Annotated in this window: 58 protein-coding genes and 1 pseudogene (3 of these 59 only partly in view); 31 read left to right on the top strand and 28 right to left on the bottom strand. The window is 62.4% G+C overall.

Annotated features, from left to right (window positions below; translation table 11 throughout):
• The 4 genes in view from coxB to NKH91_RS15050 are tightly spaced (each overlapping or abutting the next) and all read left to right on the top strand, a layout consistent with a single transcriptional unit that may run on beyond the window.
• Nucleotides 1-743: the 3' portion of a cytochrome c oxidase subunit II gene (gene coxB / locus NKH91_RS15065; protein WP_023720526.1), read on the top strand. 229 nt of this gene lie to the left of the window's left edge; only the last 743 of its 972 coding nucleotides appear in the window; the start codon falls outside the window, past its left edge; the stop codon is at nucleotides 741-743.
• Nucleotides 740-2,377, top strand: a complete 1,638-nt coding sequence (gene ctaD / locus NKH91_RS15060; RefSeq protein WP_352481434.1) for a cytochrome c oxidase subunit I — start codon at nucleotides 740-742, stop codon at nucleotides 2,375-2,377. Before coxB ends, ctaD begins: the two co-directional genes overlap by 4 nt.
• A complete protein-coding gene (locus NKH91_RS15055) occupies nucleotides 2,374-3,012 on the top strand; it encodes a cytochrome c oxidase subunit 3 (RefSeq protein WP_352846802.1) in 639 nt (212 codons plus the stop codon). The genes ctaD and NKH91_RS15055 overlap by 4 nt, the downstream gene beginning before the upstream one ends.
• On the top strand, nucleotides 3,009-3,263 hold the full coding sequence (locus NKH91_RS15050; protein WP_352846804.1) for a cytochrome C oxidase subunit IV family protein: 255 nt from the start codon (nucleotides 3,009-3,011) through the stop codon (nucleotides 3,261-3,263). The genes NKH91_RS15055 and NKH91_RS15050 overlap by 4 nt, the downstream gene beginning before the upstream one ends.
• Nucleotides 3,264-3,283: 20 nt before the next feature.
• Here NKH91_RS15050 and NKH91_RS15045 read toward each other — a convergent pair whose 3' ends face one another.
• The 3 genes from NKH91_RS15045 to NKH91_RS15035 all read right to left on the bottom strand — a co-directional run bounded on the left by NKH91_RS15045 (nucleotide 3,284) and on the right by NKH91_RS15035 (nucleotide 6,353).
• Nucleotides 3,284-3,601 (bottom strand): DUF768 domain-containing protein, encoded by a 318-nt coding sequence (locus NKH91_RS15045; RefSeq protein WP_023720522.1) that lies wholly within the window; start codon nucleotides 3,599-3,601, stop codon nucleotides 3,284-3,286.
• A 472-nt stretch (nucleotides 3,602-4,073) separates the two neighbouring features.
• Nucleotides 4,074-5,474: a phospholipase D family protein gene (locus NKH91_RS15040; protein ID WP_352846807.1), complete on the bottom strand. Its 1,401-nt coding sequence runs from the start codon at nucleotides 5,472-5,474 to the stop codon at nucleotides 4,074-4,076.
• A gap of 63 nt (nucleotides 5,475-5,537) precedes the next feature.
• The gene (locus NKH91_RS15035) at nucleotides 5,538-6,353 is read right to left on the bottom strand and encodes an endonuclease/exonuclease/phosphatase family protein (RefSeq protein ID WP_023677076.1); all 816 of its coding nucleotides are present in this window, start codon (nucleotides 6,351-6,353) and stop codon (nucleotides 5,538-5,540) included.
• 243 nt (nucleotides 6,354-6,596) lie between these two features.
• Here NKH91_RS15035 and NKH91_RS15030 point away from each other — a divergent pair, with 243 nt between their 5' ends.
• Entirely contained in the window at nucleotides 6,597-7,499 is a 903-nt protein-coding gene (locus NKH91_RS15030) for an alpha/beta fold hydrolase (RefSeq protein ID WP_352481439.1), read from the top strand.
• Between the two features lie 63 nt (nucleotides 7,500-7,562).
• A complete protein-coding gene (locus NKH91_RS15025; RefSeq protein ID WP_352473066.1) occupies nucleotides 7,563-7,973 on the top strand; it encodes a DUF427 domain-containing protein in 411 nt (136 codons plus the stop codon).
• 31 nt (nucleotides 7,974-8,004) lie between these two features.
• On the opposite strand, the gene NKH91_RS15020 is transcribed toward NKH91_RS15025, so the two are convergent.
• The 4 genes from NKH91_RS15020 to ku form a co-directional block, all read right to left on the bottom strand.
• On the bottom strand, nucleotides 8,005-8,421 hold the full coding sequence (locus NKH91_RS15020) for an HD domain-containing protein (protein ID WP_352481440.1): 417 nt from the start codon (nucleotides 8,419-8,421) through the stop codon (nucleotides 8,005-8,007).
• Nucleotides 8,422-8,545: 124 nt separating this feature from the next.
• Nucleotides 8,546-8,917: an avidin/streptavidin family protein gene (locus tag NKH91_RS15015; protein WP_352846810.1), complete on the bottom strand. Its 372-nt coding sequence runs from the start codon at nucleotides 8,915-8,917 to the stop codon at nucleotides 8,546-8,548.
• Between the two features lie 75 nt (nucleotides 8,918-8,992).
• Nucleotides 8,993-10,393 carry a PAS domain-containing HWE histidine kinase family protein gene (locus NKH91_RS15010; RefSeq protein WP_352846811.1) on the bottom strand — a complete coding sequence of 467 codons (1,401 nt, stop codon included), beginning with the start codon at nucleotides 10,391-10,393 and terminating at the stop codon, nucleotides 8,993-8,995.
• A gap of 93 nt (nucleotides 10,394-10,486) precedes the next feature.
• Entirely contained in the window at nucleotides 10,487-11,320 is an 834-nt protein-coding gene (ku, locus tag NKH91_RS15005) for a non-homologous end joining protein Ku (RefSeq protein ID WP_023677071.1), read from the bottom strand.
• Between the two features lie 118 nt (nucleotides 11,321-11,438).
• Between ku and NKH91_RS15000 the strand changes: the two genes are divergently transcribed.
• Nucleotides 11,439-11,903: an NUDIX hydrolase gene (locus NKH91_RS15000; protein WP_352846813.1), complete on the top strand. Its 465-nt coding sequence runs from the start codon at nucleotides 11,439-11,441 to the stop codon at nucleotides 11,901-11,903.
• A 55-nt stretch (nucleotides 11,904-11,958) separates the two neighbouring features.
• Here NKH91_RS15000 and NKH91_RS14995 read toward each other — a convergent pair whose 3' ends face one another.
• Complete coding sequence (locus NKH91_RS14995; RefSeq protein WP_023720513.1) at nucleotides 11,959-12,561, bottom strand: alpha-ketoglutarate-dependent dioxygenase AlkB; 603 nt, start codon at nucleotides 12,559-12,561, stop codon at nucleotides 11,959-11,961.
• Nucleotides 12,562-12,690: 129 nt separating this feature from the next.
• Here NKH91_RS14995 and NKH91_RS14990 point away from each other — a divergent pair, with 129 nt between their 5' ends.
• Nucleotides 12,691-12,906 (top strand): KTSC domain-containing protein, encoded by a 216-nt coding sequence (locus tag NKH91_RS14990; RefSeq protein ID WP_023720512.1) that lies wholly within the window; start codon nucleotides 12,691-12,693, stop codon nucleotides 12,904-12,906.
• 133 nt (nucleotides 12,907-13,039) lie between these two features.
• Nucleotides 13,040-14,121 (top strand): annotated as a pseudogene (locus tag NKH91_RS14985) (sensor histidine kinase).
• A 48-nt stretch (nucleotides 14,122-14,169) separates the two neighbouring features.
• Here NKH91_RS14985 and NKH91_RS14980 read toward each other — a convergent pair.
• A complete protein-coding gene (locus tag NKH91_RS14980) occupies nucleotides 14,170-15,351 on the bottom strand; it encodes an acetate/propionate family kinase (protein WP_352846941.1) in 1,182 nt (393 codons plus the stop codon).
• Entirely contained in the window at nucleotides 15,351-17,762 is a 2,412-nt protein-coding gene (locus NKH91_RS14975) for a phosphoketolase family protein (protein ID WP_352481445.1), read from the bottom strand. Before NKH91_RS14975 ends, NKH91_RS14980 begins: the two co-directional genes overlap by 1 nt.
• A gap of 299 nt (nucleotides 17,763-18,061) precedes the next feature.
• Here NKH91_RS14975 and NKH91_RS14970 point away from each other — a divergent pair, with 299 nt between their 5' ends.
• Both NKH91_RS14970 and NKH91_RS14965 read left to right on the top strand, forming a co-directional pair.
• Nucleotides 18,062-20,062, top strand: a complete 2,001-nt coding sequence (locus NKH91_RS14970) for a protein-L-isoaspartate(D-aspartate) O-methyltransferase (protein WP_352548026.1) — start codon at nucleotides 18,062-18,064, stop codon at nucleotides 20,060-20,062.
• A 48-nt stretch (nucleotides 20,063-20,110) separates the two neighbouring features.
• Nucleotides 20,111-20,356 (top strand): hypothetical protein, encoded by a 246-nt coding sequence (locus NKH91_RS14965; RefSeq protein ID WP_023720508.1) that lies wholly within the window; start codon nucleotides 20,111-20,113, stop codon nucleotides 20,354-20,356.
• Between the two features lie 120 nt (nucleotides 20,357-20,476).
• On the opposite strand, the gene NKH91_RS14960 is transcribed toward NKH91_RS14965, so the two are convergent.
• The 4 genes from NKH91_RS14960 to NKH91_RS14945 are packed head-to-tail and all read right to left on the bottom strand — an operon-like array spanning nucleotide 20,477 to nucleotide 25,875.
• Complete coding sequence (locus NKH91_RS14960) at nucleotides 20,477-21,049, bottom strand: DUF1772 domain-containing protein (protein ID WP_352548028.1); 573 nt, start codon at nucleotides 21,047-21,049, stop codon at nucleotides 20,477-20,479.
• Entirely contained in the window at nucleotides 21,046-22,584 is a 1,539-nt protein-coding gene (locus NKH91_RS14955) for a SpoVR family protein (RefSeq protein ID WP_352548030.1), read from the bottom strand. Before NKH91_RS14955 ends, NKH91_RS14960 begins: the two co-directional genes overlap by 4 nt.
• The gene (locus NKH91_RS14950; RefSeq protein ID WP_023720505.1) at nucleotides 22,584-23,906 is read right to left on the bottom strand and encodes a YeaH/YhbH family protein; all 1,323 of its coding nucleotides are present in this window, start codon (nucleotides 23,904-23,906) and stop codon (nucleotides 22,584-22,586) included. Before NKH91_RS14950 ends, NKH91_RS14955 begins: the two co-directional genes overlap by 1 nt.
• 19 nt (nucleotides 23,907-23,925) lie before the next feature.
• Nucleotides 23,926-25,875 (bottom strand): PrkA family serine protein kinase, encoded by a 1,950-nt coding sequence (locus NKH91_RS14945; RefSeq protein ID WP_023720504.1) that lies wholly within the window; start codon nucleotides 25,873-25,875, stop codon nucleotides 23,926-23,928.
• A 271-nt stretch (nucleotides 25,876-26,146) separates the two neighbouring features.
• Between NKH91_RS14945 and NKH91_RS14940 the strand changes: the two genes are divergently transcribed.
• Nucleotides 26,147-26,308: a hypothetical protein gene (locus NKH91_RS14940; RefSeq protein ID WP_023720503.1), complete on the top strand. Its 162-nt coding sequence runs from the start codon at nucleotides 26,147-26,149 to the stop codon at nucleotides 26,306-26,308.
• Between the two features lie 16 nt (nucleotides 26,309-26,324).
• Here NKH91_RS14940 and ocd read toward each other — a convergent pair whose 3' ends face one another.
• Entirely contained in the window at nucleotides 26,325-27,392 is a 1,068-nt protein-coding gene (gene ocd / locus NKH91_RS14935; protein ID WP_023720502.1) for an ornithine cyclodeaminase, read from the bottom strand.
• A gap of 3 nt (nucleotides 27,393-27,395) precedes the next feature.
• Nucleotides 27,396-28,316 (bottom strand): arginase, encoded by a 921-nt coding sequence (rocF, locus tag NKH91_RS14930; protein ID WP_352481448.1) that lies wholly within the window; start codon nucleotides 28,314-28,316, stop codon nucleotides 27,396-27,398.
• Nucleotides 28,317-28,445: 129 nt separating this feature from the next.
• Between rocF and NKH91_RS14925 the strand changes: the two genes are divergently transcribed.
• Both NKH91_RS14925 and NKH91_RS14920 read left to right on the top strand, forming a co-directional pair.
• Nucleotides 28,446-28,883: an Lrp/AsnC family transcriptional regulator gene (locus NKH91_RS14925; RefSeq protein ID WP_352495082.1), complete on the top strand. Its 438-nt coding sequence runs from the start codon at nucleotides 28,446-28,448 to the stop codon at nucleotides 28,881-28,883.
• A gap of 190 nt (nucleotides 28,884-29,073) precedes the next feature.
• Nucleotides 29,074-29,397 (top strand): hypothetical protein, encoded by a 324-nt coding sequence (locus NKH91_RS14920; protein ID WP_352884818.1) that lies wholly within the window; start codon nucleotides 29,074-29,076, stop codon nucleotides 29,395-29,397.
• Between the two features lie 42 nt (nucleotides 29,398-29,439).
• On the opposite strand, the gene NKH91_RS14915 is transcribed toward NKH91_RS14920, so the two are convergent.
• The 7 genes from NKH91_RS14915 to cyoA all read right to left on the bottom strand — a co-directional run bounded on the left by NKH91_RS14915 (nucleotide 29,440) and on the right by cyoA (nucleotide 35,507).
• The gene (locus NKH91_RS14915; RefSeq protein WP_352481451.1) at nucleotides 29,440-29,655 is read right to left on the bottom strand and encodes a hypothetical protein; all 216 of its coding nucleotides are present in this window, start codon (nucleotides 29,653-29,655) and stop codon (nucleotides 29,440-29,442) included.
• A 23-nt stretch (nucleotides 29,656-29,678) separates the two neighbouring features.
• Nucleotides 29,679-30,017, bottom strand: coding sequence for a SpoIIAA family protein (locus tag NKH91_RS14910; protein WP_352481452.1), 339 nt, complete (start codon nucleotides 30,015-30,017; stop codon nucleotides 29,679-29,681).
• Between the two features lie 9 nt (nucleotides 30,018-30,026).
• On the bottom strand, nucleotides 30,027-31,232 hold the full coding sequence (locus NKH91_RS14905) for a DUF3182 family protein (protein WP_352846817.1): 1,206 nt from the start codon (nucleotides 31,230-31,232) through the stop codon (nucleotides 30,027-30,029).
• A 273-nt stretch (nucleotides 31,233-31,505) separates the two neighbouring features.
• Complete coding sequence (cyoD, locus tag NKH91_RS14900) at nucleotides 31,506-31,934, bottom strand: cytochrome o ubiquinol oxidase subunit IV (RefSeq protein ID WP_023720496.1); 429 nt, start codon at nucleotides 31,932-31,934, stop codon at nucleotides 31,506-31,508.
• Nucleotides 31,931-32,584 carry a cytochrome o ubiquinol oxidase subunit III gene (gene cyoC, locus NKH91_RS14895; protein ID WP_023720495.1) on the bottom strand — a complete coding sequence of 218 codons (654 nt, stop codon included), beginning with the start codon at nucleotides 32,582-32,584 and terminating at the stop codon, nucleotides 31,931-31,933. Before cyoC ends, cyoD begins: the two co-directional genes overlap by 4 nt.
• Nucleotides 32,581-34,587: a cytochrome o ubiquinol oxidase subunit I gene (cyoB, locus tag NKH91_RS14890; RefSeq protein ID WP_023720494.1), complete on the bottom strand. Its 2,007-nt coding sequence runs from the start codon at nucleotides 34,585-34,587 to the stop codon at nucleotides 32,581-32,583. Before cyoB ends, cyoC begins: the two co-directional genes overlap by 4 nt.
• Nucleotides 34,588-34,589: 2 nt before the next feature.
• A complete protein-coding gene (gene cyoA / locus NKH91_RS14885) occupies nucleotides 34,590-35,507 on the bottom strand; it encodes a ubiquinol oxidase subunit II (protein WP_084642829.1) in 918 nt (305 codons plus the stop codon).
• Nucleotides 35,508-35,876: 369 nt separating this feature from the next.
• Between cyoA and NKH91_RS14880 the strand changes: the two genes are divergently transcribed.
• The 12 genes from NKH91_RS14880 (at nucleotide 35,877) to NKH91_RS14825 (ending at nucleotide 48,240) form a co-directional block, all read left to right on the top strand.
• A complete protein-coding gene (locus NKH91_RS14880) occupies nucleotides 35,877-36,047 on the top strand; it encodes a hypothetical protein (RefSeq protein ID WP_023720492.1) in 171 nt (56 codons plus the stop codon).
• Nucleotides 36,048-36,114: 67 nt separating this feature from the next.
• A complete protein-coding gene (locus NKH91_RS14875; RefSeq protein ID WP_352495079.1) occupies nucleotides 36,115-37,257 on the top strand; it encodes an extracellular solute-binding protein in 1,143 nt (380 codons plus the stop codon).
• Entirely contained in the window at nucleotides 37,257-38,108 is an 852-nt protein-coding gene (locus tag NKH91_RS14870) for an IclR family transcriptional regulator (protein WP_023720490.1), read from the top strand. Before NKH91_RS14875 ends, NKH91_RS14870 begins: the two co-directional genes overlap by 1 nt.
• A gap of 23 nt (nucleotides 38,109-38,131) precedes the next feature.
• Nucleotides 38,132-39,163, top strand: a complete 1,032-nt coding sequence (locus tag NKH91_RS14865; RefSeq protein WP_023720489.1) for a sugar ABC transporter substrate-binding protein — start codon at nucleotides 38,132-38,134, stop codon at nucleotides 39,161-39,163.
• Nucleotides 39,164-39,291: 128 nt separating this feature from the next.
• Complete coding sequence (locus NKH91_RS14860) at nucleotides 39,292-40,275, top strand: ABC transporter permease (RefSeq protein WP_023720488.1); 984 nt, start codon at nucleotides 39,292-39,294, stop codon at nucleotides 40,273-40,275.
• A complete protein-coding gene (locus tag NKH91_RS14855; RefSeq protein ID WP_352481459.1) occupies nucleotides 40,265-41,797 on the top strand; it encodes a sugar ABC transporter ATP-binding protein in 1,533 nt (510 codons plus the stop codon). Before NKH91_RS14860 ends, NKH91_RS14855 begins: the two co-directional genes overlap by 11 nt.
• Nucleotides 41,798-41,827: 30 nt before the next feature.
• Nucleotides 41,828-42,823: an ABC transporter permease gene (locus NKH91_RS14850; RefSeq protein WP_352481460.1), complete on the top strand. Its 996-nt coding sequence runs from the start codon at nucleotides 41,828-41,830 to the stop codon at nucleotides 42,821-42,823.
• 1 nt (nucleotide 42,824) lies between these two features.
• On the top strand, nucleotides 42,825-43,610 hold the full coding sequence (locus NKH91_RS14845; protein WP_352481461.1) for an SDR family NAD(P)-dependent oxidoreductase: 786 nt from the start codon (nucleotides 42,825-42,827) through the stop codon (nucleotides 43,608-43,610).
• 17 nt (nucleotides 43,611-43,627) lie between these two features.
• Complete coding sequence (locus NKH91_RS14840) at nucleotides 43,628-44,833, top strand: CaiB/BaiF CoA transferase family protein (RefSeq protein WP_352495078.1); 1,206 nt, start codon at nucleotides 43,628-43,630, stop codon at nucleotides 44,831-44,833.
• A gap of 2 nt (nucleotides 44,834-44,835) precedes the next feature.
• Nucleotides 44,836-45,621, top strand: coding sequence for an enoyl-CoA hydratase/isomerase family protein (locus NKH91_RS14835; protein ID WP_352846820.1), 786 nt, complete (start codon nucleotides 44,836-44,838; stop codon nucleotides 45,619-45,621).
• Nucleotides 45,618-47,393, top strand: coding sequence for a CoA-transferase (locus NKH91_RS14830; RefSeq protein WP_352846822.1), 1,776 nt, complete (start codon nucleotides 45,618-45,620; stop codon nucleotides 47,391-47,393). Before NKH91_RS14835 ends, NKH91_RS14830 begins: the two co-directional genes overlap by 4 nt.
• Before the next feature lie 13 nt (nucleotides 47,394-47,406).
• A complete protein-coding gene (locus tag NKH91_RS14825; protein WP_352846825.1) occupies nucleotides 47,407-48,240 on the top strand; it encodes an SMP-30/gluconolactonase/LRE family protein in 834 nt (277 codons plus the stop codon).
• A 31-nt stretch (nucleotides 48,241-48,271) separates the two neighbouring features.
• Here NKH91_RS14825 and NKH91_RS14820 read toward each other — a convergent pair whose 3' ends face one another.
• Both NKH91_RS14820 and NKH91_RS14815 read right to left on the bottom strand, forming a co-directional pair.
• A complete protein-coding gene (locus tag NKH91_RS14820; RefSeq protein WP_352846826.1) occupies nucleotides 48,272-48,601 on the bottom strand; it encodes a hypothetical protein in 330 nt (109 codons plus the stop codon).
• Nucleotides 48,602-48,758: 157 nt separating this feature from the next.
• Nucleotides 48,759-48,926, bottom strand: a complete 168-nt coding sequence (locus tag NKH91_RS14815; RefSeq protein WP_352950979.1) for a hypothetical protein — start codon at nucleotides 48,924-48,926, stop codon at nucleotides 48,759-48,761.
• An 18-nt stretch (nucleotides 48,927-48,944) separates the two neighbouring features.
• Between NKH91_RS14815 and NKH91_RS14810 the strand changes: the two genes are divergently transcribed.
• Nucleotides 48,945-49,703 (top strand): DUF3606 domain-containing protein, encoded by a 759-nt coding sequence (locus NKH91_RS14810; protein ID WP_352950978.1) that lies wholly within the window; start codon nucleotides 48,945-48,947, stop codon nucleotides 49,701-49,703.
• A gap of 483 nt (nucleotides 49,704-50,186) precedes the next feature.
• On the opposite strand, the gene NKH91_RS14805 is transcribed toward NKH91_RS14810, so the two are convergent.
• Nucleotides 50,187-50,735 carry a DNA-3-methyladenine glycosylase gene (locus tag NKH91_RS14805; protein WP_352846829.1) on the bottom strand — a complete coding sequence of 183 codons (549 nt, stop codon included), beginning with the start codon at nucleotides 50,733-50,735 and terminating at the stop codon, nucleotides 50,187-50,189.
• Nucleotides 50,736-50,820: 85 nt separating this feature from the next.
• On the bottom strand, nucleotides 50,821-51,150 hold the full coding sequence (locus NKH91_RS14800; protein WP_352495071.1) for a hypothetical protein: 330 nt from the start codon (nucleotides 51,148-51,150) through the stop codon (nucleotides 50,821-50,823).
• Nucleotides 51,151-51,403: 253 nt separating this feature from the next.
• On the opposite strand from NKH91_RS14800, the gene NKH91_RS14795 reads away from it, so the two are divergent.
• Complete coding sequence (locus tag NKH91_RS14795) at nucleotides 51,404-51,922, top strand: metallophosphoesterase family protein (RefSeq protein WP_352846832.1); 519 nt, start codon at nucleotides 51,404-51,406, stop codon at nucleotides 51,920-51,922.
• Nucleotides 51,923-51,996: 74 nt separating this feature from the next.
• A complete protein-coding gene (locus NKH91_RS14790) occupies nucleotides 51,997-52,305 on the top strand; it encodes a hypothetical protein (protein WP_352846834.1) in 309 nt (102 codons plus the stop codon).
• A 10-nt stretch (nucleotides 52,306-52,315) separates the two neighbouring features.
• Here the strand turns inward: NKH91_RS14790 and NKH91_RS14785 are convergent, their stop codons facing one another.
• Nucleotides 52,316-52,549 carry a hypothetical protein gene (locus NKH91_RS14785; protein WP_352846835.1) on the bottom strand — a complete coding sequence of 78 codons (234 nt, stop codon included), beginning with the start codon at nucleotides 52,547-52,549 and terminating at the stop codon, nucleotides 52,316-52,318.
• 258 nt (nucleotides 52,550-52,807) lie between these two features.
• On the opposite strand from NKH91_RS14785, the gene dcm reads away from it, so the two are divergent.
• Nucleotides 52,808-54,010 carry the 5' portion of a DNA (cytosine-5-)-methyltransferase gene (gene dcm, locus NKH91_RS14780; protein ID WP_352884821.1) on the top strand. It continues 6 nt past the right edge of the window, so only the first 1,203 of its 1,209 coding nucleotides appear in the window; its start codon is at nucleotides 52,808-52,810; its stop codon lies beyond the right edge, outside the window.
• Nucleotides 54,009-54,010: a 2-nt sliver of a very short patch repair endonuclease gene (locus NKH91_RS14775; RefSeq protein ID WP_352884822.1), read on the top strand. The gene runs 454 nt beyond the window's last position; a 2-nt sliver of its 456-nt coding sequence is all that appears in the window; its start codon straddles the right edge of the window (only 2 of its three bases are visible, at nucleotides 54,009-54,010); the stop codon falls past the right edge of the window. Before dcm ends, NKH91_RS14775 begins: the two co-directional genes overlap by 8 nt.

Below are 54,010 nucleotides of genomic sequence, written 5' to 3'. Positions count from 1 at the left end.
TGGCCTTCATCTTCTTCGGCTGGGGCGCAGTCCTGTTTGTGCGGCGCGACCATCCGCCGCCGGACGCTATCGAGATCGCCGGCCTCGGCAAGCAATGGATGTGGGAGTTCCGCCATTCCGGCGGCCAGCGTGAGATCAACGAGCTGCACGTGCCGGTCGGCAAGGCGGTGGTGGTGTCGCTGGCATCGCAGGACGTCATCCACTCCTTCTATGTGCCGGCCTTTCGGGTGAAGCAGGATGCGGTGCCGGGACGCACCACCAACGTCTGGTTCATTGCCACCGAACCGGGCCGCTACCATCTGTTCTGCGCCGAATATTGCGGCACCCAGCATTCCGAAATGGGCGGCTGGGTAACGGTGCTGGCTCCGGAGCAATATGCGTCGTGGCTGGGCAGCCAAGATGAAGGCGAAAGCCTCGCCGCGAGCGGCGGGAAACTGTTCCGCGCGCTCGGCTGCTCCGGCTGTCATGGCAATTCCAGTAAGGTGCGGGCGCCCGGCCTCGATGGGATTTTCGGCCGGCCGGTGGCGCTGGCGAACCGGCAGACGGTCATCGCCGACGAACGCTATCTGCGCGATTCGATCCTTGTCCCGAACAAGGAAATCGCCGCCGGCTACCAGCCGGTGATGCCGAGCTTCGACGGTCTGGTCGATGAAGCCGAGTTGCAGATGCTGATGGCCTATCTCAAGTCGCTTTCGTTCCAATTTCCCTCGTTCCCGGCGGCAAACAGCGAGGCGCCGCAATGAATCGCGATTTGGCGCCGGCAAACTATCTCAGTGAGGGTGCCTGGCCGCGCGCCTGGCTGCTGACAACCGACCACAAACGGGTAGCGTGGCTCTATCTCGTCTCGCTGACGGCCTTCTTCTTCCTCGGCGGTGCGTTTGCCGTGCTGATGCGCATCGAGCTTGCGACGCCGGCCGGCGACCTGGTCTCCGACGATGTCTACAACCGGCTGTTTTCGCTGCACGGCATCATCATGGTATGGTTCTTTCTGGTGCCGTCGATCCCGGCGACGCTCGGCAATTTCCTGTTGCCGCTGATGATCGGCGCGCGCGATCTTGCCTTTCCCCGCCTCAACCTGGCCAGCTGGTATGTCTTCATGTTCGGCAGCCTGTTCGCGCTCGCCTCGGTGCTTTTGGGCGGCGTCGACACCGGCTGGACCTTCTACACGCCGCTGTCGACGCTCTATGCCAACGGCTTTGTCTCGACCGCGGCATTTGGCGTTTTCATCGTCGGCTTTTCGACAATCATGACCGGCATCAATTTCATCGTCACCGTCCACACCTTGCGGGCGCCCGGCCTCACCTGGTTCCGGCTGCCGATCTTCGTCTGGACGCTGTACGCCACCAGCCTGGTGATGGTGCTGGCAACGCCGGTGCTCGCAGCATCGCTGATCCTCATCGTGCTGGAGCGCGTCTTCGGCATCGGCATCTTCAATCCCGACCTCGGCGGCGATCCGCTGTTGTTCCAGCATCTGTTCTGGTTCTACTCGCACCCCGCCGTCTACATCATGATCCTGCCGGGCATGGGGGTGGTCTCGGAAGTGCTGCCGTGCTTCAGCCGCCGGCCGCTGTTCGGCTACAAGGCCGTCGCCCTGGCTTCAATGGCGATCGCCGTCTTCGGCTTTCTCGTCTGGGGCCACCACATGTTCGTCAGCGGGCAGTCGGCCTATGCCGGCGTGGTGTTTTCGTTCCTGTCCTTCTGCGTCGCGATCCCATCGGCGATAAAGGTGTTCAACTGGAGCCTGACGCTGCGCAAGGGGGAAATCAGCTTCGAGACGCCGATGCTTTATGCCCTGTTCTTCCTGGCGCTATTCACTTTTGGCGGGCTGGCCGGCCTTTTCCTTGCCGCCCTCGCCGTCGACGTCCACGTTCACGACACCTATTTCGTCGTCGCCCATTTCCACTACATCATGGTCGGCGGCATGGTGACCGCCTACATGGCCGGGCTGCATTTCTGGTGGCCGAAGCTCACCGGCCGCATGTATTCGGAGATTTGGGGCCGTATAGCCGCGGCTGTGACCTTCATCGGCTTCAACCTGACCTTTTTTCCGCAATATGTGCTCGGCTTTTTGGGCATGCCGCGGCGCTACCATACCTATCCGCCGGAATTCGCTTTCTGGCACATCCTGTCGTCGGCAGGCGCCGTGGTGCTGGCGATCGGCTATCTGATGCCGCTCCTCTATTTAGCGTGGTCGCTGTTTCGAGGCGCGCGGGCGCCGGATAATCCATGGCGAGCCACCGGGCTCGAATGGCAAACAAGCTCGCCGCCTCCGGCGCATAATTTCGATCGCATGCCGACCGTCACCAGGCCAGCCTACGATTATCCGATGAAAGGCCTGACCGAGAAACGGTCGGACCCGGTGGAGGATCTGGTTTGAAGTCACCGACGACAAGCATCGCCTTCGACCGGCCGGCTCGCGAAACGGCAGCCGACAGCTTTGCCATGTGGGTGTTCATCGGCTCCGAGGCGGTGCTGTTCGGCGCCATCCTGCTCGTCTTCATGTTTGCCCGGTTGAGTTATGGCGACGCCTTCGCCGGCGCGGCGAAGCATCTGTCGCTGCCACTGGGCACGGCCAATACCGTCGTCCTGATCACCAGCAGTTTCGCCATGGCGCTCGCCCATATGTACACGGCCGCGCGGCGATGGCGCGCCGCCGGCCGGGCATTGGCTGCGACGGCGCTGCTCGGCGTCGTCTTCCTGGCGATCAAGGCGACGGAGTACGCCAGGGAATTCGGCGAAGGGCTGGCGCCGGTGCTCGGCGCGCCTTTCATCTATAAGGGCCCGGATCCTGTCCATGCCGAATTCTTCTTCGGCCTCTATTTCGCGATGACCTCACTGCATGCCTTGCATCTGATTTGCGGCGTAATCGTCATCGGCGGCATCCTCGCTCTGTGGCCGCGCACGATCGAGGCCAGCCGGTTCCGCCGCGTGCAGGCAATCGGCCTCTATTGGCATTTCGTCGATATCGTCTGGGTCTTCCTGTTCCCCGTCCTCTATCTGATCAACAGATGAGCGAGTTCCGCAAACTCACGCTTGCCTATGTCGGGCTTCTGGCCTTGCTGGCCCTGACTGTCGGCTCGTCCTTCCTGGCGCTTAGCGCCTTCAATTCGGCACTCAACCTGACGATCGCCGCGGCCAAGGCTGCCGTCATCGCCATCCTGTTCATGCATCTGGCCAGCGCCGGCGTCCTGCCGCGTCTTGCGGTCGCTGCTGCCGGGCTTTGGCTGATGATCCTGTTCGGGCTGACGCTGATCGGACAATAGGCCGAAGCGGCGCACCTCGTTCATACCCTTACAGCGGCTCCGGAACGGCTTTGCACGGACGGCTTTTGCTCGGCCGCGGGCATGGAAGCCCTTTGGCCATCGCCATTCAGATGCCGGGCCTCGTCCTCGGCTGCGTCTTCAAGCTTGGCGACGAGCAGATCCTTGAGGTCGCCAACCTCTTCCTCGATGTCTTCGATGGGTACGCCGGCGTCGGCCGCCTCTTCCTCGCATTCCCTGGCGAGGATTTCCGCCTCTCTTTCAAGCCTGATCGGAGGCGGCGGCACATGAACGTTTTCGTGAATCCAGTCCTGCAAGAATTCTATCGCACTATCACTCATGGGGCTCACCTGTAGCGGCAAACTGTAGTGCCATTAACGTACGTGCTGCAAAATGGATGCTTGGCAACGCCGGATTTCGAATAGCGATACTTGACAATAGCGTGATCGCCAACGAGCTAGAGCTTTGCAGCCAGGGAAATCATTTGGCGTCGCAGAAATGCGGCTAACCAGACAGTTGGAGCGGGATGTAATTTGAAGGCATCCCGCCCTAAGACGCGTTGCGCCGTCGCGCCGATGTTGCGCGATTCGGGTCGCCGGACGGCCGAACATCGTCATCTGCGGCAGATCGTGTCGGCCGCTCAGCGGCGCGGTCGGCGCGCATTTTGCGTTTATGCGCCATCCAGAACGGCAAGAGCTCGGCAAGAAAACTGTATATCGTGGTCTTCATCGGCATGCTCCGGACAACGGTTACAACTCGTGGTCCCGCATTTCCGTTCCGACAAAGAGTTCCGTTCCGACAAATCCGTCGCTTCTACAATTGCGATTCGATCGGCAGGCAGCCAACCAGCGCTGCAACGATGCGCCGATAGAGACTGGCCTCCGGTTCACGCGAATATTGACGCATCTCGCCATCCGCCATGCCGAGCCACCGCAAGGCCCCTTTGTCCAGGACCAGTTGATAGCTCGTCTGCGGCGACTTTTCGTGCTCGAACAGCCGGCGCAACTCCATCACCAGATTGGCATCGTGGAAAAGCACGCCCATTTCCGCATTCAACGACACCGAACGCGGATCGAAATTGAAGGAACCGACAAACCCCAGCGTGTCGTCGACCGTAAAGGCTTTGGTATGGAGGCTGGCTCCCTTTGAGCCGAAAACGGAGATGTTGGCCTGGCGGTTGAAGGGTTGCAATTCGAAAAGCTGGATACCTTTTTTAAGCAGCTTGCGGCGGTATCTGGCATAGGCGCCGTGCACGGCGGCGACGTCCGTCGCGGCGAGCGAGTTGGTGAGGATTGCAACCTCGGCGCCACGATCCACCAGCTTCGACAGGATGGCCAACCCGGTGCGGCTGGGGATGAAATAGGGCGAGACGATTTCGAGGCGCTGCCTGGTCGCCGCGATAGCGGGAAGCAGCTCTTTGGTCAGCCAGTTCCTGCGCCGCTTGCCGCGCACCTTTTCCGGCGGATCGGAAATGACGCGAACGCCTTTCGTCCAGCAGACGTCGCTGTGCGCTGCAATGAACTCCGTGATCGTGCGCCAGGCACTGAGGCTGTTCAAAAGCTGGCCGTCCGCGGTCGCATCGAGATTGTCGAGGAAATCGGCGCGCGAGCCCACCGCAGCCGGGTTGAGCAGCTGGATCGGCTTTGCCGCCTCGCAATTCCAGAACGCCTCGAAGATCTGCATCGTCTGCCCTACGGCAGGACCGAGAAGCAACAGGTCGAGATCACGGAAATTTGTCTCCGCGGCGTCGAAATAGGCATCGCCGATATTTCTTCCTCCGACGATGGCCAGGCTCCCGTCGGCGATCCAGGCCTTGTTGTGCATGCGGCGGGTCATCGCAAACAGCCGGGCGACCATCTCCAGCGAGCGAAAGATGCTGCCGTTCCTCATGCCGCTGGGGTTGAACAGCCTCAGCTCGATGTTCTTGTAGCTGTTGAGCGCCAGGTAAGCGGCGTCGCTGTTGCGCGGATTGATATCGTCCAGCAGCATGCGGACGCGGACACCGCGCTCCGCCGCCTTGACGACCTCCTGCATCAGCAGCCGGCCGCTATGGTCGTCGTGCCAGAGATAGTACATCAGGTCGAGGCTGCTGGTGGCACTGCGCGCGGCAAGGATTCGTGCGGCAAACGCGTCATAATTGTCGGCGATCAGCACCAGCCCGCTATTGCCGGCAGCGATCTTGTCCCGGGCAAACCGCGAAATGGCTGTATCCATGAAGTGCACCGACAAACATCAGCGAAGCAAACCGTCTGAAATCTGACTAACAACTCTTCAGGTTCATTCTGGTTGCAGTCGCGGCTGCCTTATCGCGTCAAGGTTCAGCCGGGCCTTGATGGGCAGATGGTCGGAGGCGCGCTGCGCCAGCGGCGTCTTGTGCACCTCGATGCTGGAAATCAGGTGCGGCGGCCTGGCCAGGATGCGGTCGAGCGCAAACAGCGGAAAGCGCGACGGAAAGCTCGGCAGAACCGCATCGATCGGACCGAAATGCGGCAGCAGGGCCAGCAGCGAAGACCTGTTGCGGACGCGCCATTCGTTGAGGTCGCCAAGCAGGATTGTTGGCCGCAGAACCGGGTGCGTGGCTTCGACAAGTGCGTTGGCTTGCTGCGAGCGCGAGCGCCGCAGCAAGCCGAAATGCGCGGCTATGATCCTGAGCGAGACGCCCTTCAGCTCCAGGTCCGCAATCACCGCGCCGCGCGGCTCGAGGCCGGGCAGCCGGATCTGGTTCACGCTTTCGACCACGCCGCGGCGTGCCAGGATCAGATTTCCATGCCAGCCATGGCTGCGGCGGTTTTCCGGGATGTGTGTGGGGACGAGATCGCTGTCGCGCTCGAGTGCTGCGAGATCCAGCAATCCCTGCCTGCTTCCGGTTCTTTCGTCGGCCTCCTGCAAAGCGATGATATCGGCGTCGAGTTCCTTGACCACGGCCGCGACCCGCTCCGGATCGAACCTGCCGTCGGTGCCGACGCATTTATGCACATTGTAGGATGCGACCGTAGTGCATGAAATTTCATTGCCGGGTGCCGCAAACCGCGGCACTTCCCTTCGCAGCGCAGCGCCAAGCGACCTTGGGAGGGTAGGCGATCGATCCAGCATGTGGTCCATTTGCTGTTGAGTCGGCGAGTGGCGGCCATTGCGATTATGGCGCGTGCGGAGGTCTGAAACAACGACGACCTTGCAGAACCGTTCCCGTCGGTCTTCTTCCACCGCGAGCAGCGGTGAGGTTTCACTGGAAGTCTGCCTCTGTCATGGAACAATCGCAGCCGCGCGCGGTTCAGCAAACTTGCGCCGAAGACGATCTGACGCCATGCGGCGTGATCGAAACGGGATGGCCGGATCATGGAAACACCCGCCTTCTGCACCACGCCAGTGCTGCGCATCGCGTACATCGCCGGTGGCTCTGGAGCCGGCGCGCCCGTCCTGCTTCTCCACGGCTGGCCGGACGACGCAACCACCTTCACGCGCATTGCGCCTGTCCTGCATCGTGCTGGCTTCCGCACCTTTGCGCCATGGCTGCGTGGGTTCGGCAAAACCACCTTCCTGTCGGACGAGACCATGCGATCCGGTGAAATTGCCGCCATGGCTCAGGACGTGATCGATTTCGCCGACGCATTTGGCCTCGGCCGTTTTGCGGTCGTCGGCCACGATTGGGGCGCGCGGATCGCTTACCTGCTCGCCTCGGTATTTCCCGAACGGATACGGTGCTGCTCGGCATTGTCGCTTGGCTGGCAGCCGGGCGAACTCGCAACGCCGCCGCTGGGCCAGGTCAGGGCATTCTGGTACCAATGGTTCATGGCAACGGATCGCGGCGCCGAGATCGTTCGCCAGCAAGGCAAGGCGTTCGCGCATTTTCAATGGGAAAGCTGGAGCCCGCCCGGCTGGTTCGAGGAAGAGCTTTTTGACAGCGTTGCCGCTTCCTTCGAAAATCCCGATTGGGCCGACGTGACGTTGCACTCCTACAGGGTTCGCTGGGGCGAAGCCGATCCCGATCCGCGCTACGCCGATCTTGCCCGGCGCCAGATTTCCGCCAAGTCCATTCCTGCGCCTACTCTGACGATCCACGGCGATGCCGACCGCGTTGTGCTGCCGCAATCGTCCGAAGGCAAGGAACGATACTTCACGGCCCATTACGAGCGCCAGCTTCTGGCTGGCATCGGCCACTTTCCGACGCGCGAAGCACCCGAGCGCGTTGCCGATCACCTTGTCGGGTTCCTCGACAGTTTCGGAAGAGGAGAAGCGTAGAACTGGAACCCTGACCGGCGATAGTACGTTTCGGGAAGGCAGCGCAGTCAACGGAGAAGTCGAATGCAGTCCTTAGCCGCAGATTCCGCCCCCCGCCCAGGCCCGCTCAGGATTGTCCCGTTTGATGGAACCGTGACCGTCCGGTTCTCCGATGCCATTATTGCGTCGAGCGAGCGGGCAAAGGTGCTCTATGAAGACGGCCATGATCCTGTTTTCTACATCCCCTTCGAGGACATCTATTTCGATCTCTTGGAGAAGACGAACACGACGAGCCACGGCCCGCTGAAGGGCACGGCAAGCTATTGGCGTGTTCATGCGGTCGGTTCGTCGGCAGAAGACTTCATGTGGGCCTACGAGACGCCCGACACCCCGGCATTGGCGATCGCCCGCCATGGTGCGTTCGATCCCGGCAGGGCGCGGATCGACGCCGATCCCGCGGAAGACAAGCGGCACACGCCGCACGTCACCGAGTAGACCCACATCGGCGACAGCCGCCAGCTGTCCGTCAGCTCGCGAACTCTTCCCTGAGAATGCGCAGGCCGTCTTCGTATTTCGCTGTCGAGGCACCGATCTGCCGTGCCTGCCATAGATTGTCGGCGAGATCGGCGCGCTTGACTGGCAACGCCAACGGATTGGCCGCGGCCCTGCGAACGAAAGCGGCATCATCCTCGTTTGGCAGCCGCGTCATGGCGTTGATGGCAGACACGATGGACGGCCCGAACCCGGCCGCCTCAAGCCGGTCGCGGTTCCAGCCGTCACCTTTTTCGATGACGTCGTGAAGATAGGCGATGGCTTTCTGGTCGAGCGTTTCGACGGCATCGACGACCCGGCGGCAATGTTCGATATAAGGCCGCCCCGTCTTGTCCGTCTGCCCGGCATGAGCCTGTTCGGCGATTTTCGCTGCGCGATAAAGCACGCTCATTGGGTCGACCCCGTAACAGCGCATGTCCTGGCTAACGCGCCATCGTCAGCGCGAGTTCCGATGCACCGCGGGAACCCTGCTGCCTCACTTGCGAGCTGAATGCCGCGGCGGCGGGCCCGACACGTCAGGAGACACGTTCAAAACTGTCGAGGCTGGTTCCAAAGGCGCGCCAGGCGGGCAGTTTCCTGGCTCGGGCCGGGGCACCTTCCTTTTCCGCCGACAAAGCAGCATCCGCGACGGTGTGCCACAGCATCTCCAGCTTCCCGTTCCTGAGGATGCCGGTATAGCTCACCGCCGCGGCTCCGACCCGCCCTTCGGCCGCGCAGGTGAAGCCGATGACGTCTCCATGGCAGGCTCCGAACAGCGGCACGGTCATGCCGAAGAAGGCGCTGTCCTCCAGCGCCGTCCTGAAGGTTCCGCTGATCCGTCCGCCCTCTTCGCTGGTCAGTTCGACGACCGACGCGTACTGATTCCGCCAGGTGCCCAGCCAACTCATCGCTGCTCCTCCTCATTGCTACCAAAGGGATTGCGTTGCCACACGGCCGCCAAGCCGCGGCCGGTGTAGCGGCCTTCAATCAGCCGCGATGCCAGCCATCGACATCTGAACGAAGCGCAGCGGCGCTTCCAGCGTCCAGGTGATGCCGTGCCTGGCGAATTCCAGGCGGCCAGTGCCGCTGAGCGCCTGCGGCGTGACGCGTTTGAGCACAACCGTTCCGAAACCGCGTCGCGTGTTTTCATCCACCAATGGTCCGTCCAGTTCCCGCCAGACAAGGCGGAAGCCGTCGCTGCCATCGGCGGCTGGGGTCACGGTCCATTCGACCTCGACCCGTCCGTCATGGTGCGACAGCGCTCCGTGTTTTACCGAATTGGTGGCCAGCTCGTGAAAGGCAATGCCGAGATATTGCACCGCGTTCGGCTGCAGCATGATCGTCGGCCCGCTCATCGACAGACGGGCCTGTGTCGCGAAGGCCTTGGTCTGTGCATGGATCAATTCGCCGATGGTCGCGCCACGCCATTCCGCATCGACCAGGAGGTCGTGCGATTCCGATAGCGCCATGATGCGTTCCCGGACCCGTGAAAGGAAGGCCTCTGGCGTACCCGCCAGCTTGCTGGTCTCGCGGATCATCGAGACGATCACCGAATACTGGTTTTTAACGCGATGGTTGACTTCGCGCATGAGTGTGCGGATGCGCCGTTCGCTTTCCTTGTGGGGGCTGATGTCGCGCGCGATCTTGGAGGCGCCGATGATACGCCCGATGCCGTCGCGTATCGGCGAGATGGTGAGCGAAACCGGAACCAGGGTGCCGTCCTTGCGCTGCCGGATAGTCTCGTATGAAGGAATCCGTTCGCCGGCGCGAATGCGGCTGATGATCATGGCTTCCTCATCCAGGTGGTCGGGCGGGATGAGGATCGTCACCGGGCGCCCGATCGCCTCGGCGGGCGTATAGCCGAACAGGCGTTGTGCCGCGTCGTTCCAGCTGGTGATAATGCCGTTCAGGTCTTTGGACACGATGGCGTCCATCGAGGATTCGACGATGGCGGCGAGCCTTATGCCGGCGTCGTCGGCCAGCGTCTGCATGCGCAGGTCGAGCAGGGTGTTGATGGCACCGACAATCTCGCCGGCTTCATTGCGAAGCAGGACCGGATGCGCGCTGAACGGGATGAGTTGGCCGTCCGGCCGCTCGGCGATGGCTCGGCCCCCACGAACGTCCCGCTCCTCGAGCAAGGCAACGGCCATTGGACACTCGTCATGCGCCATCGGTCGCCCGTCGAGGTGGCGAAGCTTCCATGACCCGCACCAGCGATCCTGGCCGATAACCGGACGATATCCCCAGAGATCGGCAGCGGCTTCGTTGAAGAAGGTGATGTAGCCTTGTTTGTCGGTGGTGTAGACGGCCACAGGCAACGCCTGCATCAGATCGGCGGAGGAAACTTGCGGGATCCCGCCAGTCCTTAGTTCAACGACGTCCACCAGTCCCCCGCTCCGCTTGGCTTGCCGACGGATTGCTACGTCATCTAAATGCGCGTGAGTGTTTTCGGTTCCGTTCGATCCGCTTTCGGACATTCAGGCTGATTTGCGTTTCGGGGCCGTTCTCGGCTTTTTGCTGGGAGCCTTGCCGCCTTCCTGCGCCAGGCTTTTGCGCAGAACATCGGCGAGATTGATGACGTTCGTCTTGGGCTCAGGTGCCGGCTTGGGCGGTTTCTTGCCCTTGCGCTTGGCCTCGATCATTGCAACCAGCGCCTTTTCATAAGTATCGTCGAACTTCGAGGGGTCGAATTTGGCGGGCTTCTTGTCGATCAGCAATTGCGCGATTTCCAGCATCTCGGGATCGACCTTGCGAGCCTTCAGCCCTTCGAACACCGCGTCCGCCGCGACCACTTCATTGTGGTTGCGTAATTCCGTCATCAGCATGCCCTTGCCCAGCGGCTGGATCAGCACCTCTCGGCCTCGCTGGTACAGCACGACGCAGGAGCGGGCTGCCACTTTCTTCCTGGCCATGGCGTCCCGGATCACCGCGAAAGCCTCCGTGGAGGGCGCGTCGGCCGGAACGAGATAATAGGGTTTTTCGAGGTAGCGTGCGTCGATTTCGGCGGCAGGCACGAACTCGCCGATCTCGAGCGTATGCTGCGATACCATCTTCAGTTTCTTGATTTCGTCCGGCTCTATATGGATGAACTCACCCTTTTCGACCTCATAGCCTTTTACCTGCTCCGCCGCCTCGACCGTGTCGCCGGTCTCCTCGTCTAGATAGGCGCTCTTGACCGGGAGACCGTCCTTGCGGTTCAGGATCCTGAAATGCACTTTCTCGGCCTCGCTGACGGCGCCGATGATCTTGACGCCACAGGAAACCGATCCGACTTTCATAAAGCCCTTCCAGGCAGCTCGCGGCGTCGCCATGTCGATCACTCATTTGCCGAACGGACGGAACGGCTGCGAGCGGAAATCGTTCCGCCTTGGCAGGCTGTTCCATATGCCGCCCGGACGTTCGTTTCATTTTCGTCAGGGGAATAGCGGAATGGCCCAACGCAGCGCAGGGTTGCTGATCTATCGCCGAAGCGAAGGCCTTCTCCAGGTCTTGCTGGTGCATCCGGGCGGACCATTCTGGGCGAAGAAGGACGACGGCGCATGGTCGATCCCGAAGGGCTTGGTCGACGAGAGCGAGGACGAGCTGGCGGCGGCAAAACGCGAGGCCGAAGAGGAACTCGGTCTTGCCATCGACGGAGATTTCGAAAGCCTTGGCAGCTACAGGCAGCCGGGCGGCAAGCTCGTCATCGCATGGTGTGTCGAGGCGGATTTCGACAGCGACGCCATCAGCAGCAACACCTTCGTCATGGAATGGCCGCCAAGGTCCGGCTCGATGAAGGAATTTGCCGAAGTCGACAGAGCGGGTTGGTTCTCCCTGCCTGAAGCCAACGTCAAGATCCTGAAAGGCCAGCGCGCCATGCTGGCGGACTTTGCCGGTCGGCACGGCGCCGGATGAATTTGTTTCAGCCCAGTTCTTAAGGGCAGTGCTTGGGCTTCCTCACCGCTCTGCTTTAAGCGCGTTGCGGCCGCAGCGTGCGCAACGTGATCGAATAGCGGTGCTCGGCAACCGGCGGGATGCTGTGCTCCCATTCACTGCGCGCGGCGTCCGTCATCAGATAGGCCGATCTTGGCTCGACGGTGACCGTCTTGCGGTCCCATCGCGTGCCGTTTTTCCGGCGCAGGCGAAAGCTGCACGCGGCCAGCAGGGAAACGCCGGCGACCGCCTCGAAGTGAGGCTTGTCGCGGTGCCAACCGATACCGGCGCCCGGCCGGTACTCATTGATCAGAACCTGCACGAAGGTCTCGGCGGGCAAGCGGGCAAAATCCGCAACCTTTTCCCTGAGCGGCAGCAGAAAGCCGGGTATCGGCGGCGCCTCGACGACTTCGCGCCGGTCGTAATCATAACGCAGCCCAAAACCGACCACCCGCCGGTTTGCGAGATGGCCGTGAAAGTCGAAGGCCTGAAAAGGCAGGGTTGCGAGCTGGCTTGCCAACGCTGCTTCTTCGTCCGGCGTGATCAGTTCGGGCCGGTAGCGGAATCCTTCCGGCAGGTCGGCGGCGGCGGCAAAGAGATCGCCCTGGCGGGCTGCAGCCGATGTCTTGGGCGATGGCATCAACCGTATTTGGTGAAGCCAGCCCGTAGCGGCAAGGCTGCTTCGGCAGCAAGGAACCTCGCTCTCCGTGCAGGGTTATTCCCACGACGGCATGGAATTGAGCACTGCCGAGCATTGGACCTGTCGAGGATGCCTTCAACTGCGATCAGAAACATCGATTACCAGCCGGCGACGAGGGTACTCTCCGTATGGTTCGTCCCGAGCGGAAGCCGCTATGATTACGAGGACGTGCCGCCGCAAGTCCACGCCGCGTTCCGCAAAGCCTCGGCGAAGGGCCGGTTCTTCAACGAGCATATTCGCGACCGGTACAAATACCATCTGGTCGAGCAGAGCCATTCGAGCTGAGCCTTCAGCCGCTTCTCAACCACGATCTCGGCTTTCCGCCATGCCTCGCCGCGCGGTGGCAACGAGCGGACTTCGCAGTTGGCGAGCGACCTGATATTGACCATGGTCCTACCCGAAACATCGAAAGCCTGGAATGTCCGCCGAAGCCGAAAAAACCGAGCAGCTCCAGCAATTGCTCGACAACCTCGACCTGGCGGGCGCCCTGGACAGTGACAGTTATAAAAGGTTCCTCGACCAGCTGCCGATTGCGATCGCAATTTCCGATTTGGGCGGCGATGAACGTGTTGTTTACGTCAATTCCGAGTTCCAGAAACTGTCAGGCGTTTCCGTCGCAGAGCTGGAGCGCCGCAACTGGGCTGCGCTGAGCGGACAAGGCTTGGGCGAATACAAGGACCGGCCGCTGGCCCGGGCCATCGTCGAGGATATCGATCGCGCGGGGACTTTCAGGATGCAACGTGCCGGCACAGAGCCGGTCATGGTCGACGTTTATTCGAACCTGATCGAGGACGAGCGCGGGCGACGGTCCTTTCGACTGGTCGCCTTGTCGATGTCACCGCGCACAAGGCAAGCGACAGCGAGGCCTTCGAACAACGCATCCGTGAAAAGGACATGCTGCTGCGCGAATTGCAGCATCGGATGAAAAACAATCTCCAGATGATCACGGCTCTCATCAGGTTTGAGGCCTGCAGCGCGGCGTCACCCGATCAGAAACGCTTCGAGCGTCTCGCCGGCCGCGTCGATGCACTCGCAATTCTTTATCAGGCGCTGTCGGCCGACGAACAGAAGGCCGAAGTTGACCTCGGCGTCTATCTCAGCCAGATCGCTTCCGCAGTGATGACGTCGCACGCCGTGCAAGGCATCCGGCTGGATATGAAGGTCGACACCTATCCCGTGTCCATCAACGTGGCGATGCCAACCGGCCTGGTGGTCAACGAGCTTTTGACGAACGCGCTGAAACACGCCTTTCTGGGTCGCGAAGGCGGGACAATCACGCTGCGCAGTGTTGTCGACGGCGACGGCTTTCGCATCGTTGTCGCCGATGACGGCATCGGCCTGCCCGAAGGCGAGACCTGGCCGAAACCCGGCAAGCTCGGAGCGTTGATCGCGCAATCGCTGACCGAGAACGCCAAAGCCCGGTTCGAGGTGGACTCGACCCCCGGCAAAGGAACGCGAGTGACCATCGTCTTCAACAGATCGGCCGCGCTCGCTTCGTAGCCGCACGAGCAGGGCTGCCGCAAGCGGGGTCATTCGAGGCCATCCGCATCAGCCGGGCCCCTCCATTACCTTGCGCGTGTGGCGGGCGATGACACCTTCTTCGTCGGTCGCCACGACGCGGACTTCGACCTTGCTCTCCGCCTGGCTCATCAGCGCGGCATGGGAGCTGTTGGCTGCCTCGTCGATCGCCACGCCGAGCCAGCCAAGCCTGTCGCAAATCGCTTTGCGGGCCGGAGCCGAGTGCTCGCCGATGCCGCCGGTGAACACCAGGCATTCGAACCCGCCCAGCGTGTTGGCGAGGGCGGCAATCTCCCTGGCGGCGCGGAAGGCGAAAAGCTCCACCGCTTCGCGCGCCCGGCGGTCGTCGCTGGCTTCCAGCGTGCGCATGTCGCCGGAAATGCCGGACACGCCGAGCAGGCCGGATTCCTCGTAGAGCATGTCTTGCAGCGCCTCTCCCGAAATCCCTCTTTCCAATAGCAGGTACAAAAGCACGCCCGGATCGATGGCGCCGCAGCGTGTGCCCATGACCAGGCCGTCAAGCGCCGAAAAGCCCATCGTCGTATCGACGCTTCGCCCGTCGCGCATGGCGCACAGGCTCGCCCCGTTGCCGAGATGGGCGACGATGGTTCTTTTCGCCGCCAGATCGGGCGATATCTGCTTGAGCCGGCCGGCGACATATTCGTAGGAAAGCCCGTGAAAGCCGTAGCGGTGGATGCCGTCTGCCTCATAGTGGCGCGGCAGCGCGAAACGGCTGACCAGAGGCTCGATGGTCCGATGGAAGGCCGTGTCGAAGCATCCGACCTGCGGCAGGTCGGGTCGCAACGCGGCAAGCGCCCGGATCGGCGCGAGGCTGCGCGGCTGGTGCAGTGGCGCAAGCGGCGTCAGCCTGTCGAGAGCCTCGATAATTGTCGGCATCAGGCGGACAGGTTCGACGAACTCGCGTCCGCCATGGACGATGCGATGTCCGGCGGCGATCAGTTTCCTTCCGCCAAGTTCGTTCTCGATCCATTGCAGCATCTGGCCGATGCCCATCTCGCGTGATGCGTCTGCGGCAAGTGGCCGATCGCACTGCAGCTCCCCATCGGCGGCTTTCGCGGTCAGCCTTGGCGCATCGCCCAGATCCAGTGAACCGCGCGAGGCAAGATCCAGCTCGGCGGACGCTGCAAGATCGTAAAGTCGGAACTTGATGCTCGACGAGCCGGCATTCAACGCAAGGATCGATCGTCGCATCAATCGCCGGCCCTCGTCGCGCTGTCCTGTGGCCAGGACCATTTCTGGATCTCGGGCATGTCCTCGCCATGTTCGCGGACATAGGCCGTGTGCTCAGCCAATTTCCCATGCAGCGCCGCGGCAAGATCCTTCGCCCGCTCGGCCAGCCCCGGCACGCGCGCGATCGCGGCGAGCGCCAGATGATAGCGGTCGAGCTGGTTGAGCACCACCATATCGAACGGCGTCGTCGTCGTGCCTTCCTCGCGAAAGCCATGCACATGCATGTTGTCGTGGTTGGCGCGCCGGTAGGTCAGGCGGTGAATGAGATAGGGGTAGCCGTGATAGGCGAAGATGACCGGCTTGGCTTTGGTGAACAGCGCGTCGAATCTGTCGTCGGCAAAGCCATGCGGATGCTCGGAATTCGACTGCAAAATCATCAGGTCGACGACATTGACGACGCGGATCTGCAGGTCCGGAATGCCTGAGCGCAGGATGTCGGCTGCGGCAAGCGTCTCCAGCGTCGGCACGTCGCCGGCGCAAGCGAGAACCACATCCGGATCTTCGCCCTTGGCAACCGTCCCGGCCCATTCCCAGATGCCGGCACCGGCCTTGCAGTGCGCTTCCGCGTCTTCGGCGGACAGCCATTGCGGCGCCGGCTGCTTGCCGGCGACGATGACGTTGATGCGGTTGTAGGTTTTCAGGCAATGGTCGGTGATCCACAGCAGCGTGTTGGCGTCGGGCGGGAAATAGAGCCTGACCGTGTCGGCCTTCTTGTTGGCGACGAAATCGGCAAAGCCCGGGTCCTGATGGCTGAAACCATTGTGATCCTGCCGCCAGACATGCGAGGTCAGCAGGTAGTTGAGCGAGGCGACCGGCTTGCGCCAGGCAAGTTCGCCGGAGGTCTTCAGCCATTTGGCGTGCTGGTTGACCATGGAATCGACAATGTGGACGAACGCCTCGTAGCACGAGAACAGGCCATGGCGGCCGGTCAGCAGATAGCCCTCCAGCCAGCCTTGGCAAAGATGTTCACTGAGCACTTCCATGACGCGGCCGTCACGGGAAAGATGGACGTCGTAGGGCTCGATCCGCTCCATCCAGACGCGGTCCGTAACCTCGAACACGTCGTCGAGGCGGTTGGAGGATGTCTCGTCCGGTCCCATCAGCCGGAAATTCCTGGCCTCGGCGTTCAAGCGGACCACGTCGCGAAGATAGCTTCCGACCGTGCGCGTCGCCTCTCCCACAGTGCCGCCCGGACGCGGTACGTCGAGCGCCAGGCCTTTCCAGTCGGGAAGCACGAGGTCCTGTTTCAGCAGGCCGCCATTGGCGTAGGGGATTGCGCCCATGCGTCGTGACCCCGTAGGTGCCAGCGCCGCGAGCTCCGCCAGGAGATGGCCGCCTTTATCGAACAGTTTTTCCGGCTCGTAACTGCGCATCCAGTCTTCGAGGATCTGGCGGTGCGCCGCATCGCCGCGTGCGTTCGATACCGGTACCTGGTGCGAACGCCAGAAATCCTCGACCTTCTTACCGTCGACCTCTTTCGGCCCAGTCCAGCCCTTTGGGCTGCGCAGCACGATCATCGGCCACAGCGGCCGCTCTCCCTTCCAGCCCGCGGCTCGTGCAGGCTCCTGGATGGAGTGGATCCGGTCGAGCACGGTATCGAGCGTGCGGGCCATCTCCCGATGCATCGCAGCAGGTTCATGACCTTCGACGAAGAAGGTTTCGTAGCCATAGCCGAGGAACAGGCTGCGCAACGCCTCGTCTTCCATGCGGCCGAGGATCGTCGGGCTGGCGATCTTGTAGCCATTGAGATGCAGGATCGGCAGGACGGCGCCGTCGGATGCCGGGTTCAGGAACTTGTTGGAATGCCAGGCCGCGGCGAGCGGACCGGTCTCGGCTTCGCCGTCGCCGACGACGCAGGCGACCACAAGGTTCGGATTGTCGAAGGCGGCGCCGAAGGCATGGACCAGTGCATAACCGAGCTCTCCGCCTTCGTGGATCGAGCCGGGCGTCTCCGGAGCCGCGTGGCTCGGCACTCCGCCGGGAAACGAGAACTGCCGGAACAGCTTTCGCAAGCCGTCTTCGTCCTTGCCGACCTCGGGATAGATCTCGCTGTAGGTCCCCTCGAGCCAGGTGTTCGCGACCATTGCCGGGCCGCCGTGACCCGGACCGCAGATGAACAGAACATCGAGACCACGTTCACGGATGATCCGGTTCAGATGCACATAGATGAAATTGAGGCCGGGTGTCGTGCCCCAATGGCCGAGCAGCCGCGGCTTGATGTGCTCGGGCAGCAAAGGCTCGCGCAAGAGCGGATTGTCGAGCAGATAGATCTGGCCAACCGAAATGTAGTTCGCGGCGCGCCAGTAGCGGTCCATCACATCGATCTGGTCAAGGCCGGTTGTTTGCGCAGTGGTGCGGGCCTCGTCGTTCATAGAAATGCCTCCGGAATACCCTCGTCCGTCGTTATCTGGGGTGGCGTCGCGCCGGAGAAAGGATTTGCCTCGAAATAAGTTAGGGCGGCCGCCAGCGCCGCTTGCCGATCCTGCAACCTGGCGAGCCCGACAAAAGCGGGTCGGTCTTTGGGGAACCTCGGGGCTTGCCAACGGTTAGGAAGGTGCACCGCATTGTATGAATCCAGGCGGACTGCCGAGGCCCTGGGACATGGACCGGCCAAAGTGCCGTTTGAGCAGCTTGGGCGATTGTGGCGGAGGCCCATAGGAGGAGCAAAAAAATGCTCGATCTCTCCCATGCCCGCAACCAAATGGTCGACATTCACTTAAGCCGCCGTGGCATTCGCGACCGCAATGTCCTTCAGGCGATGCGCGAGGTGCCGCGCGAGGCTTTCGTCGAGCCTGGTTTTGAAGAATTTGCCTATGAGGACGGGCCGCTGCCGATCGCCGAAGGTCAGACGATATCGCAGCCCTACATCGTTGCGTTGATGATCGAAATGGCGGAGATCGGAGCCGGTGACCACGTCCTCGAGGTTGGCACCGGCTCGGGCTATGCGGCTGCCGTAATGAGCCGGATCGTCGAACGCGTCTACACGATCGAGCGCCACGCCGCGTTGGCTGAAACGGCAAGGCAGCGGTTTAAAAAGCTTGGCTACGACAATATCGAAGTCCGCACCGGCGACGGCACCAAGGGCTGGCCCGAGGCGGCACCCTTCGATGCGATCCTGGTTGCGGCCGCCGGGCCCGGCGCACCGCTCGCCCTGCAAGAACAGCTCGACGTCGCCGGCCGGCTTGTCATCCCGGTCGGCGACGAATTCGACTCGCAGCGCCTGCTCAAAGTCACCCGGACTGGCGCAGCAACTTACACCGAGGAGGATTTCGGCGGCGTGCGGTTTGTTCCACTGATCGGCGAGCAAGGCTGGGGCGAGCCAGGCAGCGACAGCCAAATAGCGGCCGATCTTCCGCACCGGCATCAGCGCAGAAGCAGCCTGCCGCAGATGATAGCGACCGCCGCCGAACCGCTTCCGGATTTCGACGATCCCGCCTTCGGTGCGCTGTTCGACCGGTTTGCCGACCGCCGCGTCGTCTTGCTCGGCGAAGCCAGCCACGGCACGTCGGAGTTCTACCGCGCGCGCGCCGCGATCACTCGCAGGCTGATCGAGAAGCATGGCTTCACCATCGTCGCGGTCGAGGCCGACTGGCCCGATGCCGCGGCGATCGACCGCTACGTCCGTCACCGGCCACCGCGGCCGGGCGCCGATCCGCCGTTCCAGCGCTTTCCCACCTGGATGTGGCGCAACACCGACGTCGCGGCGTTCGTCGACTGGATGCGAGAGCATAATGAGCGGATCAGGATATCCTCCCGGCGGGCCGGGTTCTATGGCCTCGACATCTACAATATGGGCGGGTCGATCGCGGCGGTCTTGCAATATCTCGACCGGATCGATCCGCAGGCGGCAAGGATCGCACGCGAGCGCTATGGCTGCCTGACGCCGTGGCAGAACGACCCGGCCACCTATGGCCGTGTCGCACTCACCTCCGGCTACCAGAAATGCGAGAAGGCCGTGCTCGAGCAATGCCGGGAACTGCTTTCCAGAGAGCTCGACTATGCGCAGCAGGACGGCATCGATTTCCTCGACGCCACCCAAAACGCCCGCCTGGTCGCCTCCGCCGAACGCTATTACCGCACCATGTATTACGGCGGCGCGCAGTCCTGGAACCTGCGCGACACCCACATGTTCGAAACACTGGAGCACCTGCTGCAGGCCCGCGGCCCGGCCGCCAAGGCGGTGGTGTGGGCACATAATTCCCATATCGGCGATGCCCGCTATACCGAGATGGGGATCGTCAGGGACGAAGTGAACATCGGCCAGCTCTGCCGCCAGCGTTTTGGCGACGAGGTTGCCTTGATTGGGCTCAGCACGCATTCCGGGACGGTGGCCGCCGCCACCGACTGGGACGGCGACATGGAAGTGAAACCGGTTCGGCCTTCCCACAACGACAGCTATGAGCGGCTTTGCCATGACAGCGGCGTCTCGCCTTTCCTGCTCGATTTCGAGCGCGACGACACGCTGCGCCAACGGCTTCTGGAGCGCCGGCTGGAACGCTTTATCGGCGTTATCTACCGGCCGGAGACCGAGTTGCACAGCCACTATGCGGATGCCTCGCTCGCCCGCCAGTTCGATGCTTTCGTCTGGTTCGATGAAACCAGTGCCGTGACGCCGCTTGGGCCGGAACATGCAGGGACAGGCCTTCCCGAGACCTATCCTTTCGGGCTCTAGCGAGTTTGGACCCTGGGGAAGCGGAAAATCGGAATAAGGAGGTCACCAATGGCCGGAAAGAAGACTCATGAGCAGCAATTGCGCATCATCGAAGAGCGCGAGAATACGAAAAACGCTGGCAAGGATTTCGACGCGGAAGCGGATTTGAAAAAGACCAGGCAAGAGCGCGAGGCGTTCCGGCGCGGTGCCGAGCTCAGATCGGACCCCAAGGACATTGCCGATCCCGACGACCGCAACATCATCCGCGGCGAGCATCAGGAAAGCGCCCACAACAAGCATCGCGCCGACCGCTGAAACGGCGGGATCGCTTAACGTTAAGACAGTATGGCGCCGGTTCCCGTTCCCCGATCTGACGGATGCAGCGTTCGTGGCCGCAAATTGGCGGACGAGGGCGCCGTCTTGATCCCCTCGGCGCTATTCAGCAAAAAATGTCGCGGCGACAGCAATTGAGACGAGGCTCAGCATCGCCAGGCCTGCCCTGGCGACATGCGAAGTCTCCCAGACGTTGCGCAAATCTCTCCAGTCGCCGGTCTGCTTTCGAGAAAACATTGAAAAAAACGTCGCGGCTGATTGCGGCATGGCAACGTCTTGCACCCAGAAATTATTGACGGGATGCGTGACCAACCAATAGGTCGCATGTTCCGCCAGCAGGAAGACAAGCGCCGCCAAGGTCCACCAGAATCGAGCGCTTGGATAAGGCGTCAGGTAGAGCAGGATGGCGAGTGCAATGATGCCGCCGATCTCGGCAAACCCGCCGATCGTGAAGCCGGGATAGTAGATCGCCTGCACTGATTTGTAGGTAGCCTCCTTGAGGCGCAACTTGCCCGGCAACTCCAAAGCGTGCGCAAGCGACAGCGCCATCGTGACAGCGACCAGAAGAAGGCGGCGATCATCAATACGCGCATGTTCCTGCTCCCTGACCACAGCGTGGTTGGTGATCCGGTAAAGGCGACGCCACCCGACTTCCCTGCAGGCCGGTTCGGTCATTCCCCGATCTGGCTGGTCGACCGTTCGTGGAGTGTGGCGCCGGTCTGCGCGTCGACCGCGACCATGCTGACCTCGTAGCCCCAGAGCTTGCGGATATGGCGCAGCGTGGCGTCACGGCTGCCGCCTTCCAGCACGATGCCGTCCTTGACCTTGTGCTGCAGGCGCAGATGCCGGTCGCCGAGCAGGTCCACGTCCACCACCTGGATGTCCGGCCGGCTGGCGCCGATGTCGTAGCTGTGGGCGAGTGCGGCGCGGACGCTCTCGTAGCCGCGCTCATTGTGTATCGAGGCGACTTCGTAATGCGGGTCGTTGGCGGCATCGGCAAGGACAAAGAACCGCCATTTCCGTATCAGGGTAGGGCTCAGATACTGGCGGATGAAGGACTCGTCGCGATGGTTGGCCCAGGCGTCCAGCAAGGTCTGGCGCCAGTCGCCATTGCCGGCGATATCGGGAAACCAGTCGCGGTCCTCAGCCGTCGGCGCGGTCGAGATGCGCTGGATGTCCTGCATCATGTCGAGACCCAGCGCGTAAGGATTGATACCGGAAAAGCGCGTATCGTCGAACCCTGGCTGGAAGATCACGTTCGAATGGTTGCGCAGGATTTCCAGCATGGCACCTTCGCCGATCAGGCCGCGGTCGAACAAAAGGTTCATCAGCGTGTAATGCACGAAGGTGGCGCAGCCCTCGTTCATCACCTGCGTTTGCCGCTGGGGATAGAAATACTGCGCGATCACGCGGACGATCCGGATGACCTCACGCTGCCACGGTTCCAGGATCAGGCTGTTCTTCTCCAGGAAATAAAGCAGGTTCTCCTCGGGCAGCTTGAGCGATTTCTTGCGCTCCGTCATGGTATCCGTTTCGCGGACCTTGGTGCCGTCCTTGGAAGGCGGCAGCGTGCGCCACAGATCGTTGTAGGAACGTTCCTCGTATTCCAGGCGCTCGCGAATCCCCTCGCGCTGCTTTTCCGACGACAGCTTCGGCGGCCGGTGATATCTGAACACGCCCTGTTCCATCAGCGCATGTGCGGCATCGAGGATCTCTTCCACCGCATCGACGCCGTGCCGCTCTTCGCAGCGGGCAATATAGCCCTTGGCAAAGTCGAGATAGCTGAGGATGGCGCCGGCGTCCGTCCACTGCCGGAAAAGATAATTGTTCTTGAAGAAATGGTTATGGCCGAGCGCCGCGTGCGCCGTCACCAGCGCCTGCAGGGCCATGGTGTTTTCCTCCATCAGATAGACGATGCAGGGATTGGAATTGATGACGAGTTCGTAGGCCAGCCCTCGCCCACCTTTGCGGTAGAGCAATTCCTGGTAGAGGTAGTGCTTGCCGAACGACCAATGCCGGTACATCAGCGGCATGCCGACAGAGGAATAGGCGTCGAGCATCTGTTCGGACGAGATGATCTCCATCTGCACCGGATAGACGTCGAGGTGGAGCTCTTCGGTGGCGACCGCCTCGATGGTCTCGTAGGCGCGCGACAGCGTCCTGAAATCCCAGTCGGAACCGGAAAACAGCAACCCGGATTTGCTCGCCATCAGCCCCCTCTTTCACCGCTCTTTTGATAACCCGGCTGTCTGGCGAAGAGTTGGCGGAAAACCGGGTAGATGTCGGCCGCCGTGGCGATGCGGCTCATCTGGAAGTTCGACCATCTCAGCTTGACCGCACTGTAGGCACGCCACAGCGACGTGCCGTTGTCGGTAGCGCCGAAGATGTGGCTCTCACGCTCGTCGAGGATCTCGACATAGGCAAAATACTGGCAAAGCCGCATGATCTGTTCGTCGAGAAGGGCGATGCAGCGCTCGGAATCGGTGACGAAATTGTCGCCGTCCGAGGCCTGGGCGACATAGATGTTCCATTCGCGGCTGGGATAGCGTTGCTCGACGATGCGGTGCATCTCCTCGAGCGCCGTGGAAACCACCGTGCCGCCGCTCTGGGTGTTGTAGAAGAAGGTTTCCTCGTCCACCTCCTGCGCCTCGTGCGTGTGGCGGATGAAGACGACCTCGGTCCGGTCATAGCGCCGCTTCAGGAACAGGTGCAGCAGCACGAAGAAGCGCTTGGCCAGATCCTTCTCGCGTTCGCCCATCGAACCGGACACGTCCATCAGGCAGAACATCACCGCATTGGCGTTCGGCACCGGCTGGGCGTCGAAGCGGTTGAAGCGGATATCGACCGGATCGACAAAGGCGATCCGCTTGCGGCGGCGCTCCAGCCGCTCAAGCTCTTCCTGCAGCGCCACGATGCGCTGCCGCATCTCGGCGTTTTGCGGCTTGGCCTCCAGCGTCGCGATCTCCTGCGCGACAGCGTCGACCGCCTCCTGCTTGGGACGCCTGAGCGCTATGCGGCGGCCATGGCTGTTGCGCATCGTGCGTCCGACATTGATGTTGGTCGGCGAGCCGGTCGCGGCGAAGCCGGCCCGGCGCGGCTTGAAGGCGAGGATCTCCTTGAGGTTGAGCTTGACCATATCAGGCAGTTCGAGGTCTTCGAAGAAGAGGTCGAGCACCTCTTCGCGCGACAGCACGAAACGGAAATCGTCCTCCGATTCGGTTCTCCCCGGGGCGGATCCCATGCCGCCGCCCTGGCCCGGCTTGGGCAGCCGGTCGCCTGGGGCAAAATGCTTGTTGCCGGGCAGGACGTGCTGGCGGCTGCCGCTGTTCCGGGCATCGTTGAAGCTCGGCTCGCCGGTGCCTCGCGCCGGCATCGAAACGGCATGCTCGGCGTCCACGTCGGCGATCTTGCCGGTGCGGATCTGATCGCGGATGGTGCGCTTCAACTCTTCGCGCGCCCGCCGCAGGAAACGCTGCCGGTTGCCGAGGCTTTTGTCCTTCGGGTTCAGTCGGCGATCGATGAAGATCGGCATATGTTACCCCGGGCTGGCTTCAACCCGCCTTGTTCACCCGCATGTACCAGTCCACCAGCCGGCGGACCTGGCGCTCGGTGTAACCGCGCTGGATCATCCGCTGCACGAATTCGGTATGCCGCTTCTCCGTCACGCTGTCTTGCTTGGAGCCGAAGCTGATCACCGGCAGCAGATCTTCGACCTGCCCGAACATCCGCTTCTCGATGACTTCGCGCAGCTTTTCATAGCTTGTCCATGACGGGTTACGGCCGTGGTTTCTGGCCCGCGCGCGCAGCGTGAACTTCACCACTTCGTTGCGGAAGTCCTTGGGATTGGCGATGCCGGCCGGCTTTTCGACCTGCGACAGTTCGTTGTCCAAAACCTCGCGATTGAGGATCTGGCCGGTATCGGTATCCTTGAAGTCCTGATCCTCGATCCAGGCATCGGCATAGGCGATGTAGCGGTCGAACAGGTTCTGGCCGTATTCGCTGTAGGATTCCAGATAGGCCTTCTGGATCTCGTGGCCGATGAACTCGGCATAACGGGTGGCGAGCTCCGACTTTATGAAATCGAGATAGTCCGCCTCGGTTTCCTTCGGGAACTGCTCGCGCTTGATCGCCTCTTCCAGGATGTACATCAGATGCACCGGATCGGCGGCGACCTCTTCGGTGTCGTAGTTGAAGGTCTGCGACAGGATTTTGAAGGCGAAGCGGGTGCTGACGCCGGTCATGCCTTCATCGACACCGGCCGCGTTTCGGTACTCCTGGACCGACTTCGCCTTGGGATCGGTTTCCTTGAGGTTCTCGCCGTCATAGACGCGCATCTTGGTGTAGAGCGGCGAATTGTCGTGTTCGGCCAGGCGGGTCGAAACGGTGAACCGGCTGAGGATATCGAGCACTTCCGGAGCGCAGGGGCTGGAGGCCAATTCGCTTTCGCGCAACAGCTTCTCGTAGATCTGCCGCTCTTCCGTGACCCGCAGGCAATACGGCACCTTGACCACCAGGATGCGGTCGAGGAACGCCTCGTTGTTCTTGTTGTTCTTGAACTGCAGCCATTCCGATTCGTTGGAATGGGCAACGATGATGCCCTGATAGGGGAAAGCGCCGAAATTCTCGGTGCCGTTGTAGCTGCCTTCCTGGGTCGCGGTCAGCAGCGGATGCAGCACCTTGATCGGCGCCTTGAACATCTCGACGAATTCGAGCAGTCCTTGCGTCGTCCGGTTCAGGCCGCCGCTATAGGAATAGGCATCCGGATCGGACTGGCTGAAGTTTTCCAGCTGCCTGATGTCGACCTTGCCGACCAGGGCCGAAACGTCCTGGTTGTTCTCGTCGCCCGGCTCGGTCTTGGCGATGCCGATCTGGCGAAGCCTGGACGGCATCAGCTTGACGACGCTGAATTTGGAGATGTCGCCGGACAATTCGTCGAGGCGCTTGGCCGCCCAGGGCGAGATCAGGCCGTTCAGCCGCCGCCGGGCGATGCCGTATTTGTCCTCCAAAAGGTCGCCCATGCGGTCGGGGTCGAACAGCCCGAGCGGCGATTCGAAGACCGGGCTGACCTGGCCGCCGACCTTCAGCGTATAGATCGGACGCTGCTCCATCAGCCTTTTCAACTGCTCCGCAAGCGAGGACTTGCCGCCGCCGACCGGGCCGAGGAGATACAGGATCTGCTTGCGTTCCTCGAGCCCTTGCGAGGCATAGCGGAAATAACCGGCGATACGCTCGATCGTATCCTCCATGCCGTAAAAGTCGGCGAAGGTCGGATAGATCTTGATGGTCCGGTTCGAAAAAATACGGCCGAGCCGCTCGTCCTTGCTGGTATCGACAAAGGTCGGCTCGCCGATCGCCTCGACCATCCGCTCGGGCGCCGAGGCGTACATCGACTTGTCCTCGCGGCAGGCAAGCAGATATTGCTGGAGGCTTATCTCCTCCTGCGCCGCATTCTTGTAAACCTCGGAAAACAGATCGAAGACGTCGGATTGATTCTCACGCATGGTATTCCTAGCCCCGGAGCCGGTGTGGCTGCACGTTTGTCTCTTGAACAACCAAATGTCGGAAAGCCCTTGTGGTTCCCTTCACTTTGCAGAGAGTGCCTGTGACCGAATGATAAGACTCTAGATAAGAGCATCCTGCATGCCGACAAGGCGTGGAACGTCCTGCTCGAGGCACAAAATCCTGAATCACGCCACGCGGTGCGGGCGACCTCCGACAAGACGGAGGAACGGTTCTGGTCCTTCCCGGTTGTGAGGGAAAGGAGACGGTTCGATGTTTGAGACTAGTTTGTGGTTGCTCGTTGTTGCAGGCGGTCCACTGCTGCTGGCAATCCTGATCGCCTACGCCCTGCTCACCCAGCGCCGTCGCGGCCCGGCGGAGCGCAGGGAAAGCGAGCGCGCGACCGAGCGCCTGTACCAGGAAAAGAAGGACTGACCGACGGGATCGCAGCTCAGCTGCGGGCAACCGCCAGCCCGGCCACTTTTTCGGCGCGCAGCAGCATGCCGAACAGGTCACGCGGCTCATCGGGATCGGCCAGAAGGTCTAGTTCCTCGTAAAGGCCGGTCCGCTGAAGCTGATCGCGGACGTAGCGTAGCGCGGAAAAATCCTCGATCGCAAAGCCGACGGAATCAAACAGCGTGATCTGTCCGGCGTCCGTCCGGCCTGCTGCCTTTCCTGTCATCACCTGCCACAATTCGGTGATCGGATGGTCCGCATCGAGCTGCTGGCTCTCGCCTTCGATGCGCGTCTGCGGCGGATATTCGACGAAAATATCCGAGCGCAGCAGAATGTCGCGATGCAGCTCGGTCTTGCCCGGGCAGTCGCCGCCGACCGCGTTGATGTGCACGCCGGACCCGACCATGTTGTCGGTCAGGATTGTTGCCGATCGCTTGTCGGCGGTTACCGTGGTGATGATCTGTGCACCTTCAACGGCCTCCTGCGCCGACGCGCAGAGCTTGATGTCGAAACCCATGCCGGCAAGGTTCTTCATGCATTTGGTCGAGGCCGCCGGGTCGATATCGTAGAGGCGCAGCCTGTCGACGCCAAGCAGCGCCTTGAACGCAATAGCCTGAAATTCCGATTGCGCGCCGTTGCCGATGATCGCCATGCATCTGGCGGCCCCGGGAGCGAGGTATTTCGCCGCGACCGCCGAGCTGGCCGCCGTTCGCAGGGCAGTCAGGATGGTCATTTCCGAAAGCAGCATCGGATAGCCGTTGCCGACATCGGCAAGCACGCCGAAAGCGGTCACGGTCTGGCGGCCGTCACGCGTGTTCTTCGGATGCCCGTTGACGTATTTGAAGCCGTAAAGCTGCCCGTCGCTGGTCGGCATCAGCTCGATGACGCCGTCAATGCTGTGCGAGGCGACGCGCGGCGTCTTGTCGAACAGCTCCCAACGCCTGAAATCCTCTTCGATATAGGCGGCAAGCTCGACCAGGAAGCGCTCGATGCCGATGGCAAGCACCAGCTTCATCATGCGGTCGACGCTGACGAACGGAACGATGTTCAAATTGACGGTCATGGCTCAGAACCCCCTCGTCGGGCGATCCATGATCCGCCGGCCCATCAGGCTTGCGGTCAGGTCGACCAAAAGCGTGGCGGTGCGGCCGCGCTCGTCGAGAAAGGGGTTGAGTTCGACCAGGTCGAGACTGGTGACGAGCCCGCTGTCATGCAGCATTTCCATCGCCAGATGCGCCTCGCGGAAGGTGGCGCCGCCGGGAACGGTGGTGCCCACCGCCGGCGCGATCGACGGGTCGAGAAAATCGACATCGAGGCTGACATGGAGCATGCCGTTGGCGGCGCTCACCCGTTCGAGAAAGGCGCGAAGCAGTTGCGCGATGCCGTGCTCGTCGATCGAACGCATGTCGTGGACCGTCACGCCGGCTCTGCGCAACGCATCCCGTTCCGCCAGGTCCACGCTGCGGATTCCCAGCGCGCATATGCGAGCCGGGTCCACCTGCGCCGCGAGGCGGGGGAAATAGCCCTCGAAGCCGGGCTGCCCGCTGGCATAGGCCAGCGGCACGCCATGCAGATTGCCGCTGGTCGTCGTGTCGAGCGTATGAAAATCGGGGTGGGCGTCGAGCCACAGCACGAAGAGCGGCCGGCCGGCATTCGCTGCCCGGCGGGCAATGCCGGCGAGCGTGCCGGCCGAAATGCTGTGGTCGCCGCCGAGAAAGATCGGCATTGCGTCGGCGCTCGCAGCATAGGCGGTTTCGCTGATCGCTGCCGTCCAGGCGGCGATTTCCGGCAGCGCCTTCACCACCGCGTTGCCGTGTACGACAGGGCGCATGTCGGCAGGGACAATCGTTCCGAGGTCGGTCAGCGTATGGCCAAGCTCGGTCAGCGCGCCGGCCAGACCGGCCGTGCGCAGCGCGCTCGGCCCCATCTCGCAGCCCATCCGGCCAGAGCCGGCCTGGATCGGTGCTCCCACGATCACGCAGTGCATTCTCGTACCCCACCAAATTACGATGCCTTTAGTGAACCCCGCATCGCTGGCAGAATGAACATATCAAATTGGTAAATTTGTCGAAGTGCCTTACCATAGTGGCAGCATCTACTTCCGTTGTGAGCAATCATGGACCGGCTCGACGAGCAGATCATCACCTCTTTGCGGCATGACGCCCGGCGCAGCATTTCCGACCTTGCCGTTAGCCTGGGTGTCTCCCGGGCAACGGTAAGGTCCCGGATCGAGCGACTTGAAAGAGGAGGCGGCATCGTCGGCTACACCGTCATTCTACGCGCCGACGCGGTCGATCAGCGGGTGCGTGGCATCATGATGATCGAAATCGAAGGCCATGCCGCAGATCGCGTCATCCGGGCGCTGGGCGGCTTCTCCGAGGTCTCGACGATCCACACCACCAATGGCCGTTGGGATCTGGTGATAGAACTCGGAACCCAGACGCTGAGCGAGTTCGATGCGGTGCTGAGACGTATCCGCCTGATCCCCGGAATTACCGGCAGCGAAACAAGCCTGCTCCTGGCAACGCCGCGCACCACCAAAGCGCGGCTGTGACCTTCGCCCGTGACCTGTAGCGGTAACGAAGCTACGGAACCTTCAATTGCTGCCGCGGTTAGAGCAATTCCAGGAAAAGCGTGGAACGATTTTCCGTTCGGAATTGCGTCAAAACAAAAAGATTGAGCGGTTCGGCGTTTCCGCGAAACCGTTCCAAGCCCACACAGGCCTTCTTCGAGGGAGAACAAGCATGGCTCACGCCCAGCAAGAACTCGTCGAATTCGTTATCAGCAAAGCCTTCAATCCGGTCATGCGGGCCAAACCCGACGGAAAATCCGATGCCGAGCGCAAGATGCTCGAACATGTTCAGCAGGCCACGAAGACCGAGATCGAGCGCTATCGCCGTTACGGCTCGGCTGAGGAGGTCGCGACCAATTTCAAGCGCGACCTGAAATCCGACGCTGCCAAAAAGTTGCACGCCCAGCTGCGACGCCTGCATCTGCCGACGATCGAGGACATTCGCGACGACTTCGAGGACAAGGCCCGCGCGTTAGGCGTCAAGGCCTCGCCGTAGATCCGCGACCGGTCGTCCTCGGTGACGTCCGTCCGGTTGTCATCACAATCCGTCCTTGGTCGGAGGCCACCCTGACCGAACCGTCTCGGGGATGTTGTCCGACGTCAGCTCGCCCCGATTGAGCTTTTCAATCGCTTCACCGGCTTCGCTCTCGTCGAGACCGGAAAGCGGCAACCCGCCGACCACGACGGCTTCGTCGCTCTCGCTGTCATAGACCTCCCAGAGGCCTTCCGGATCCTGTCGTTTGTCGTAGGGCATGGCCACTCCTCCAGGCAACGCCGCTATTGTACGGCCGCTACCCATTTCAGGGCCTGAGCCTTTTCGTCTTCCGGGAACACCCGCGCCTCGAGTTGCGGAAACAGCGCGTCCGTCATTTCCGTGGCTGCCTTGATCCACTGCTTGTCGGAAATCACGGCGGCACGTTTGAAGCGGTGGAGCTCGCGGAGTTTGCTCAGCCCATACTGCAGGTCGCGCCGTAAGGCGCCAGCCGTCATGTCTTCGAAATCGGTAAGGTCAGTCAGGACGCCGATGTCCTTGTGGTCGCTCAGTTTCGCTTCGATGGCCGGGATTGGCTGGCTGCCTGAAACAAACTCGGGCCATTCGCGGATGTTCCCTGCCAAAAGCGTGTTTCACTTCGACCTAAAATGACGATCGGCTGGCTTCCTGACCGGTCCTCGGATCGCCTGCGTGACGACGGTATAACGCGTGATTTGGCCCTCCACGGGGTCCTCTCCGTGGAAGTGGATCTCTGCATTCAGCGGCATCTGCGCGGTGTTGCCGAATTGCTTGACCGCGCACGCATGCACGAGCTGTACGTCGGGGTCACGCGTCATGGCCTCCATTGCCGCAAGCTCTGCCGTGCTGCTGCCGCCGATCCGCCAGCTGGCTTCCAGCACACCCGATCGCCAGATGCCCGAGGAATCGACACCTTGGCCGATGTCGTAGTTGCGCCTCGAGGCGAAAAATCCGGGATGGCCAAGCATCGCCGCGTCGTAGGTCCTCGCCTGCGCCACAGCCAAAGTCAGCGCCGGAGACAGCTGCAGCCTGTCGAGCGCTTCCCATCCGCCGCGCACGACGACCAGATCGGATCCGCCGTAAACGGGCTGTCCGGCATTGTCGGCGGTCATCCGCTGCACGCCGTAATAGCTGACCGATGTTCCGTCGATCGCGGTTCTGCCAATGCTCAGCGTGACAATGTCGCGAAGCTCCGTTTCGAGAACAAGCCCGTATTCGCTTAGGTCGGAGGATGGATATCGTTCCAGCAGCCTTTCGATATCGGCGACCGTCGCGGCGGTGTGCTGGTCGCGGCCCCGCGAAGCGCGCGGTGGCTTGAACCGGACCAGCCCGAGCTGCAGCAGACGTTCCGCTGCGCGCAGCGCGTCATCGCGTGAAAATGCGGTGTAGCCTGGCAGTACGGCCGCGCCGACGGCGCTGCCGAAGCCGGTTGGCCAATCTTTTGGCCGTGCCGCCGACCCGTCCACCAGCTCGTGGGTTATGGCCTTGGTGGTTGCGAGGCGCCAGGGCACCACACCGCCGAAGAGGTCGTCGGGCCCGTTGATGCCCAGTTGGACCGCATCGGCGGCAAGCAGGCTGTCGTCCGGCACGAAATACAGCCCGCCGTTGTGACCGCCCCAGTCACGCAGGCCCTGGCGGAAGGAAAATCCCTTCAACGCCGCAATCGTGCGCGCGACGGCAGCGACGGTCTCCCATTCGTGGGCATAGATGGTCTCGCCGCCCGGCGCGGAGAACGCGACCACAACACCTTTTGCTCCGCCCGATTGTGTGCCGCTTAGCCCGGTCATGTCGCGCCGCCCTTCGTCCATTGCCGGGCCCATTGCCGTTATTCCGCGGCGATGCGTCCGAACCGAAAAACCCGCTTCCTCGGCGAATGTTCCGGGCAACGGCGCGCTATCCGGTTTGACCGAGTTGCGGCGATCGGAACATCGGCGGCTCATGGTTTTTATGCGGGAGCCTCAGACAGGGTGATGGATGTGCTCAAGGAGGCCGCGCCCCGCGCCCTGGGAGCGGCCGAGGTCGTCGACACATTCGAACGGGCTTGAGACCGAGCTGGCTGTCGCATGAACTGCGGCCAACGGCCGGAACTGTCACTAGCGGTTCATGTTCATGATCGCATTCGTCGGCATCAAATTGTGGTCGAGGTTGGCCATGATCCAGATCGAGCCGCCGATCACCAGGACGACGATCAGCACGCCGAAGGCAAGCGCCAGGGCGTTGTTGGTGTTGTCCGGCCCCGTCGTGATATGCAGGAAGAAGACGAGATGCACGCCCATCTGCGCGATCGCCAGCACAATCAGCGCCACCGGGATGCCCGGTGCCCATATAAGGTTGGTTCCGAGCAACCAGAACGAGGCGATGGTCAACAGCGTTGCCAGCCCGAGGCCGATCACATAGCCGCGTAACCCGGATCCGACCTCGGCGTCGCCGAGGTATTCGTCACCCGGCGCCGTATCGATGTCGTAGCGCTCCAGGCCATCGGTGTCGCGCCTTTGCGCATGGCGGTCGTCAGCATTGCTCATCGACTTGCTCCCAGGAGATAGACCACCGTGAACAGGGCGACCCAGATGATGTCGAGGGCGTGCCAGAACAGGCTGAAGCACATGAAACGCCGAAGAATATCGTCGCGGAATCCCTTGGCGAAGATCTGCGCCATCATCGTGAGCAGCCACAGCAGCCCCGCCGTCACGTGCAGGCCATGGCATCCCACCAGCGTGAAGAACGCCGACAGGAAAGCACTGCGCGTCGGTCCGGCATCGCGGGCAATCATATGCGCGAACTCGCGGAGCTCGAGCAGGATGAAGCTGGCGCCGAGCACGAAAGTGAGAGCCATCGCAACATAGAACCAGGAGCTTCGCCGCGCGGTCACGGCGAGGCTGGCGAGACCGCAGGTAAAGCTCGACAACAGCAGGGCCGCCGTCTCGATCGCGACGTTGCGCAGGTCGAACAGCTCGGCTCCGCTTGGTCCGCCCGCCGTCTTGCCCGCCAGCACAGCGTAGGCCGCAAAGAAGGCCGAGAACATCACGATGTCGCTCAGAAGGAAGATCCAGAAGCCGTAGCCGACGACGATCCGGATCGGTGCCGGTCCGCCGTCGCCATGGCCGGGGGCATGGCCGTGCCCGCGATGGCCGAGGTGGTAGGGGTCACGCTCTCGAACGTCGATCGCGGTCATGGCCTTGGCCCCGTATACGTGGCCAGCGCCTCGCGGCGGGCACTTCGGTTGGCGCGGTCGATCCGGGCGACTTCGGCGGCAGGAATGACGTATTCGGGTATGTCGCGCCACGCGAATACGACGAAGGTGGCGAAAGCACCGAGCGCGCCGAGCGCCACCATCCACCAGATGTGCCAGATGAGGGCGAAACCCATCACGGTCGCAAAGAAGGCGCAGATGAACCCGGTGGGACTGTTGCGCGGCATCTCGATCGGCTCGTATTCAGGCTCGTCGCGCAGCCGGTTTTGCTCGCGTGCCCGCTGCTTGATGCTCCAGTAGGGCTCTTCGCCCTCGACATGCGGAAGCGCGGCGAAGTTGAAGACCGGCGGCGGCGAGGGTGTGGCCCATTCCAACGAACGCCCGTCCCAGGGATCCCCGGTGACATCGCGAAGCGCCGCGCGCTGTCGGATGCTGACGACGAGCTGAATGATCTGGGCGACCACGCCGGCGGTGGTGATTAACATGCCGGCGCCGGCAACCAGCACCCAGGGATACCAGGCCGGCACGTCGAAATGCTGCATGCGGCGGGTCATGCCGAGCAGGCCGACGGTGTAGAGCGGCACGAAGGTGGCGTAGAAGCCGATCAGCGTCAGCCAGAAGGCCAGCTTGCCCCAGCCCTCGTGCAGCCGGAATCCGAATGCCTTGGGAAACCAGTAGGTATATCCCGCGAAGGCGCCGAACAGCACACCGCCGATGATGACGTTGTGAAAATGCGCCACCAGGAACAGGCTGTTGTGAAGCAGGAAATCGGCTGGCGGCACGGCCAGCAACACGCCCGTCATGCCACCGATGACGAACGTCACCATGAAGCCAAGCGACCACAGCATCGGCGTCGCGAAGCGGATGCGGCCGCCATACATGGTGAACATCCAGTTGTAGATCTTCACGCCGGTACCGACAGCGATGATGCTGGTGGCAATGCCGAACGCGGCGTTGACGTCGGCGCCGGCGCCCATGGTGAAAAAGTGGTGCAGCCACACCATGAAGGAGACGATGCAGATGAAGAGCGTCGCGGCCACCATCGAGCGGTAGCCGAACAGCGGCTTGCTGGAGAAGGTGGAGATGACCTCCGAGAAGATGCCGAATGCCGGCAGGACGAGGATGTAGACCTCGGGATGGCCCCAGGCCCAGATCAGGTTCACGAACATCAGCATGTTGCCGCCGGCTTCGTTGGTGAAGAAATGAAAGCCGAAATAGCGGTCGAGCGTCAGCATCGCGAGCGTGGCGGTGAGGATCGGGAAGGCGGCGACGATGAGCAGGCTGGCGGCGAGTGAAGTCCAGCAGAACATCGACATGCTGAGGTAGCTCATGCCAGGCGCCCGCATCTTCAGGATCGTGGTGACGAAATTGATGCCGGTGAGCAGCGTTCCGACGCCCGCTATCTGCACCGCCCACAGATAATAATCGACGCCGACGCCCGGCGAGTAGGCGGTCTCGCTGAGCGGCGGATAGGGCAGCCATCCGGTACGCGCGAATTCGCCGATCACCAGCGAGATGTTGACCAGCAACGCACCGGTGGCGGTGAGCCAGAAACTCACCGAGTTGAGCGTCGGAAAGGCAACGTCGCGGACGCCGAGCTGCAGCGGCACGACCAGGTTCATCAGGCCGATGACGAACGGCATCGCCCCGAAAAAGATCATGATGGTGCCGTGGGCGGAAAAGACCTGGTTGAAGTGGTCGGGCGGCAGATAGCCGGGCGCCTGGAAGGCGAGGGCTTGCTGGGACCGCATCATGACGGCGTCGCTGAAGCCGCGCAGCAGCATCAGCAGCGCCAGCAGCGTGTACATGACGCCGATCCGCTTGTGATCGACGCTTGTGATCCATTCGCGCCACAGATAGGGGAAATGGCCGGCCAGGAAGACCCAGGCCAGCACGCCGAGGATTGCCAGGGCGACGACCGCCGAGGCGATCATCGGCAGAGGCTGATCGAACGGGATGACGTCCCAGCTCAATTTTCCGAGCATTGTCAGCCTCCTGTCTTGGGCGATACGCTCGGCTCGGGGCGACCGGCCTGGGGGCCGGGCGCGGGCGGAACGCCCTGCGTCGCGATCTCATGGAAAAGGTCCGGCTCGACCGAGCGATAGGTCGAAGGCGGCACGTCCAGGCTCTGTCTGGCCAGTTCCTGGTAGCTGGCCCTGTCGAGTGCCTGTCCTTGGCTTCGCGCCGAATTGACGAACGCGTCGAAGGCGTCGACCGCGACAGCATGCAGCACGAATTGCATGCCTGGAAAACCGTCGCCGCTGAAGTGGGCCGACCGCCCATAAAATTCGCCCTGCTGATCCGCCTGCAGGTGAAGCTGCGTCGTCATGCCGTTCATCGTGTAGATCATGCCGCCAAGCTGAGGCACGAAGAACGCATTCATGACACTTGCCGAGGTAAGCGAGAAATGCACCGGCCTGCCCGCCGGCACCACGAGCCGGTTGATGCTCGCGACATTCTGCTCGGGGTAGATGAACAGCCATTTCCAGTCGAGCGAGACGACCTGCACCTCAAGCGGCTGTTGCTGGGAATCCAGCGGCTTCATTGGATCGAGGTCATGCGACCCGATCCAGATGATGCCGCTCAGAAACAGGATGACGAGGATGGGGATCGACCAGACCACCAGTTCGATGCGTCCGGAATAGGCCCATTCCGGCAGATACCGCGCTCTTGTGTTGGTTTCCCGGAACCACCAGGCAAAGCCGAGCGTCGCCACGATCGTCGGGATGACGATGGCCAGCATGATGGCAACCGAATTGAGCAGGATCGTGCGCTGCGCCGCGCCGACTGGCCCGTGAGGGTCGAGCACGCCGCCCTGGCAGCCGGCAAGCAGCCCGGCAAGTAGCGTCGTCGCGCCGACGCGGCCAAGAACGGCACAGTTTCGAACGATCGCCCTCAGCAACATGAGATCTCGCCGTTTCCTGAAAACCGATTGGAACGTTGCAGGCAGCGTGGCTGCCAACCCCGAATGTGCGCGCCGGTGTGCTCCTGGCGACAGTTTCTTCACGCACGCGGCTCCGGCTGGCAGAACCACATGCCGTGGATGTCGTTAAGCGGTCAACCTGTCGAGAACCCCTCCAAATCCTAACAAACCAGCGGCAAATCCCACGCAACCAAAGCCAAATCTTAAGAAACCAGAAACAGTACCCAGATCGACGTTATCGCCAGAAACGTGGCGAATGCCAAGGCGGCAAACCGGTTCATGGCCGCGCCCACAGTTGGGCCATTTCGTCCGCTCCCTACGACTCGGCGCTGAATCCAGTGACGCTGCCCAATGATGCTGCTCAAGATGGTTGCGCCAACCGAACGTATGTTCGTCGCGAAAGTTCCAAAAAGCCAGACCCGTCGCAGCCTTTGGTTGAAGGCCGGCGACAATGCGATGCGCACCAGCGGCGGTTGGGGCGGTTTCCCTGCCAAACGAAGTCGAGACTGGTTGCGTATGTAAAAACTACTTGTCTAGGTGAAAATAGTTGCTACTAATCGGCTGGGCGGTTCAGGGAGGAATTTCGGGCATGACAAGACTGCGCGGTCTCGCGTGGGATCACCGACGCTGCTGGGGTCCGCTCGACGCCAGCATCGGGCCGTATTGTGCCGCCAATCCCGGTCTTGAGATCGAATGGGACCGCCGCAGCCTCTACGAGTTCGGCGAGGGCGCGCTTGGTCCGGTGCTCGGCGCCTATGATCTTGTCGTGTTCGACCATCCGTTCATCGGCGATATTGCCGAAGGCGGGCTGATGGTGCCGTTCGATTTGTCGGCTGAGCAGCGCCGCGGCTTCGAACGGGATTCGGTCGGCGCATCCTGGCAATCCTACGCAAGGGACGGGCGCCAATGGGCGTTGCCGATCGATGCTGCCTGCCAGGTTGCCTCGTATCGCCCCGATCTCCTGGAGCGCTACGGGCCGCTGCCGCGCAGCCATGACGAGGTGCTGGAGCTCGGCCGGCGCGCCTTGAAGGACGGCAAATGGCTTGGGCTGCCGTTGGTGCCGACTGACGCCATGTGCCTGCTTTTGACGCTGGGCGAACCGCGGGAAGACGGCGACGAGTTCATTGCCAGGGAAAAAATCGAGCAGGCCGTTGGGCAATTGCGCCAGCTTGCGGCGCTGTCGCATCCGGATTCGCCGAAATGGAACCCGATCCGCTGCTACGATCATATGATCGCGCATGACGATGTGGTCTACGTGCCGTTCGCCTTCGGCTATGTGAACTATGCCTTCAAGGCAGACAGGCCGTATCTGCGCTTCGCCGATGTGCCGACGCCGCGATCCGCCGGCGCCTTGCTCGGCGGCGCCGGCATCGGCGTCAGCGCCCAATCGAAACACAAGCAGGCAGCCATCGATTACGCGCTGTTTCTGTGCTCGCCCGGCTATCAGCGCGGCGACTATGTGAAATCCGGCGGACAGCCGGGATCGCTGGCGGCGTGGCAGGATGCCGAGGTCAACGCGCTCTCGGGCGGCTTCTTCGCCTCGACGCTGGCGACGATCGAAGCCTCCTATCTGCGCCCGACCCATACGGGCTTCATCAGCTTCTTCCGCCAATGCGCCCCTCATGCTGCCGCGGCCATCGCCGGCGAATTGCCGGCGGCCGAGCTCGCGGATCGGCTGAACCGGCTCTATCGCGAGACCAGGCATGGCCAGCCGCAACGGAGCGTCGCGTAATGGCCACCGATATTGCCCAGATCGTCGACGAAGGCGAAAGCGGCCGCAACGGCTATCGCGTGCCGGCGGTGGAGAAGGCGCTCGATATCCTGGAATTCATGGCTGCCAGCGGCGAGCCGCTGACCCAGACAGAGATCGCCACCGGAATGGGGCGCTCCATTCACGAGATCTACCGCATCCTGCTGCTGCTGGAGAAGCGCGGCTACATTTTCCGGACGCTATCGGACCGCTTCCGCCTGTCGCTGAAGCTATTCGAGCTGGCGCATATGCATCCGCCGGTAAACCGCCTGGTCGAATGCGCGCTGCCGGTGATGCGCGGCCTCGCCGCCAATGCCGACCAGAGCTGCCATCTGGTCGTGCGCGAAGGTGAGAGCGCGCTGGTCGTGCTGCAGATCGATTCGCCTTTGCCGATGCGTTATTCGGTTGCCCTCGGCTCGCATTTCCCGATCCTCGAGACGAGCTCCGGCGCGGTGCTGCTCGCGCATTCGAGCCGCGCCGAGCGCGACCGTATCGTCGAGCGGATCGTCGCTGCGGGCGAAGGCCAAGGCAGCCGGGCGGAAATCGAAGCGCGGCTGAACGACGTCGCAAGGCTCGGCTATGAAATGCGCGCTTCGCTGGCTGTCGAGGGCTGCACCAACATCTCGATGCCGGTGCGCGACCATACCGGCGCGGTCATTGCCGCGCTCACTGTCCCGTTCCTGCCGCAAAAGGCCGCCCGCTTCGATCGCAGCACCGTCTTTGAACGGACTAAGGCGGCGGCCGAGACGATATCGGCGGCGCTGGGCGCGGGCGAAGCTGCCAACTCTCCACGTGCCGACCCGGAACGGCGGGACTATCCGTTCAGCAACTGACAAGAAATACAGGGAGAAGAAACATGAACTGGTCCAAATCAATGCTGTTTGTCTCGGCGGCCGCGCTGGCTCTGAGCGCCGCCGCGGCACACGCCGAAAACATGCCGAAGCGCATCGGCTACGTCACCAATTACGCCACGCATGAGTGGTATCAGAACGTCATCAAGGGCATGCAGGCCCGCGCCAAGGAACTCGGCATCGAACTCGAGGTGCAGGACGCCAATCTCGACATCGCCAAGGAGGTTTCCGCCGCCGAAGACTTCATGGCCAAAGGCGTCGACGTGCTGATTGTCACGCCCGTCAACGAGGAAGGCGTCGTGCCGCTACTGCGCCAGGCGAAATCCAACAACGTTCCGGTCGTGCTCGAAGGCAATCCGGTCAAGGGCATGACCACCATGGTCGCGATCTGCGACTACGACACCGGCTACACCGCCGGCGTTGAAGCCGGCAAATACGCCAAGGAAAAGCTCGAAGGCAAAGCCAAGGTGATGAATGTCGGCCTGCCGCTGCTGTCCGCCACGGTGCTGCGTTCGCAGGGTTTCATGGACGGCCTGAAGACCATCGTCCCCGACGCGGTCATGGTCCACGACCTCGACGGCGGCGGCAATCCGGACCGCGCGCTCGAAGTCTCTTCGGCGGCACTTGCCAAGAACGCCGACATCAACATCATCTACGGCATCAACGATTCCTCGTCGCTCGGCGGCCTCCAGGCCTGGAAAGCGGCCGGCAAGTCGCAGGATGGCCTGTTGACGGTCGGCACCGGCGGCGAAGGCCTCGCCTTCATCAATGCCATGCAGAACGAGCCGTCCTATCGCATCGAAGCCGCGATGTTCCCGGAAAAGGAAGGCTACACCGCCATCGATGCAGCGGTTAAGCTCTTCAACGGCGAAGAGGTGCCGGAACACATCGTCAGCCCGACCGCGCCGATGAACGGCGACGACTGGAAGAAGTTCTACGACTACGACGGCACCACACGAACGATCAAATGGGATGCCGTCAATGCGCTCCAGCCACCGGAAAAATGCATGAAAACTTCCGCTGACCTGAAGAAGTAAGGATTCCGGGTAGCCCTTCCCGCGCGGCGGGAAGGGCATCGGACCGGATGCAGACGGGAAAACAGGTCAACCGCCCTGTTTTGGCCGGCAAGTTCCAAACGGCGACGCTGCCCGAAAATGAAATGGACATGAGCGAGCTTACGCAATCCTCCGCGCCAAGGCGTTTCATCGGCGGCCAGCTGCTGGGCAGCAGCCAGCTGGTGCTCGGCGTGATCCTGGCCGTGCTCTGCATCGCCATTTCGATTGCGGCGCCGCAATTCTATTCCGAGGCCAACATCATCGCCATCCTGCGCCAATGCGCGCTGGTGCTGATCGTCGCCTCGGGCATGACGATGCTGATCATCACCGCGGAAGTCGACCTGTCGGTCGGTGCGTCGCTGGCCTTTGTCGGCTGCATCGGCATGGCCGTACTCAATTCAACGCACAGCCTGACGCTCGGCCTGCTGGCGGCGCTCGCCTTTTCCGGTGCGGTCGGCCTGTTCAACGGGCTGGTTGTCACCAGGCTCAAGGTGAACTCGCTGATCGCCACCATCGGCACCATGATGATGCTGCAGGGCGGCGTCTATCTGTTCACCCGCGAAGCGGTGCAGAACCACCACCGGCTTGCAAGCTTCACCGATCTCGGCGCCGGCTATATCGGCGCGATCCCGCTGCCGGTGGTGATTGCCGCGCTGATTTTCGCGCTGGCCGCGGCAACGCTGCGCTTCACCACGCTCGGCCGCTATCTTTACGCGGTCGGCGCCAACGAGCGAGCGGTTCGCCTCTCCGGCGTGCGCTCGCAACGCCTGAAACTGTTCGCCTTCGTCGTCACCGGCCTTTGCGTCGGCATTGCCGGCATGATCCTGTCGTCGCTGATGAATGCCGGCCAGCCGACCGCCGGCCGCGGCTTCGAGCTGACTGTGATTGCCGCCGTCATCCTCGGCGGCACCAGCCTGCTTGGCGGCCGCGGCTCGCTGCTCGGCACGTTGCTGGGCGTGCTGGTGCTGAAGGTCATCGACAACGGCATCATCATCCTCGGCTGGAACCAGGACCTGCAGATGGTGGTGCCGGGCATCGTCATCATCCTGGCGACCTATCTCGACATCGTCCGGAACAGAGCCAATGTCGGTTGACTTCCTCCATCCCGGCAAAACCGCGGCCGTCGACAAAAGCGTGCCGGCGCTGGAGATGCGCGGCATCGGCAAGCGCTTTCCCGGCGTGATGGCGCTGGACAATGTCGATCTAACCCTGGAACCCGGCAAGATCCACGCTTTGATGGGCGAGAACGGCGCCGGCAAGTCGACGCTGATCAAGATCATGGCCGGGGTCTACGGCAAGGATGGCGGCACCATCCGCCTGCGCGGCCGCGAGGCCGACATCAAGTCGCCGCGCGACAGCCTGAAAGCGGGCATCAAGGTGGTGTTCCAGGAGATCGCGCTGATCGCCGAATTCAGCGTCGCCGAAAACATCTTCCTCGAGGGCTATCCGACCGGCAAAGGCGGCTCGATCGACTGGAAGAAGATCCGCGCCGACGCGGCCGCTCTGTTCAAGCGCATCGGCTTCAACGTCGACCCGGCAGCGCGCACGGGATCGCTGCCGGTCAGCCAGCAGCAGATGGTCGAGATCGCCCGCGCGCTCGCCCATGAGGCCCGCGTCGTGGTGATGGACGAGCCGACCTCCTCGCTGACGCCGAACGAGGTCTCGCTGCTGTTCACCGTCATCCGCCGGCTGGCCGCTCTCGGCATCGCGGTGCTCTATGTCAGCCACAAGCTCGACGAGGTCTTCGAGATCGCCGACACCGTGACCGTGCTGCGCGATGGCCGTCACGTCTCGACCAGGCCGATCGGCGAGCACACCAACGACACGCTGATCCAGGACATGATCGGCCGGCGCATCGAAAACCTGTTCCCGCGCAAGCGCAGTGCGCCGGGCAGCAAGGTAGCGCTTTCGGTTGAAGGGCTCAGCACCGCCAAGAAACTGAAGGACGTATCGTTCGAGGCGCATGCCGGCGAGGTCCTCGGCTTCTTCGGCCTCATGGGGGCCGGCCGGACCGAGCTCGCCAAGGCCATCGTCGGTTACGACCCGATCACTTCCGGCGCCATTTCGGTCGATGGCAGCCGGCTGCTGCCGCACGACACGCACACCGGCGTCCGGCTCGGCATCGGACTGCTCACCGAGGATCGCAAGAGCGAAGGGCTGATGGGCGAGCTGCCGGTCTACCAGAATGCCAGCCTCGCCTCGCTCGGTGCCTTCGCCAGAATGGGCTTCGTCGACAAGGCCAGGGAACGCAAGGCGGTGGAGGACTATGTCGACCGTTTTCGCATCAGGACGCCCAGCCTGTTTCAGTTGGTCAAGAATCTGTCCGGCGGCAATCAGCAGAAAGTGCTGATCTCGCGCTGGCTGATGCGCGGTCTTAAGGTGATCGTCGTCGACGAACCGACCCGCGGCATCGACGTCGGCGCCAAGTCGGAGATTTTCGCGCTCATCGACCGGCTCGCCGGCGAAGGCTTGGCGGTCGTCATGATGACGTCCGAAATGCCTGAGCTGCTGGGCCTTGCCGACCGCATCGCGGTGATGTGCGAAGGCCGCCTCACCGCGATCATGCCTCGCGACGAGGCCACGCAGGAGAAAATCCTCAATGCGGCGATCGGATAAGATGATGACGCTTCGCAAAGGGAGCAAGCGATGAGTCTTGCAGGCACCCAGTCCATCAAAGCCGGGCCATCCATGCTGGCACGATTCCTGGCGCGGCAGGAGCTCGCCCTGCTGCTTTGCCTGATCCTGGTGATTGCGTTCTTTTCCCTGACGGCAGAGAACTTCTTCTCGGTACGCAACATCACCAATGTGCTCGGTCAGGCGTCGCTGGCGCTCACCGCCGGCATCGGCTGCGCCATCGTCTTCATGTCCGGCGAGGTCGACATCTCGATAGGGTCGCTGCTGGCGACCATCGCCCTGCCGCTGATCATCATCATGAACGAAACCAACTCGCTGCTGCTCGGCATCAGTGGTGCGCTGCTGTTCGGGCTGATCATCGGCGTCGTGAACGGCTATCTGACGGCCTATGCCGGCATCAACTCGCTGATCGTGACGCTGGGCACGATGTTCATCATGCGCGGCGGCGTCTATCTCTACACCGGCCAGCGCGCCATCCCCGACGATGCCGCGCTCGACAGCTTCATTGCGCTGTCGGACGGCCGCCTGTTCAATGTCATTCCCTATTCGGCGGTCATCGCCATCGTCCTGCTCGCGGTCTTCGCCTACATCATGCAGCACCGGCCGTTCGGACGGCAGATCTATGCCGTCGGCGGCAATCCGGAAGTGGCACGGCTGGCGGGTTACGACGTGCGCCGCGTCAAGTTCATCTGCTTCATCATCAGCGCACTGCTAGCAACGGTTGCCGGCATCATCCTGGCCGCCCGCGTCGGCTCTGCGCAACATACGGCCGGGCTGAATTTCGAGTTCCAGGTCGTTGCCGCCACCGTGCTTGGCGGCGTAAGCCTTGCCGGCGGCATCGGCAGCCTGACCGGCATGGCGCTTGGCGTGCTGATCCTGCAATTCCTGTCCAACGGCCTGCGCGGTCTCGGCCTGCCGACCGAGTGGCAGCTGGTCATCACCGGCGTGATCATCATTGCCGCCGTCGCCTTCGACGAAGCGAAGCGCCGGCGTGCCATTGGAGGCTGATATGGATCGTCTCAAAGGGAAAACCGCAATCGTCACCGGCGCCGCCGACGGCATCGGCCATGCGATCAGCGAGGCGATGGCGCGTGAGGGCGCGCACGTCGTCCTCGGCGACATCGCCGACGAGAAGGGTGAAAAATTCGCGGCGGAACTGCGCGCCGCCGGCCACCGCGCCGACTACGTCCATTGCGACGTGGCGGAGGAGGCCGATATCGCCGCCCTCATCGACGCAGCCGTCGCCAAGACCGGCCATCTCGACATTCTGGTCAACAATGCCGCCATCGCCATCGGCGGCATGCCGGTTCACGAAATGAGCGACGAGCAGTGGCACCGGCTGATCGCGGTCAACCTGACCAGCGTGTTCCGCGGCTGCAAATATGCGCTGCCGCACATGATCGCGCAGAAATCCGGCTCGATCATCAACATGGCCTCGGCGCAAGGTCATATCGGGCTCGACGGCTGGACCGCCTATGCCGGCGCCAAGGGTGCGGTGATGGCGATGACGCGCCAGATGGCGGTCGAGTTCGGCCCGCTCAACATTCGCGTCAACTCGATCTCGCCCGGCACCATCAACACGCCAATGAACGACAAACTGGTCAAAGAGATCGGCGGCAACCTCGCCAAGGCCTGGGTGAAGATGCATCCGCTCGGCCGCATCGGCAAACCGTCCGAAGTGGCCGAAGCCGCCGTCTATCTCGCCTCCGACGCCGCCGGCTTCACCACCGGCACCGACCTGCGCGTCGACGGCGGCCTCACCGCAGCACCCCGCTACGTACCCGACCTGCTTTGACAACCAACGAGACAAAAATGAACAAGGCCCTCGAAGGCGTCCGCATTCTCGATTTCAGCCATCTGCTGCAAGGGCCGTTCGCCACGCAGCTGCTCGGCGACATGGGCGCCGACGTCATCAAGATCGAGCGTGCCGGCGCCGGCGACATGTTCCGCGGCATGACCTTCTTCGCCAAATGGGTCGGCGGCTCCGAAAGCCCGAATTTCCTCGCCTGGAACCGCAACAAGCGCTCCATCGCGCTCAATCTGAAGAGCCGCAAGGTGCATGCCATCATCATGGACATGGCGAAGAAGGCCGATGTGGTGGTGCAGAATTTCCGCCCCGGCGTGCTCGCCAGGCTCGGCTATGGCTACGAGGATTTCAGGGCGGTCAATCCCGCCATTATCTATTGCTCGGGCTCCGGCTATGGCGAGGAAGGCCCCTATGTCGAGCGCCCCGGCCAGGACATGCTGATCCAGGGACTGTCCGGGCTGATTTCCAACACCGGCCGCGGCGATCAGGCTCCTGTTCCGGCCGGCGCCGGCCTCGCCGACCAGATCGGTGCCATGAACATGGTCTACGGCATCCTGTCGGCGCTCTACTATCGCGAGAAGACCGGCAAGGGCCAGAAGATCGAGGTCAATCTGCTGGCCGGCATGCTGGCGCATCTCAACCAGGAATATGTCGCCGTGCTCAATCTCGGCGAGGATTTCGTGCGCCCGAATTCAGGCATCGGCCACCCCGGCATGCAGGCGCCGTTCGGTATCTACGAAGCGAACGACGGCGGCTATGTGTCGATCGCCATGAGCCCGTTCAAGGCGCTGTACGAGGTGCTAGAGGCGCCGCAGCTTGCTGTTTACGACGATCTGAAGACGCTGTTCGACAAGCGCGACGAGGTGTTCGACAAGGTCAACGCCGAAACCAGGAAGTTTGCCACGCAGGATCTGCTGGCGCGGCTGCTGGCGGCCGACATCTGGTGTGCCGAGGTGAAAGACATCCGCCGCGCAGCCGAAGACCCGCAGGTGAAGCACCTGGGCATGATCACCAGCTACGATCATCCGCGCGGCGGCAAGGTCAGGGTGGTCGCGCCGGCGGTCAAGATGAGCGAGACGCCGGCTACCATAGAACGGCCGGCGCCGCTGGTCGGCCAGCATGGCCGCGAGATACTGGCCGAGTTCGGCCTCTCCAGCGATGAGATTGCAGCGCTTGAGGCGTCCGGCGACATGACCGTGGATGCTGCCTGACGATGAGCGGTTACCAGACACTCACCTTGGAAATATCCGGGCGCGTCGCGGTCGTCACCTTCCGGCGCGCCGATCAGCTCAACGCCATGAACCGGCTGATGCAAAGCGAGATCACCGAGGTTTTCGAGGCGCTGTCGCAGGATGACGGTATCGGCGCGATCGTGGTGACCGGCGAGGGGCGCGGCTTTATGGCCGGCGCCGACATCAAGGAATACGCCGCCCAGACAGCTGCCGAGTTCGACGCCTTCCAGATGGCGGGCACACGCATGTATGCGGCGGTCGAGAACAACCGCAAGCCGGTCATCGCCGCGGTCAACGGCTTTGCGCTGGGCGGCGGCATGGAACTGGTGCTGTGCTGCGACATCGTGATCGCTAACCAGTTCGCGAAGCTCGGCCTTCCCGAAATCAAGCTCGGGCTGGTCCCCGGCGGCGGCGGCACGCAGCGCAGCGTCCAGAAGCTCGGCCGCAACTGTGCCAATTTCCTGCTGATGACCGGCGCCATCGTGCCGGCTTCCGAATTCGTCGGCGCCGGACTGGTCAACGAAATCGTCGATGCCGAGAGGCTGATGCCGCGGGCGCTGGAACTCGCCGGCATGATCGCCGCCGAACCTGCCGCCGCCATCGAGGCCTTGAAGGCGCTGACCGCGCATGCCGTGTCGGGCGGGCTGGCCGACGGCCTTGCCATGGAGCGCGATGTCCTGGGCGGCCTCTACCGCAGCGAGACCGGCCAGCGCCGCGTCAAGGAATTCGCCGAAAAGAGCGCTGCGCGGGCCAAGGCCGCGCCATGATCTCCCTGGTCAAGCCGAACCGGCCGCGCTTCACCGATGTCGAGGGGCTGGCCGCGATGGTCGGCGGCGGCGACGCCTTCGGTGTCGGCGGCCATCATTTCGCCCGGCTGCCGGTCGCCCTGCTGCGCGCCATCACCGGCTCGGGCGTCAAGGGCCTGCGCTATGTCTGCTGGGCCGGCGGGCTGCCGCTCGAACTGCTTCTCGAGGCCGATGCCGTGGCGGAGATCGATATCTGCTTTTCCAGCCTCGATATTTTCGGCCTGCCGCCCCGCTTCCGCGCGGCTGCCGAGACGAATGCCGTGCCGGTTCGCGACTGGACGGCGCTGGCCATGATCCAGGCGTTGCGGGCAGCGCAGCAGAACCTGCCGTCGATGCCGTTTCAGCTTCCGCAGGGTTCGGATATGCTGGCTCGCGTGCCCGGCGCGATCGCCGCGCCCGATCCGGTCGACGGAATCACGACCGGGGTCATCCCGGCCTTGCGGCTCGATACGTTCGTCGTCCATGCCCAGCGTGCCGACGAGAGCGGCAATGTCCAGATCATCGGACCACGGGCGCTGGACTTCGCCATGGCCGGCGCGGCGCGCCAGGTGCTGGTCACGGTCGAGGAAATCGTCCCGGTCGGAGCGCTGCGCCATGCTGGTCGCCAAAACATTTTGACCCGCAACCAGGTGTCGGCCATAGCGCTGGCGCCAGGCGGCGCCCATCCCGCCTCCTGCCTGCCATTCTATGTGACGGATTATCAAGCGTTGGCGGGAGCGTTGGCGGCCAAGGAGATACCTTTGGCGGACAGCCTGAGCGTGCCTTCGGAAGGTGTGCCGGAGCGGGTTCAAGACGCTGCGAAAGTCCGCGCTGAAACAGTCCTCGCAATGCCCGGGCTCGTGCACGGCGAAAAGAAGGCATCCATCGACGAGATCATCGCTGCCCGCATCGCCGCCGAGCTCGACAATGAGAGCTTTGCCAGCGCCGGCGCGGTGTCGCCGCTCGCCAATGTCGCCTACCGGCTGGCCAAGGCGACGCACGCGCCGGACATGATCATCGCGACGATGAGTTGCGGTCATCTCGACATAGCGCCGAGCCCGATGATCCTGTCGTTGATCGAGAGCCTCGATTGCGAGACAGCGGTGGCCCATGCCGGCGGCGACGACACCTATTCGACCTATTACCAGGCCGGCGCCGTGACGCATGAGATCGTCGGTGCCGCCCAGGTCGACCGACGCGGGCGCGTCAACACGATTGCGCTGCGCAAGCGCGACGGCAGCCTCATCCGGCTGCCCGGGCAGGGCGGCATGGCTGATGTCGCCAACATGCATCGCGATTATCTGCTCTACGTCCCGCGCCACTCCCCGCAGTCGCTGGTCGACACCGTCGAGATCGCCAGCTCGGCGCGCGGCTTGCTGACAGAGGCCGAACGCGAGCCGATGGGCTATCGGACCGGCGCGGCGCTGGTGTTCACCGATCTTTGCATCTTTCGGCTCGACCGGGAGAGCCGGCAATTGGTCATCGTCGAGACCATGCCGGGCGTGACGCGCCAGCAGGTCCAGGATGCCACCGGCTTCGCCCTGACATTCGATGCCGATTGCCGCGAGGTTCCGCTGCCCTCGAACGAGACGCTCGACATCCTGCGAAACCGCATCGACCCGCTTGGCCTGCGGCGTCTCGAATTCGTCAGCGCCAAGGAGCGTGGCGCGCTTATCGCCGAGATCCTGGCGGCCGACCGGCTGATGGTCGAGCGCTGTATTGCCGTGCAGCGGTCGCATACCGCAACAGGCTGAAGAGGGGTGGCGCATGGCAAAGCCGTTGCTCGAAATGTCGGCGGCGAGGGTCTTCTTCGACGGCATCTTCACCAGCCCGCGCGTCGCCCATCCGGAAGGCGTGGCCATCCATCGCGACGGCTCGATCTGGTGCGGCAGCGAAACCGGCGACCTGCTGCGCCTGGCCGCTGATGGCGGCTCGGTCGAGCACATGGGCGGCACGGACGGCTTTCTGCTCGGCATCGCCTTCGATAGCGCGGGAAACTGTTTTGCCTGCGATTTGAGACATTCGGCGATCTTTCGCTGGAATGCCGGAACGGGTCAAATGGAGCGCTTCGCCTCGGCTGGCATCCGCGTGCCGAACTATCCGATCGTCGACGAGACACGGGGCTGGCTCTACGTGTCGGACAGCGTAGGCGAAGACAACCGCTCCGGCATTTTTCGCTACCATTTGAAGACCGGCGAAGGCGGCCTGTGGTGTAGCGAGGCCATGGCCTTCGCCAACGGCATGGCGATGGCGCCGGATGGGAGCGGGCTTTATGTGGTGGAAAGCCATGCGGCCTGCGTCAGCTATGTACCGATCCTTGCCGACGGCACGGCAGGACCTCGCCAGCTCGTCGTGGACGGCGTGAACAACGTCCCCGATGGCGTTGCCTTCGCGCCGGACGGTTCGCTGTTCATCTCATGCTACGAGCCGAGCCGCATTTATCGTTGGCGAAAAGATAGCGGGCTCGAAGTGCTGATCGAGGATCCGGCGGCAACGACGCTCGCCCATCCCACCAACATCGCCTTCAAGGGCGACAGGCTCTACACCTCAAATCTCGGCCGCTGGCACATTACCGAGATCGACTTGACGGCGATTTATTAGGTCGAGCCGAACCGGGCGGCTCTCCTCAGAGCTATTGCAGGCGGCCGTGACTGGAGCGGATGCGCAACACCTGCACCCGCGACGGCAACTCGATCAGGAACTCTTCGTCCCGCTCGAGATGGTGGATTTTTGTCGGATCGCCGCCGGTGAACGCCGCCATCGCTTCGACATTTTCCCAATAGGAAATCGTCACGAACTCTGCATGGGTCGGCGTGTCCTCGCGAAAGGTCTGCACGCCCAGCGCCTTCTCGACCAGCGGCTTGATGCCGGCCTCGTAATTGTAGCTTTCATAGGCGTCTGCCTTCTCAGGCAAGGTTCTGCCACGCCAGACACGGGCGATGGTCGGGATTTTCTCTGTCATAGCCATTGAATTCCTGCTGTCTCGAATCGTTCCGACCCGGCATTCGGCTTGGCAAGGCCAGCCCAGCAATGCATCTGCCAGCGACGGTTTTCGCCCTCCCCGGTCGACGTTGGGGGCGCCGCCTCAGCCAGGGCCTCCTTGCCGACGGGTAGGAGACTTACTCCTGATCCTCGGCGCCTGCACCGTGGAAGAAGGACCGGATTTCCTGCATGTCGACGCTGCCGTCACCGTTCTCATCGACGGCGTTGAATATCCGCCCGACGAAATCCTGGACCTCGGTCTGGGAAAGCGCGCCGTCGCCATCCGCATCCACTATGGCGAACATCATGCGCATCCTCGCGCCATGCATCCCGCGTGCAATGCCACCGCGGCCACCCGTCTCCCAACCTCGGTCAGGCGGGCCCATCCTGTAGTCGCGATGCCAGTGGTCGCGACCTCGCCGTTCTGTCCGGGGCGCGCGATCCTCTTGCATTCTCTCCTCCAGCATCTCGGTCATCATCTGGCGCATCATATCGCGCATGGCATCCTGCCCGCTCACTCCGGGCGACTGTTCGGCGCCACGATCCGGCGCCGGCGCCGCGGGCGGGCTCGTCTGGCCGAATGCCGGCGCGGTCAATATGGCCAGCGCGGCTGCAATTACAGTGGTTTTGCTTGCGAGCGTCATCGTAACCTCCATCGGTATGAATTGGTGGCCGAACGTGGTCTGCATCCAAGCCAAACCGGCTGCTCGCCTCATGGTTCCTGGGCAGTCGGCACGGCCGCACAAAAGTCCGCCCGATCGCGGCAACGAAAGCGGCTTGCCCACGTTGCCGTTGATGCGAAGCTCCACCAGGAGGAAAAAATGGCTGACGATAAGAGCAAGCGAGATTTCCGCGACCGCGATCGCGTTTCCGCGGAAGATGAACGTGAAGTCGAGTATTTTGCCCAACAGAACGGCATCACCGCCGACCAGGTCCGCCGGCTGATCAAGAGCTTCGGCAATGATCGCGGGCGCCTGACCGAAGCCGCGAAGGCGTTGCGAGGGATTTCACCTGCCGGAGCCGACGAGGTGACCAGGGAAGCCCGCCAACAGACAACGCCCATGCATCTCGACAAGGAGTGATGCGTGGCTGACTGGTCTTTCCATGGGAGGGACCGACTGACTGGCTGAATGATTTTTCAGCGCGGCGGCCGTTGAGGGCTGCCCAAACCGGCTGATTAGAGCGGAAGCGATAGGGCGCCTATAGAAGATGCCGCCAACGAAGGATCGCGTACCCGGCCAAGACCCACATCGAGAGCACATAAAGCACCAGGATCAACGGGACCATGGATGGCTGGCGCTCGAAGACGTCAGCGTCTTCCTGTTCCTCGATCAAAGTTTCGTCCCGATCGCCTTGCGCGATGCGGGAAAATCTATTTCTCGCCCGTTTCGAAATTCTGGCCGCGGCATCTGCTGCGATGATCGGCTCCTGGGGCGGCGGAAGCCATTCAGGATTGTCGCCAACTTTCTTGTCCATGGCGCCAATAATGTCTTCCCCGTTGGTTATGTTCCATTTTTCTAATGTACGATTTTAACCATCCGCAATTCCGGCCCAATGCGCGGGCGTCAGAACTTGCGGCTCAAATAATCCGAACCGCGAAGCCCGAACCGCCACGCCGCATCGACAGCCTTGGAAATGCCGATCCGGCGGCCTGTTAGAACGGCGCTGGCGTCGCCCGGCTGCCTGAATTCGAATGGCGGCACGTCCAGCGGCAGCCCGTCATGGGATTTGTCGATTGCCAGCGCCTGGCAAAGGCGACCTGGTCCCGAACAAAGCAGCCGGGGATCGTCAAGGCCGCGATTGGCCCGCATCACGTCCAGCCCGGATTGCGGTTCGATTGCGCGGACAAGCACGGCACTGCCGGGCAGGCACACGGCATTGAGGCACCAATGCAGGCCATAGGAGCGATAGACATAGGCGCTGCCTGGGGTGCCGAACATTGCGCCATTGCGCACCGTCCTGCCACCGAAAGCATGCGAAGCCGGGTCATCGGGGCGATAGGCCTCGGTCTCGACGATGATGCCGCCAACGCCATGCAAGAGCAGCGTGGCGCCAATCATGTCGCGCGCGACGATGGTAGCGTCTCGGGCAAAGAATTGATGGTTGGTGGTCAATGTGCAGCAGACTCGATCGCGCCTGAACGTTGCGCGGCAACAAGGTCCCGGACCGGAAGCAAAATGTCCAGCCACTGCGTTGTATTCAGAGCAGCATCGCTGCGCCGATGAAAACCGCAGCGGCCAGCACGACGATGGCGGCAATCACCAGCACCGGCCCATATCGGCGCGGCTGGACGTCGGGCTCATCCTTCAGCGGACGCATCGCATTGGCATAGCTCGCCTGGTTGGTGAACTCCGGCTTTTCATGAGGCGCAGACCGATCCTTTGCCGGAACGCTGCCGGCTGATTCCGCGTCCGTTTCCATGGGAGCCGCGGCTGGGTCGATCCCCGGTGTCTTATCCCCTTCGCGCCCGGCGTCGATATCGCCCCGCGCTTGAGCCGGGCTTCGCCCAAGAGGTGCTGCGTCGGTCATCGTCGAGGTCCTTTCAGAGCATCGGCCTCAAGCATTCTAACCTGCGTCTCATTTCAAAGTTCCCCCGTTTCAAAGTTCCCCTTCTTAAAGTTCCCCCTTCTTAAAGTTCCAACAAGCGGAAGCCGCCTAGGCCTGTTTACAGGAACAACCGACGATCGAGCGGGTTGAGCAAGCATTGGGGAGAGCAAGATGGACTTGGTGCGCCACGCGCCTACATGCGCGGCAGTTCGACAACGGGCCCCAGCGAGCGCGCATGATCTACTTCACCGCCGACACGCATTTCAGCGACCCGCGCATTTTGCGCATCGATCGCCGCCCGTTCGGCTCGCTGGCGGAGCATGATCGGGCGCTCATTGCGTTGTGGAACGAAACTGTCGGGCCGGACGACGAGGTCTGGCACCTCGGCGATTTTGCCAGGGGATCGGCCGCGTTCGTGTCGTCGCTGCTGTCGTCTCTTCATGGCAGCAAGCATCTGGTCATCGGCAACAACGATGCTGCGGCCACCATCGACGCCACGGGTTGGGCGAGCACGCAACACTACAAGGAGCTGACGTTGGACGGCAGTCTGCTGATCCTTTGCCACTACCCTTTTCGCACCTGGAACCAGATCGGCAGGAAATCGATCGACCTGCATGGCCATTCGCACGGCAGGCTCACCCCTGTCGCGCGCCAGTATGACGTCGGCGTCGACAGCTGGGATTTTCGTCCGGTCACGCTAAGCACCATCCTTGCCAACCGCGGCCGAAGGGCGGCTCGGACAAAACCCGGCTGAAGGCGGTTGGCCGCAACCGGAACCTCCGCGGAGCTGAGGCGTTCGAAAAATTGCAAGGCGTAGAGGCAACGGCGATGGCTCAGAAGATCACGACAGGCGCGAACGACCGGCCGCGCAATGAAACCATCGGCCAATCCGGCGAAGGCCTGCCGGACGACAGCAGCAAACCGCTCGAGGTCGACGAAGGCTGGGTCGCCCGGCTGAGAAACAAGCTGCTGGGCAACCCCGGGCAAGCCGGCCAAACCAACGCGGACGAAGTTCCCGCAGGCATTCCCGGCGCTGGCGAGAATATTTGCCGCCGCTGTGCGGGGTCAGGCATGATCGACGGCCGCACCTGCCCCGAATGCGGCGGAACCGGCAAGGTGATGACGCCGATAGGCTGAGAAGCGCCGGTCAGATCGCCGGCACCCACTTCCAGAACACGCCCTCCTTGCGGTCGGGGTAGTGCTTGAACTCGCATTCGAAAAGCCAACCGTAATTCTTCGCGGCGGCAAGCGCCTCCTTGCTGACCGGATTCATGCCCGTCCCCGGCGCAAACCAGTCCTCCAGCAAGTCGTCGGGGATATAGGCGCCGATCCTCAAAGGCAGCTTTTCGAGGACGACATCCATTTCAGGTGGTGCAGGCACGGGGGCGCTCCCTTCGAGATCTGTTGACGAAGAAATCGTTCGAGGTGGATTGGGTTCCAGGCGATCGTGGAGGTGGATTGTCGTGGCGGGCGGGATGGGGTTCGATGTCTGGCTTACGAAACATGGCTGGAATGTAGATCACCAGTTTTGGCGCAACCGACAGGATTCGATCTGGCAGTGATGTAGTCAAATCCATTTGTGCGCTGAGTCAGATTCTGCCAAAGTGGGAAAAAATGACACAGCAGGAGATTCGGCCCCTTGAATACACATCCGATGCCGAGGACCGAATTTTCCATGCTCCGGGAACAGGCTGGGCTCACTATTGAGGAAGCCGCTCGGATCACCAGATCTTCAATCAGTTCTGCATACCGGCATGAGCGGGGAGAGTCCGCCCCAACCGAACTGGCGATTGAGGTTCTCAGGCTCGTTGCTGAGAACCACAGGAAGGCGCTCCCCGAAAGCAAATTCCGCTTCATTGACCTGTTCGCCGGCATCGGTGGACTTCGGTCGGGGTTCGACACTATTGGGGGCAAATGCGTTTTTACCAGCGAGTGGGACAAATACGCAGTGCTCACCTACCGCAAAAACTTCCGCGAGGATCCGGAGCACATATTCGGCGGCGACATTCGTGAATTTACCAACGACGCAGAAGCCCTGAAAACTATTCCGGAGCACGATGTTCTGCTTGCCGGGTTTCCGTGTCAGCCGTTCTCTATCGCTGGCGTGTCCAAGAAGAATGCGCTCGGGCGCAGCCATGGGTTTCTCGACGAGACACAGGGCACGCTGTTTTTCAACGTGGCGCAGGTCATCAAGCACCACAAGCCAAAAGCTTTCTTACTGGAAAATGTCAAAAACCTAGAGAGGCACGACAAGGGCCGGACATTCCAGACCATCATGAATGTGCTCCGTAATGACCTTGGCTATCACGTTACGTCGAAAGTGCTCAGTTCCCGCCCATGGGTGCCGCAGGGACGCGAGCGGATCTTCATCGTAGGTTTCATTGAGGAGACTGACTTCTCTTTTGACCACGTTAGAGTGCCCGACGGCCCGGGACCGAGACTGGGCAGCATTCTTGCCTCGGACGTGAACCCGAAATACACGCTGACTGCCCATCTCTGGCAATATCTCAGGAACTACAAGGCGAAGCACATGGCGAAGGGGAACGGGTTCGGCTACGGTCTTTTCGGCCCGAACGATGTCGCGCGCACACTCTCAGCACGTTACTACAAGGATGGCTCCGAAATACTTATTGATCAAGGTGACGGAAAACGCCCGCGGCGGCTCACGCCCCAAGAGTGCGCGCGGCTTATGGGTTTCGCGCGTGATGGCAAGGAATGGTTCATACCTGTGTCCGATACGCAGGCCTATAAGCAGTTCGGAAACGCTGTGGTGGTTCCTGTCGTCGAGGCCGTAGCAAAGGCCATGAGATCCCATATCCTCGCATTGGCTCAACGCGAAGTT

The sequence above is a fragment of the Mesorhizobium sp. M0894 genome (assembly GCF_040319725.1).
Classification (GTDB): Bacteria; Pseudomonadota; Alphaproteobacteria; order Rhizobiales; family Rhizobiaceae; genus Mesorhizobium.
This window is presented reverse-complemented; position numbering and strand designations above follow the sequence as displayed.

Coding starts and splice junctions, on each gene's coding strand:
- ctaD (WP_352481434.1), top strand. CDS start 740: ATGAATCGCGATTTGGCGCCGGCAAACTATCTCAGTGAGGGTGCCTGG.
- NKH91_RS15050 (WP_352846804.1), top strand. CDS start 3,009: ATGAGCGAGTTCCGCAAACTCACGCTTGCCTATGTCGGGCTTCTGGCC.
- NKH91_RS15045 (WP_023720522.1), bottom strand. CDS start 3,601: ATGAGTGATAGTGCGATAGAATTCTTGCAGGACTGGATTCACGAAAAC.
- NKH91_RS15040 (WP_352846807.1), bottom strand. CDS start 5,474: ATGGATACAGCCATTTCGCGGTTTGCCCGGGACAAGATCGCTGCCGGC.
- NKH91_RS15035 (WP_023677076.1), bottom strand. CDS start 6,353: ATGCTGGATCGATCGCCTACCCTCCCAAGGTCGCTTGGCGCTGCGCTG.
- NKH91_RS15030 (WP_352481439.1), top strand. CDS start 6,597: ATGGAAACACCCGCCTTCTGCACCACGCCAGTGCTGCGCATCGCGTAC.
- NKH91_RS15025 (WP_352473066.1), top strand. CDS start 7,563: ATGCAGTCCTTAGCCGCAGATTCCGCCCCCCGCCCAGGCCCGCTCAGG.
- NKH91_RS15020 (WP_352481440.1), bottom strand. CDS start 8,421: ATGAGCGTGCTTTATCGCGCAGCGAAAATCGCCGAACAGGCTCATGCC.
- NKH91_RS15015 (WP_352846810.1), bottom strand. CDS start 8,917: ATGAGTTGGCTGGGCACCTGGCGGAATCAGTACGCGTCGGTCGTCGAA.
- ku (WP_023677071.1), bottom strand. CDS start 11,320: ATGGCGACGCCGCGAGCTGCCTGGAAGGGCTTTATGAAAGTCGGATCG.
- NKH91_RS15000 (WP_352846813.1), top strand. CDS start 11,439: ATGGCCCAACGCAGCGCAGGGTTGCTGATCTATCGCCGAAGCGAAGGC.
- NKH91_RS14995 (WP_023720513.1), bottom strand. CDS start 12,561: ATGCCATCGCCCAAGACATCGGCTGCAGCCCGCCAGGGCGATCTCTTT.
- NKH91_RS14990 (WP_023720512.1), top strand. CDS start 12,691: ATGCCTTCAACTGCGATCAGAAACATCGATTACCAGCCGGCGACGAGG.
- NKH91_RS14980 (WP_352846941.1), bottom strand. CDS start 15,351: ATGCGACGATCGATCCTTGCGTTGAATGCCGGCTCGTCGAGCATCAAG.
- NKH91_RS14975 (WP_352481445.1), bottom strand. CDS start 17,762: ATGAACGACGAGGCCCGCACCACTGCGCAAACAACCGGCCTTGACCAG.
- NKH91_RS14970 (WP_352548026.1), top strand. CDS start 18,062: ATGCTCGATCTCTCCCATGCCCGCAACCAAATGGTCGACATTCACTTA.
- NKH91_RS14965 (WP_023720508.1), top strand. CDS start 20,111: ATGGCCGGAAAGAAGACTCATGAGCAGCAATTGCGCATCATCGAAGAG.
- NKH91_RS14960 (WP_352548028.1), bottom strand. CDS start 21,049: ATGACCGAACCGGCCTGCAGGGAAGTCGGGTGGCGTCGCCTTTACCGG.
- NKH91_RS14955 (WP_352548030.1), bottom strand. CDS start 22,584: ATGGCGAGCAAATCCGGGTTGCTGTTTTCCGGTTCCGACTGGGATTTC.
- NKH91_RS14950 (WP_023720505.1), bottom strand. CDS start 23,906: ATGCCGATCTTCATCGATCGCCGACTGAACCCGAAGGACAAAAGCCTC.
- NKH91_RS14945 (WP_023720504.1), bottom strand. CDS start 25,875: ATGCGTGAGAATCAATCCGACGTCTTCGATCTGTTTTCCGAGGTTTAC.
- NKH91_RS14940 (WP_023720503.1), top strand. CDS start 26,147: ATGTTTGAGACTAGTTTGTGGTTGCTCGTTGTTGCAGGCGGTCCACTG.
- ocd (WP_023720502.1), bottom strand. CDS start 27,392: ATGACCGTCAATTTGAACATCGTTCCGTTCGTCAGCGTCGACCGCATG.
- rocF (WP_352481448.1), bottom strand. CDS start 28,316: ATGCACTGCGTGATCGTGGGAGCACCGATCCAGGCCGGCTCTGGCCGG.
- NKH91_RS14925 (WP_352495082.1), top strand. CDS start 28,446: ATGGACCGGCTCGACGAGCAGATCATCACCTCTTTGCGGCATGACGCC.
- NKH91_RS14920 (WP_352884818.1), top strand. CDS start 29,074: ATGGCTCACGCCCAGCAAGAACTCGTCGAATTCGTTATCAGCAAAGCC.
- NKH91_RS14915 (WP_352481451.1), bottom strand. CDS start 29,655: ATGCCCTACGACAAACGACAGGATCCGGAAGGCCTCTGGGAGGTCTAT.
- NKH91_RS14905 (WP_352846817.1), bottom strand. CDS start 31,232: ATGGGCCCGGCAATGGACGAAGGGCGGCGCGACATGACCGGGCTAAGC.
- cyoD (WP_023720496.1), bottom strand. CDS start 31,934: ATGAGCAATGCTGACGACCGCCATGCGCAAAGGCGCGACACCGATGGC.
- cyoC (WP_023720495.1), bottom strand. CDS start 32,584: ATGACCGCGATCGACGTTCGAGAGCGTGACCCCTACCACCTCGGCCAT.
- cyoB (WP_023720494.1), bottom strand. CDS start 34,587: ATGCTCGGAAAATTGAGCTGGGACGTCATCCCGTTCGATCAGCCTCTG.
- cyoA (WP_084642829.1), bottom strand. CDS start 35,507: ATGTTGCTGAGGGCGATCGTTCGAAACTGTGCCGTTCTTGGCCGCGTC.
- NKH91_RS14880 (WP_023720492.1), top strand. CDS start 35,877: ATGATGCTGCTCAAGATGGTTGCGCCAACCGAACGTATGTTCGTCGCG.
- NKH91_RS14875 (WP_352495079.1), top strand. CDS start 36,115: ATGACAAGACTGCGCGGTCTCGCGTGGGATCACCGACGCTGCTGGGGT.
- NKH91_RS14870 (WP_023720490.1), top strand. CDS start 37,257: ATGGCCACCGATATTGCCCAGATCGTCGACGAAGGCGAAAGCGGCCGC.
- NKH91_RS14865 (WP_023720489.1), top strand. CDS start 38,132: ATGAACTGGTCCAAATCAATGCTGTTTGTCTCGGCGGCCGCGCTGGCT.
- NKH91_RS14860 (WP_023720488.1), top strand. CDS start 39,292: ATGAGCGAGCTTACGCAATCCTCCGCGCCAAGGCGTTTCATCGGCGGC.
- NKH91_RS14855 (WP_352481459.1), top strand. CDS start 40,265: ATGTCGGTTGACTTCCTCCATCCCGGCAAAACCGCGGCCGTCGACAAA.
- NKH91_RS14850 (WP_352481460.1), top strand. CDS start 41,828: ATGAGTCTTGCAGGCACCCAGTCCATCAAAGCCGGGCCATCCATGCTG.
- NKH91_RS14845 (WP_352481461.1), top strand. CDS start 42,825: ATGGATCGTCTCAAAGGGAAAACCGCAATCGTCACCGGCGCCGCCGAC.
- NKH91_RS14840 (WP_352495078.1), top strand. CDS start 43,628: ATGAACAAGGCCCTCGAAGGCGTCCGCATTCTCGATTTCAGCCATCTG.
- NKH91_RS14835 (WP_352846820.1), top strand. CDS start 44,836: ATGAGCGGTTACCAGACACTCACCTTGGAAATATCCGGGCGCGTCGCG.
- NKH91_RS14830 (WP_352846822.1), top strand. CDS start 45,618: ATGATCTCCCTGGTCAAGCCGAACCGGCCGCGCTTCACCGATGTCGAG.
- NKH91_RS14825 (WP_352846825.1), top strand. CDS start 47,407: ATGGCAAAGCCGTTGCTCGAAATGTCGGCGGCGAGGGTCTTCTTCGAC.
- NKH91_RS14820 (WP_352846826.1), bottom strand. CDS start 48,601: ATGACAGAGAAAATCCCGACCATCGCCCGTGTCTGGCGTGGCAGAACC.
- NKH91_RS14815 (WP_352950979.1), bottom strand. CDS start 48,926: ATGTTCGCCATAGTGGATGCGGATGGCGACGGCGCGCTTTCCCAGACC.
- NKH91_RS14810 (WP_352950978.1), top strand. CDS start 48,945: ATGCATCCCGCGTGCAATGCCACCGCGGCCACCCGTCTCCCAACCTCG.
- NKH91_RS14800 (WP_352495071.1), bottom strand. CDS start 51,150: ATGACCGACGCAGCACCTCTTGGGCGAAGCCCGGCTCAAGCGCGGGGC.
- NKH91_RS14795 (WP_352846832.1), top strand. CDS start 51,404: ATGATCTACTTCACCGCCGACACGCATTTCAGCGACCCGCGCATTTTG.
- NKH91_RS14790 (WP_352846834.1), top strand. CDS start 51,997: ATGGCTCAGAAGATCACGACAGGCGCGAACGACCGGCCGCGCAATGAA.